53 protein-coding genes (1 of these 53 running past the window's edge) are annotated in these 57,671 nt (G+C 37.6%); 31 read left to right on the forward strand and 22 right to left on the reverse strand.

Features of this window, described 5'->3' with window-relative positions; translation table 11 throughout:
• Positions 1 to 89 precede the first annotated feature (89 nt).
• The gene (locus A6M55_RS13230) at positions 90 to 440 is read left to right on the forward strand and encodes a hypothetical protein (protein ID WP_064198072.1); all 351 of its coding nucleotides are present in this window, start codon (positions 90 to 92) and stop codon (positions 438 to 440) included.
• 165 nt (positions 441 to 605) lie between these two features.
• Here A6M55_RS13230 and glyA read toward each other — a convergent pair whose 3' ends face one another.
• The 7 genes from glyA to A6M55_RS13265 form a co-directional block, all read right to left on the reverse strand.
• The gene (gene glyA / locus A6M55_RS13235; RefSeq protein WP_064198073.1) at positions 606 to 1,898 is read right to left on the reverse strand and encodes a serine hydroxymethyltransferase; all 1,293 of its coding nucleotides are present in this window, start codon (positions 1,896 to 1,898) and stop codon (positions 606 to 608) included.
• 229 nt (positions 1,899 to 2,127) lie between these two features.
• Positions 2,128 to 3,432, reverse strand: a complete 1,305-nt coding sequence (locus tag A6M55_RS13240) for a hypothetical protein (protein ID WP_064198074.1) — start codon at positions 3,430 to 3,432, stop codon at positions 2,128 to 2,130.
• 222 nt (positions 3,433 to 3,654) lie between these two features.
• Complete coding sequence (locus A6M55_RS13245) at positions 3,655 to 4,155, reverse strand: hypothetical protein (RefSeq protein ID WP_064198075.1); 501 nt, start codon at positions 4,153 to 4,155, stop codon at positions 3,655 to 3,657.
• 23 nt (positions 4,156 to 4,178) lie between these two features.
• Positions 4,179 to 4,925, reverse strand: a complete 747-nt coding sequence (locus A6M55_RS13250; protein WP_064198076.1) for a phosphatidylcholine/phosphatidylserine synthase — start codon at positions 4,923 to 4,925, stop codon at positions 4,179 to 4,181.
• A 99-nt stretch (positions 4,926 to 5,024) separates the two neighbouring features.
• Positions 5,025 to 5,663 carry an MBL fold metallo-hydrolase gene (locus A6M55_RS13255; RefSeq protein WP_064198077.1) on the reverse strand — a complete coding sequence of 213 codons (639 nt, stop codon included), beginning with the start codon at positions 5,661 to 5,663 and terminating at the stop codon, positions 5,025 to 5,027.
• Positions 5,664 to 5,753: 90 nt separating this feature from the next.
• On the reverse strand, positions 5,754 to 6,443 hold the full coding sequence (locus A6M55_RS13260; protein ID WP_064198078.1) for an SAM-dependent methyltransferase: 690 nt from the start codon (positions 6,441 to 6,443) through the stop codon (positions 5,754 to 5,756).
• Between the two features lie 40 nt (positions 6,444 to 6,483).
• On the reverse strand, positions 6,484 to 7,503 hold the full coding sequence (locus A6M55_RS13265; protein ID WP_229235538.1) for a YhcG family protein: 1,020 nt from the start codon (positions 7,501 to 7,503) through the stop codon (positions 6,484 to 6,486).
• 84 nt (positions 7,504 to 7,587) lie between these two features.
• Between A6M55_RS13265 and selD the strand changes: the two genes are divergently transcribed.
• From selD to A6M55_RS13280, 3 genes are all read left to right on the forward strand, one after another.
• Entirely contained in the window at positions 7,588 to 8,619 is a 1,032-nt protein-coding gene (selD, locus tag A6M55_RS13270) for a selenide, water dikinase SelD (protein ID WP_064198079.1), read from the forward strand.
• Positions 8,620 to 8,697: 78 nt separating this feature from the next.
• Positions 8,698 to 10,122, forward strand: a complete 1,425-nt coding sequence (locus A6M55_RS13275) for a glycoside hydrolase family 125 protein (protein ID WP_064198080.1) — start codon at positions 8,698 to 8,700, stop codon at positions 10,120 to 10,122.
• Positions 10,123 to 10,270: 148 nt separating this feature from the next.
• A complete protein-coding gene (locus A6M55_RS13280) occupies positions 10,271 to 10,588 on the forward strand; it encodes a hypothetical protein (protein ID WP_064198081.1) in 318 nt (105 codons plus the stop codon).
• Positions 10,589 to 10,688: 100 nt separating this feature from the next.
• Here A6M55_RS13280 and A6M55_RS17320 read toward each other — a convergent pair whose 3' ends face one another.
• The 6 genes from A6M55_RS17320 to A6M55_RS13305 form a co-directional block, all read right to left on the reverse strand.
• Positions 10,689 to 10,928 (reverse strand): GNAT family N-acetyltransferase, encoded by a 240-nt coding sequence (locus A6M55_RS17320; protein ID WP_156511064.1) that lies wholly within the window; start codon positions 10,926 to 10,928, stop codon positions 10,689 to 10,691.
• A complete protein-coding gene (locus A6M55_RS17325; protein WP_156511065.1) occupies positions 10,919 to 11,119 on the reverse strand; it encodes a hypothetical protein in 201 nt (66 codons plus the stop codon). The genes A6M55_RS17320 and A6M55_RS17325 overlap by 10 nt, the downstream gene beginning before the upstream one ends.
• 5 nt (positions 11,120 to 11,124) lie before the next feature.
• Entirely contained in the window at positions 11,125 to 11,556 is a 432-nt protein-coding gene (locus A6M55_RS13290; protein ID WP_064198082.1) for a GNAT family N-acetyltransferase, read from the reverse strand.
• Between the two features lie 4 nt (positions 11,557 to 11,560).
• Positions 11,561 to 12,013, reverse strand: coding sequence for a GNAT family N-acetyltransferase (locus tag A6M55_RS13295; RefSeq protein ID WP_064198083.1), 453 nt, complete (start codon positions 12,011 to 12,013; stop codon positions 11,561 to 11,563).
• A gap of 5 nt (positions 12,014 to 12,018) precedes the next feature.
• Positions 12,019 to 12,438: a DUF1801 domain-containing protein gene (locus A6M55_RS13300; protein ID WP_064198138.1), complete on the reverse strand. Its 420-nt coding sequence runs from the start codon at positions 12,436 to 12,438 to the stop codon at positions 12,019 to 12,021.
• Between the two features lie 120 nt (positions 12,439 to 12,558).
• Positions 12,559 to 13,551, reverse strand: coding sequence for an Omp28-related outer membrane protein (locus A6M55_RS13305; RefSeq protein ID WP_197491708.1), 993 nt, complete (start codon positions 13,549 to 13,551; stop codon positions 12,559 to 12,561).
• An 87-nt stretch (positions 13,552 to 13,638) separates the two neighbouring features.
• Here A6M55_RS13305 and A6M55_RS13310 point away from each other — a divergent pair, with 87 nt between their 5' ends.
• From A6M55_RS13310 to A6M55_RS13325, 4 genes are all read left to right on the forward strand, one after another.
• The gene (locus A6M55_RS13310) at positions 13,639 to 14,205 is read left to right on the forward strand and encodes a TlpA disulfide reductase family protein (RefSeq protein ID WP_082893026.1); all 567 of its coding nucleotides are present in this window, start codon (positions 13,639 to 13,641) and stop codon (positions 14,203 to 14,205) included.
• Complete coding sequence (locus A6M55_RS13315; RefSeq protein ID WP_156511066.1) at positions 14,202 to 15,863, forward strand: DUF6029 family protein; 1,662 nt, start codon at positions 14,202 to 14,204, stop codon at positions 15,861 to 15,863. The genes A6M55_RS13310 and A6M55_RS13315 overlap by 4 nt, the downstream gene beginning before the upstream one ends.
• Positions 15,864 to 15,884: 21 nt before the next feature.
• The gene (locus A6M55_RS13320; RefSeq protein ID WP_064198086.1) at positions 15,885 to 16,943 is read left to right on the forward strand and encodes a hypothetical protein; all 1,059 of its coding nucleotides are present in this window, start codon (positions 15,885 to 15,887) and stop codon (positions 16,941 to 16,943) included.
• A gap of 105 nt (positions 16,944 to 17,048) precedes the next feature.
• Complete coding sequence (locus A6M55_RS13325) at positions 17,049 to 19,334, forward strand: T9SS type A sorting domain-containing protein (protein ID WP_064198087.1); 2,286 nt, start codon at positions 17,049 to 17,051, stop codon at positions 19,332 to 19,334.
• 60 nt (positions 19,335 to 19,394) lie between these two features.
• Here A6M55_RS13325 and uvrC read toward each other — a convergent pair whose 3' ends face one another.
• Complete coding sequence (gene uvrC / locus A6M55_RS13330) at positions 19,395 to 21,209, reverse strand: excinuclease ABC subunit UvrC (protein ID WP_064198088.1); 1,815 nt, start codon at positions 21,207 to 21,209, stop codon at positions 19,395 to 19,397.
• Positions 21,210 to 21,364: 155 nt separating this feature from the next.
• Here uvrC and A6M55_RS13335 point away from each other — a divergent pair, with 155 nt between their 5' ends.
• The 10 genes from A6M55_RS13335 (at position 21,365) to A6M55_RS13380 (ending at position 31,568) form a co-directional block, all read left to right on the forward strand.
• Entirely contained in the window at positions 21,365 to 23,656 is a 2,292-nt protein-coding gene (locus A6M55_RS13335; protein WP_197491709.1) for a PQQ-dependent sugar dehydrogenase, read from the forward strand.
• A 147-nt stretch (positions 23,657 to 23,803) separates the two neighbouring features.
• Positions 23,804 to 24,496 carry a DUF1361 domain-containing protein gene (locus tag A6M55_RS13340; protein ID WP_064198090.1) on the forward strand — a complete coding sequence of 231 codons (693 nt, stop codon included), beginning with the start codon at positions 23,804 to 23,806 and terminating at the stop codon, positions 24,494 to 24,496.
• Positions 24,486 to 24,869 (forward strand): diacylglycerol kinase family protein, encoded by a 384-nt coding sequence (locus tag A6M55_RS13345; protein ID WP_229235539.1) that lies wholly within the window; start codon positions 24,486 to 24,488, stop codon positions 24,867 to 24,869. The genes A6M55_RS13340 and A6M55_RS13345 overlap by 11 nt, the downstream gene beginning before the upstream one ends.
• Positions 24,870 to 24,871: 2 nt before the next feature.
• On the forward strand, positions 24,872 to 25,492 hold the full coding sequence (locus A6M55_RS13350; RefSeq protein WP_064198092.1) for a hypothetical protein: 621 nt from the start codon (positions 24,872 to 24,874) through the stop codon (positions 25,490 to 25,492).
• A 91-nt stretch (positions 25,493 to 25,583) separates the two neighbouring features.
• On the forward strand, positions 25,584 to 25,877 hold the full coding sequence (locus A6M55_RS13355; RefSeq protein ID WP_064198140.1) for a transcriptional regulator: 294 nt from the start codon (positions 25,584 to 25,586) through the stop codon (positions 25,875 to 25,877).
• Between the two features lie 70 nt (positions 25,878 to 25,947).
• Positions 25,948 to 27,462, forward strand: a complete 1,515-nt coding sequence (locus tag A6M55_RS13360; RefSeq protein ID WP_156511067.1) for a DUF4173 domain-containing protein — start codon at positions 25,948 to 25,950, stop codon at positions 27,460 to 27,462.
• 4 nt (positions 27,463 to 27,466) lie between these two features.
• The gene (locus tag A6M55_RS17590) at positions 27,467 to 28,348 is read left to right on the forward strand and encodes a DUF2809 domain-containing protein (RefSeq protein ID WP_229235540.1); all 882 of its coding nucleotides are present in this window, start codon (positions 27,467 to 27,469) and stop codon (positions 28,346 to 28,348) included.
• 36 nt (positions 28,349 to 28,384) lie between these two features.
• Positions 28,385 to 29,149 (forward strand): oxygenase MpaB family protein, encoded by a 765-nt coding sequence (locus A6M55_RS13370; protein ID WP_064198094.1) that lies wholly within the window; start codon positions 28,385 to 28,387, stop codon positions 29,147 to 29,149.
• Positions 29,150 to 29,350: 201 nt separating this feature from the next.
• Positions 29,351 to 30,613: an ATP-dependent Clp protease ATP-binding subunit ClpX gene (gene clpX / locus A6M55_RS13375; protein ID WP_064198095.1), complete on the forward strand. Its 1,263-nt coding sequence runs from the start codon at positions 29,351 to 29,353 to the stop codon at positions 30,611 to 30,613.
• Positions 30,614 to 30,851: 238 nt separating this feature from the next.
• Complete coding sequence (locus A6M55_RS13380; protein WP_064198096.1) at positions 30,852 to 31,568, forward strand: alpha/beta fold hydrolase; 717 nt, start codon at positions 30,852 to 30,854, stop codon at positions 31,566 to 31,568.
• Between the two features lie 66 nt (positions 31,569 to 31,634).
• Here the strand turns inward: A6M55_RS13380 and A6M55_RS13385 are convergent, their stop codons facing one another.
• On the reverse strand, positions 31,635 to 32,183 hold the full coding sequence (locus A6M55_RS13385) for a nuclear transport factor 2 family protein (RefSeq protein ID WP_064198097.1): 549 nt from the start codon (positions 32,181 to 32,183) through the stop codon (positions 31,635 to 31,637).
• Between the two features lie 134 nt (positions 32,184 to 32,317).
• Positions 32,318 to 33,079, reverse strand: coding sequence for a DUF2927 domain-containing protein (locus A6M55_RS13390; protein WP_064198098.1), 762 nt, complete (start codon positions 33,077 to 33,079; stop codon positions 32,318 to 32,320).
• Between the two features lie 341 nt (positions 33,080 to 33,420).
• Here A6M55_RS13390 and lysM point away from each other — a divergent pair, with 341 nt between their 5' ends.
• A complete protein-coding gene (gene lysM / locus A6M55_RS13395; protein WP_064198099.1) occupies positions 33,421 to 33,879 on the forward strand; it encodes a peptidoglycan-binding protein LysM in 459 nt (152 codons plus the stop codon).
• Between the two features lie 76 nt (positions 33,880 to 33,955).
• Here the strand turns inward: lysM and A6M55_RS13400 are convergent, their stop codons facing one another.
• From A6M55_RS13400 to A6M55_RS13415, 4 genes are all read right to left on the reverse strand, one after another.
• Positions 33,956 to 36,484: a T9SS type A sorting domain-containing protein gene (locus A6M55_RS13400; RefSeq protein ID WP_064198100.1), complete on the reverse strand. Its 2,529-nt coding sequence runs from the start codon at positions 36,482 to 36,484 to the stop codon at positions 33,956 to 33,958.
• Positions 36,485 to 36,690: 206 nt separating this feature from the next.
• Positions 36,691 to 39,633 (reverse strand): histidine kinase, encoded by a 2,943-nt coding sequence (locus A6M55_RS13405; RefSeq protein ID WP_064198101.1) that lies wholly within the window; start codon positions 39,631 to 39,633, stop codon positions 36,691 to 36,693.
• Positions 39,634 to 39,658: 25 nt separating this feature from the next.
• Positions 39,659 to 41,521, reverse strand: a complete 1,863-nt coding sequence (locus A6M55_RS13410; protein ID WP_064198102.1) for a tetratricopeptide repeat protein — start codon at positions 41,519 to 41,521, stop codon at positions 39,659 to 39,661.
• Between the two features lie 189 nt (positions 41,522 to 41,710).
• Positions 41,711 to 42,463: a LytTR family DNA-binding domain-containing protein gene (locus A6M55_RS13415; protein ID WP_064198103.1), complete on the reverse strand. Its 753-nt coding sequence runs from the start codon at positions 42,461 to 42,463 to the stop codon at positions 41,711 to 41,713.
• A 208-nt stretch (positions 42,464 to 42,671) separates the two neighbouring features.
• Here A6M55_RS13415 and A6M55_RS13420 point away from each other — a divergent pair, with 208 nt between their 5' ends.
• The 6 genes from A6M55_RS13420 to A6M55_RS13445 all read left to right on the forward strand — a co-directional run bounded on the left by A6M55_RS13420 (position 42,672) and on the right by A6M55_RS13445 (position 47,417).
• The gene (locus A6M55_RS13420) at positions 42,672 to 42,986 is read left to right on the forward strand and encodes a ribosomal protein L7/L12 (RefSeq protein ID WP_064198104.1); all 315 of its coding nucleotides are present in this window, start codon (positions 42,672 to 42,674) and stop codon (positions 42,984 to 42,986) included.
• 36 nt (positions 42,987 to 43,022) lie between these two features.
• Positions 43,023 to 43,973 (forward strand): hypothetical protein, encoded by a 951-nt coding sequence (locus A6M55_RS13425; protein WP_064198105.1) that lies wholly within the window; start codon positions 43,023 to 43,025, stop codon positions 43,971 to 43,973.
• An 11-nt stretch (positions 43,974 to 43,984) separates the two neighbouring features.
• Positions 43,985 to 45,487 (forward strand): hypothetical protein, encoded by a 1,503-nt coding sequence (locus A6M55_RS13430; protein WP_064198106.1) that lies wholly within the window; start codon positions 43,985 to 43,987, stop codon positions 45,485 to 45,487.
• A 193-nt stretch (positions 45,488 to 45,680) separates the two neighbouring features.
• Positions 45,681 to 46,559 carry a hypothetical protein gene (locus tag A6M55_RS13435; RefSeq protein WP_064198107.1) on the forward strand — a complete coding sequence of 293 codons (879 nt, stop codon included), beginning with the start codon at positions 45,681 to 45,683 and terminating at the stop codon, positions 46,557 to 46,559.
• 11 nt (positions 46,560 to 46,570) lie between these two features.
• Positions 46,571 to 46,897: a LytTR family DNA-binding domain-containing protein gene (locus tag A6M55_RS13440; RefSeq protein WP_064198108.1), complete on the forward strand. Its 327-nt coding sequence runs from the start codon at positions 46,571 to 46,573 to the stop codon at positions 46,895 to 46,897.
• A 19-nt stretch (positions 46,898 to 46,916) separates the two neighbouring features.
• A complete protein-coding gene (locus A6M55_RS13445; RefSeq protein ID WP_064198109.1) occupies positions 46,917 to 47,417 on the forward strand; it encodes a hypothetical protein in 501 nt (166 codons plus the stop codon).
• A gap of 60 nt (positions 47,418 to 47,477) precedes the next feature.
• Here A6M55_RS13445 and A6M55_RS13450 read toward each other — a convergent pair whose 3' ends face one another.
• Entirely contained in the window at positions 47,478 to 50,780 is a 3,303-nt protein-coding gene (locus A6M55_RS13450; RefSeq protein ID WP_064198110.1) for a PAS domain-containing hybrid sensor histidine kinase/response regulator, read from the reverse strand.
• A 126-nt stretch (positions 50,781 to 50,906) separates the two neighbouring features.
• On the reverse strand, positions 50,907 to 53,327 hold the full coding sequence (locus A6M55_RS13455) for a TonB-dependent receptor domain-containing protein (protein ID WP_064198111.1): 2,421 nt from the start codon (positions 53,325 to 53,327) through the stop codon (positions 50,907 to 50,909).
• Positions 53,328 to 53,574: 247 nt separating this feature from the next.
• Between A6M55_RS13455 and rsmA the strand changes: the two genes are divergently transcribed.
• The 6 genes from rsmA to A6M55_RS13485 all read left to right on the forward strand — a co-directional run.
• The gene (gene rsmA, locus A6M55_RS13460) at positions 53,575 to 54,348 is read left to right on the forward strand and encodes a 16S rRNA (adenine(1518)-N(6)/adenine(1519)-N(6))-dimethyltransferase RsmA (protein ID WP_064198112.1); all 774 of its coding nucleotides are present in this window, start codon (positions 53,575 to 53,577) and stop codon (positions 54,346 to 54,348) included.
• A gap of 97 nt (positions 54,349 to 54,445) precedes the next feature.
• A complete protein-coding gene (gene mgtE / locus A6M55_RS13465) occupies positions 54,446 to 55,801 on the forward strand; it encodes a magnesium transporter (RefSeq protein WP_064198113.1) in 1,356 nt (451 codons plus the stop codon).
• Positions 55,802 to 55,890: 89 nt separating this feature from the next.
• A complete protein-coding gene (dtd, locus tag A6M55_RS13470; protein ID WP_064198114.1) occupies positions 55,891 to 56,343 on the forward strand; it encodes a D-aminoacyl-tRNA deacylase in 453 nt (150 codons plus the stop codon).
• A gap of 49 nt (positions 56,344 to 56,392) precedes the next feature.
• Positions 56,393 to 56,653, forward strand: a complete 261-nt coding sequence (locus A6M55_RS13475) for a hypothetical protein (protein ID WP_064198115.1) — start codon at positions 56,393 to 56,395, stop codon at positions 56,651 to 56,653.
• Positions 56,650 to 57,063: a putative toxin-antitoxin system toxin component, PIN family gene (locus A6M55_RS13480; RefSeq protein WP_064198116.1), complete on the forward strand. Its 414-nt coding sequence runs from the start codon at positions 56,650 to 56,652 to the stop codon at positions 57,061 to 57,063. Before A6M55_RS13475 ends, A6M55_RS13480 begins: the two co-directional genes overlap by 4 nt.
• Before the next feature lie 32 nt (positions 57,064 to 57,095).
• Positions 57,096 to 57,671: the 5' end (the start) of a DPP IV N-terminal domain-containing protein gene (locus A6M55_RS13485; protein WP_064198117.1), read on the forward strand. Its footprint extends 1,593 nt past the window's final position; only the first 576 of its 2,169 coding nucleotides appear in the window; it begins with the start codon at positions 57,096 to 57,098; the stop codon falls past the right edge of the window.

Consider the following 57,671-nt stretch of genomic DNA (forward strand, 5'->3'; position numbering starts at 1 on the left):
AGGTACTATGTATTGCATAATACTAAATAAAACACATATCTTTGTATTGTCAATCAGATAATGAGTTCAGACACGCAAAACACAAGAACATGAAAAAGCTATTATTACTCCTTGCAATCACTTCTTTTAGTTTCGGTTCAATGGCTATGGGTTTTCCTCATAATACCTATGAGCAGCAACGCACTTTGAGCAAAAATACTAAACAAAAAAACTTGGTAAACGAACTCGAAAAATCAATCAAAGTAAATCTGGAAAGCATTTCAATCGTAAAAGAAGATACCAACGCACAATCGTTTGTAGAAATGCTAACCAATTATGTGGTTGAGTTTTTTACAGAAAAAATATTCGGGAAGAGCATAGCGAAATGCGAAGTCTTGAAAGAAGCAAAAGGAGAGTGTATAGCAATCAAACAAGATTTTGAATATTATTTAGTAGCGTAATCTGTGGAACGAAGCTCCGTTTCGTTCAGAAAGAATTTATATACGGTTTAGTTAGGGTTTAGAAAAAGGCTTGATTCGTTTGAACCAAGCCTTTCTTATTTCTTAGCTTTTAAGGAAATAAGGAAGGCTTCTCTCGAAAGGAAGACTTCCTTTTATGACCAATAATTAATATTGAAACAATGGGTAGTTTTTCATCCAATTGTTGATTTCGCCTCTAACATTCGCAATTTTCGTTGCGTTATCATGATTCATCAATACTTCATCAATTAAATCAACGATACGAATCATGTCGGCTTCTACCAAACCACGAGTGGTCATGGCTGAAGTTCCTACACGCATACCCGAAGTTGTCATGGCGGTTTTATCATCAAACGGAACCATGTTTTTGTTAACTGTAATATCTGCTTGAATCAATGAGTTTTCAGCAATTTTACCAGTCAAGTTTTTCGGACGTAAGTCAATCAACATCAAGTGATTATCTGTTCCACCAGAAATAACTTTATAGCCACGGTTCATAAATTCTTGAGCCATTACTTTGGCATTTTTCTGAACTTGTACTTGGTAGTTATAAAAACCTTCGGTTAAAGCTTCGCCAAAAGCAATGGCTTTAGCGGCTATAATATGCTCCAATGGTCCACCTTGTGTTCCTGGGAAAACACCAGAATCTAATAAAGATGACATCATTCTGATTTCGCCTTTTGGCGTTGTAATTCCGAAAGGATTTGGGAAATCATTACGCATCATGATTACACCACCACGAGTACCACGAAGGGTTTTGTGCGTAGTTGTTGTCACGATATGGCAGTGGTCGAATGGGTCATTTAATAAACCTTTAGCCACCAAACCTGCTGGGTGAGAAATATCAGCCAATAGGATTGCACCGATTGAATCGGCAATTTGGCGAAGACGGATATAATCCCAGTCACGAGAATAAGCCGAGGCTCCACAGATAATCATTTTCGGACGCTCACGGTGAGCAGTTTCTTCCACTTTATTCCAGTCGATTAGACCAGTTTCTTGCTCAACACCGTAGAAGAAAGGTTGGAAGTATTTTCCTGAAATATTTACAGGCGAACCGTGCGAAAGGTGTCCACCGTGGGCAAGGTTAAAGCCCAAAATTTTATCACCAGGTTTCAAACATGCCACAAAAACCGCCATATTTGCCTGAGCTCCAGAGTGCGGCTGAACGTTTGCCCAAGTAAGATTAAATAATTGTTTGAGACGGTCGATAGCGATTTGCTCAACTTGGTCAACTACCTCACAACCACCATAATAGCGTTTTCCTGGGAGACCTTCAGCGTATTTATTTGTCAAAACACTACCTGCCGCTTCCATCACCTGTGGCGACACGAAGTTTTCAGAAGCAATCAATTCGATGCCATGTAATTGGCGATTGTTTTCTTTCGTGATTAAATCAAAGATTTGCGTGTCACGAATGATGGAAGTTTCTACAGACATAATTTGGTAAATTGGTTATCAGTTATTGGTTATTGGTGTTTCCAACCAACACCAGCTTTGGAGTCATTAGATTACAAAATTAACTGATAATTAATAGAAGATGAATTTTTGACAAAATAATATTTGGCTGACTTTGAATTGTTGAGAAGTTTCTTGGTAAAGTTATATTTTTAGTCGATAGACGATAGTGAATAGTCCACAGAAATGCTTCGCAGTGTGAAAGTGTTTATTATCGCACAAACGTACTTTCTTTCAGCATTTTTTCTAAAACCTCACAGCTTGAAACATACGAAAGTTCGGTTTGGTAACTACCACCATTAATAATAAAGACTCTTGGGTGTGCCTTGAAAAATGCTTTTTTATAGGCATCTGCCAATGTTTCTAAGCCAATATCAAGGCGTTTTTCGTTGATTTCGGCCTCGCTGTAAAGTGATAGTTGCTCTTTTTTCCAAAACTTTTTATCGTCTTTGCCTTGTAGAAGTCTGTTTTCACAGTTTAGGTTTTCATCTAATCGGTATTGTAGCACTTTTACATTTCCCATTGAGTAGAAATTGGGTGTTTTCTCAGCATTGGAATTATTGGTTTCCAAAGGAGCGTTGCCAACTCGATTAATTTGATGAGGAGGGATTTTTCCGTCTCTAATTGCTTGAATGAGCATCGGGGTCAAGTCTTTGCCGTAGGTAAATAGTGAGCCACCCAAAATGCTTACAGCTAAGTTTCTGTCTAAAATAGGGTAATCATTTTGTCGGTAAATGTTAAACCTAAATACCCGTGAATGCTTCGTATTAAATTCAGGTAAGCCAATTAAACTTTCATCAGGAAAACCATAAATATCAATAAAATTTAGTGCTTTATGAACCGCTAAACGCATATTATTCGAGGTTTTCAAATCATTGATTTTTCGTAGGCTATCTAATTGTTTAATTAGTTTTTCCGGCATTTTTCCATAAAAATAAGTTAAACTGTCGGGAAATATGACTTGTGTGAAAACTTCTTTTTTTCCTGTTTTCCTATCTTTAACCATTACTGAATCTTGGAGTTTTTTTGTGTATTCTTTGTAGAATGTCCGCAGTTCGGCCGTGAGTGGCGTGTATGGCTCTTGAGTAATGAGTGCATGATAAACCTTTAGACTATCTCGCAATTCACGATTGATACTCGGTTTTACGAGCCTCATTTGGCTTTCAAATTTCTTCCAAACTTTGCAAGTATCGGCCACATATTTAAAAAACGCATCTTTCCGTAAACTATCCGAAGGATAGCCTTTTTCTACGATTTTCTCTAAATAATCAAAAACTGTATTCATCTTTCCTACCATTGCTGCACAAATGGCGGCATTGTAATAATCTTTGGCGAAGGGCTTTTTTACATTATCAAAAGCAGCTTTGTAATAATCAAGAGCTTCGTAATAATTGGTATCAACAATGGCTAATTCGGCCGAATTGATGATTGGGTGGTAGATACGAGTAAAATCGCCTTGGGCGAATAAAACCCTACAGGAAAATAAAAATATGAATGATAGTAAGAGTTTTTTCATAGATGTGGGGCGAATTTCCAGTTCGCAGATAATGCGGTGGCGGTGTTTATTGCTAATGTTCAGACAATCTAATTTAACCTAATTATCAAAAAATAAATTCTGATGAATTTTGTAGGAACGTCCAATTTGGACGTTCCTACGGGCAAAATCTATCTAAAAATAGAAAAACCTACCCAAAGTTGAGTAGGTTTTAGAAAACATTAACAAAGTTTTAACAAAATCTTAGGATAAAAACTTGAGATTCATTGCATAAAGCCCCGAGAAAATAGCAGCATTAATTAAAGCCATAATTCCGATACCCCAACCTGCGGCTCCACCCATGATAACGATTGGAGCAATAACACCAATGGCATTGCCCGCAATATATACCCAAAAGCCTTTTTTACGGAGTCCCCACATCCAAATTGCTCCTAAAATCAATAAAATACTCGAAATTAAGGTCATAACGCCAGTAGTAATCAAGGTATCTTTTTGAATGAGTTTGTTGGCTTCTTCTTGCGATTCTTCAATTTTTTCAAGGTCTTTTTCCGACATATATTTTGAAAACATATCCATCACCATTTCGTTGGCTTGCTCTTTACTCTCGATTACTTTTTCTGGGGTAAAAATATTCGGAATTGCTCCATAGAATTTGTAGGCGTTCCAGATGAGTGTTAGAACACATAAAATCGTCAGAAACATCGGACGAACGGAGGTTTGGTTTTCTTCAAATGGATTTTGCATAATTTTATATTTTAAATGACGGTTTATGAGTTTTTCGGCAGAAAGTTATTGATAACCGATAAAATGATGTACAAAAATATGATTAACGGTATGGCAACGAATTGCAGAATCACCAGTAAAATTACAGAAAGAATCAGAAAAATGTACTTTATTTGGTTAGAACCCCAAGAAAAATTCTTGAATTTGAGTGCAAACAAAGGTATTTCTGAAATTAGTAGATAACTCATGATGAGCGTGTAACTAATTAATAAGGTGGAGTTAAGAATTAAGAATTTGTATTCAGGATTAAATTCTAAAATCAACGGAAAAGCCGCCACCACAAAAGCATTGGCGGGTGTAGGAACGCCAATAAATGAATCGGACTGACGAGTATCAATGTTGAATTTGGCCAAACGCAAACATGAAAAAAGTGCCAAAATAAATGCCACATAAGCTAAAGTAGGCAAATGTGTTTGTGATAAAAGATTTGACGGAATTAAATCAGATAAAACAGTATTTTGAGTTGTTGTAATCTGAATCAATTTGGCAAGAATAAATGAAGGCAACACTCCAAACGTAACCATATCAGCCAAAGAATCGAGTTGTTTCCCAATTTCAGAATGCTGTTTGAGCAAACGTGCCACAAAACCATCGAGAAAGTCAAGAATCCCTGCAATAAATATCAGATAAGAAGCCCAAAGTAGATTGCCTTCAAAAACAAAAACGATACCCAAGCAACCACAAAGTAGATTGCCGAGTGTCATGATATTTGGAATAGTAAATAATTTCATGTTAGTCCAATGAGTGAATGAGTGAATGAGTGAATGAGTGAATAAAACTTATTTTTTAGTATTTATTCTACAACCACAGCATCAATTATTGAAATCTTTTCAAATTAAAAATGGATTTGTCTTGCGTTCATAGCCAATCGTGGTTGGCTCGCCATGACCACTATAAACCGTATAATCATCATCGAGTGTTAAAAACTGTGTTTCGATGCTATGAATCAATGCTTCGTGACTACAAAATGGAAAATCTGTTCGTCCAACACTTCCTTTGAAAAGTACATCGCCACCAATCACAAATTTCTGTGCATGATTCACAAAAGCCAAATGCCCAGGAGCATGGCCTGGCACAAATCTTATTTCAAGTTCCGAATTTCCGAAGAAAATCTTGTCATTTTCATTAATAAACGCATCTGCTTCTACGGGTTCATAACCTCTTATTCCCCACATTCGGCAGCGGTTTTCTACATCAGCTAAAATCGGAATTTCGTTTTTGTGAATCAGCATCTTTACACCGAACTTACGCTTTACGTAGGCAGCTCCAAAAACATGGTCGAGATGGCAGTGCGTTTGTACTAACTGTTTTACTACTAAGCGATTATCTGTAATAAAATCGGCCAGTTCTTCTTTCTCGTATTGTGCCAAACAGCCAGCATCAATAATGACGGCTTCGTGAGTTTCGTCCCACAAAATGTATGTATTTTCCGCAATTGGTGAGAATGTAAAGGAATGTATGTTTATCATGTTGTAAGTGCATTAGGCTGTATGCCTTTTTGAAAATATTTCTAATCTGTTTGCTTAGAGTGTATAGCCTATTGCATACAGCAGGTTTTTCTACAAAAGTAAAAAAATAGTGGGCTTTTTGTGTAAATCGGGTTTAGATTTTCGCCAGTCTTTCACTCGAAGCGTTTTGATGAACTCGTCTTGGGCCGTTACGTTGCAGGCGATACATAGTAAAGTTTCGGGGTTCAGACTTTGTAAAACATCTTCCAGTAATTGATTATTTCGGAAAGGAGTTTCCATAAAAATTTGCGTTTGCTGTTTTTTCTTTGCCAGTTGCTCTAAATCTTTTAAAGATTTTATTCTCAGTTGTTTATCAATTGGCAGATAACCATTGAACGTAAAACTTTGCCCGTTGAAACCAGAAGCCATCAAAGCCATGAGAATCGAACTTGGACCCACCAATGGTACAACTTTATGCCCGAGTTGGTGAGCAAAACCTACGGCAACCGCTCCAGGGTCGGCCACACCTGGGCAACCTGCTTCGCTAATGATACCCGCATCGGTTTTTAGTGTTTTGAGCTGAGCAAGGGTTTGGTCGTGGGGTGTATCTTTGTTTAGTTCATAAAACGTAATATCATCAATTACTTTATTGAGCTTTAGGCTACTGATAAATCTTCGGGCAGTGCGGAGTTCTTCCACAAAGAAAACATTCAGTTCGCTCACGACTGCTTTTATTTGAGGTGGTAAAACGGTTTCTTGCGTATCGGGTGCGAGAATGGTTGGTATCAGAAAAAGGGTCATATTTTGTTTAGTTCAGCTTCGATTTCAGCGTAAAATTGTACTAATCATTATTCTTAATTTTATCTTCAAAAGCATCTAATTCTTTCCGAACTTCAGCTAAAAGTTGGCTTTCAGATGGTAAATATAGTTGATATTGACTGGCAACTATGTTTTTGGAATCAGAAGGTAAGGTATATTTTACGACCGAATCGTTTTTATCGGTGCAAAGTAAAATTCCTATTGTTGGGTTTTCGTGTGGTAATTTCTCCTCTCGGTCGTAGTAATTAACATACATTTGGAGTTGTCCTAAATCTTGGTGAGTGAGTTTATGATTTTTTAGCTCAATAATTACAAAACTTTGCAAAAGACGGTTATAGAAAACTAAATCTACAAAGAACTCATCGCCATCTAAATGGATACGTTTTTGTCGAGCAACAAACGAAAAGCCGTTGCCAATTTCTAAAAGAAAATCTTGTAGATGGGTAATAATAGCTTGTTCTAAATCCTTCTCATAATAGGCTGATTCTCGCTTTAACCCTAAAAATTCTAATACCATAGGGTCTTTGATAACCTCTTTGGCATCGGTAGGTATTTTTTCTTTTTTAGCAACAGCCAATACACTTTCTTTGTCGTTGCTTAAAAGTAGTCGTTCGTATAGCTGACTATTTATTTGGCGTTCAAGTTCACGAGAAGTCCAAACATTTTTTACCGATTCCGCAATATAAAACTCTCTTTTATGCTCGTCATTTATACTTAAAAGAAGTTTATATTGTGTCCAATTCAATTGCGTCCGCAGTGCGGACGTAATTGGAAATATGCGATAAAATTGACGATAACGCTCCAACTGACGAACGCCAAAACCGCTGCCAAATTCAGGTTGTAGTTGCTCAGAAAGGTACTTGATGATGTATTTCCCATACTCAGCACGGTCTTTCCCTTGTTGTTCTTCTTCAAAAATACGTTTACCTATGTGCCAGTACATGAGTGTTCGCTCTAAGTCAACAGAGCGAATAGCTTTTTCTTGAGCATTGGCAATAATTGCTTTTATATCGCCAATAATGTGTTGATTTAGAATATTCACAAGACTTTATAAATAATGGTATTAACAAAAATCGTTTTACAATATTATGTATTTTTACGACGCTTAAAAAATCATTAATCAGATATGTCGGAAATAAAACTTACTCAATATAGCCACGGGTCGGGTTGTGGATGTAAAATTTCGCCCAAAGTTCTTGACCAAATTTTACACACAATTACGCCACAAAATACGTTTCCGAACCTTTTGGTGGGAAATAAAGACAAAGACGATGCCGCAGTTTTTGATTTAGGCAATGGCGAAGCCATTATCAGTACGACTGATTTTTTCATGCCAATCGTTGATGATGCCTTTGATTTTGGGCGTATCGCTTCGACCAATGCTCTCAGCGATATTTACGCAATGGGTGGAGAACCAATGATGGCGATTGCCATTTTGGGTTGGCCGATTGATATAATTCCTGCCGAAATTGCTCAGAAAGTACTGGATGGTAGTCGAGCTACTTGCACAGCAGCCAATATTCCGTTGGCAGGTGGACATAGCATTGATAGTCCCGAGCCATTTTTTGGCTTGGCGGTAACTGGGAAAGTAAAAATTGAGCATCTAAAACAAAACTCAACTGCTACCGAAGGCTGCTTATTATATCTGACTAAACCTTTGGGTGTTGGACTTTTGTCAACGGCTCAGAAAATGGGTATTTCAAATTCAGAATATTTGCAGGTGGCTGTTAATCAGATGTCTAAGCTCAATAAAGTAGGAGCAGAGCTGGGAAAACTTTCGGCAGTAAAAGCCATGACTGATGTAACAGGTTTCGGTCTTTTAGGCCACTTGGTAGAAATGTGCGAAGGTAGTAATCTAAGTGCTGAAATCAGCTATGAAAAAGTGCCGAAAATGCCCGAAGCGAATGATTATTTATATCCGTTTTGTGCTCCAAAAGGCTGTAATACCAACTGGGAAAGTTATGGTGAAAAAGTTTCGGCCATCAATGATACGCAAAGAATTTTATTGGCCGACCCACAAACCAGCGGAGGGCTTTTGATTGCCGTAGAACCAGCAGGAAAAGAGGCATTAGAACGAATTTTACAAGAAAATGGCATTGAAATTGAGCCTTTCGGACAAATGATTGCTAAAACTGAGAAGAGTATCAATGTGATTTAATTACCCAATTTTTATTCATAACGATGGGTTGGTGAACCCTTCGCTATGAAATTTGAGAACAAAACATCGACCATATAAATGCAAAACATCAACCGTCGCAAATTTATTCAGCAAAGTACATTGGCTGGTATGGGTTTATTGATTCAAACCAAAGGTTTCGCACAAGATTTTCCAAGTGTGAGGGTTTCGGCCAACAAACGAAATTTTAGTAGTTCGGCCATCGAAGCTACCATTAACCGCATGAAAACTCAGATTAAAGATCCTGAGTTGGCGTGGTTGTTTGAAAACTGTTTCCCGAATACACTTGACACAACAGTTCATTTCAAAAAGAAAGGCGACCGCCCCGATACCTTTGTGATTACGGGCGATATTCATGCCATGTGGTTGCGAGATAGCACTGCACAAGTAACACCCTATTTAAGTTTGATGAAAGAAGATGCCGCTCTGCAACAACTTATTGCGGGCGTAATCAACCGCCAAACCGAATGTATTTTGATTGACCCGTATGCCAATGCGTTTAATGATGGCCCAGGAAAATCAGAATGGATGAGCGATCATACCGATATGAAACCCGAACTCCACGAACGCAAATGGGAACTTGATTCGCTTTGCTACACGGTTCGTTTAGCTCATAATTATTGGAAATTGACTAATGACACGAGTGTTTTTGACGAAAAATGGCTGAAAGCTGCTCAAAGTATCATTGCCACTTGCCGTGAACAACAAAGATATAAAGGCGTAGGGAAATACCGTTTCGGACGAACAACTTCTTGGTCAACTGATACTGTCCCAGGTAATGGACTGGGCAATGTAACCAAACCTAATGGATTGATTCATAGCATTTTCCGTCCATCGGATGATGCCACGGTTTATCCGTTTTTGATTCCTGCCAATTTGTTTGCCGTGGTGTCGTTCCGACAAATCGCTGAGATTGCCACCAATGTTTATAAAAATGCCGATTTTGCCAAAGAATGTCAAGCTTTTGCGAATGAAGTAGAGGCCGCCATTAAAAAACATGCTGTTATTACGCACCCGAAATTTGGTAAAATCTACGCTATGGAAGTAGATGGTTTCGGGAATTGTCTGCTACAAGACGATGCCAACGTGCCAAATCTAATGAGTTTGCCGTATTTGGGGGCAGTAAAAGCTACCGACCCAATTTACCAAAATACTCGCCGATTTGTGTTGAGCAACTCGAACCCGTATTTTTTCAAAGGAAAAGCGGCCGAAGGTGTTGGTAGTCCACATACATTAGTTAATCAGATTTGGCCATTGAGCATTATTATGCGAGCCATGACTTCAACTGATGATAAAGAGATTTTACAGCAACTCAAATTCTTAAAAAACACGCACGCCAACACGGGTTTCATGCACGAGTCATTTGATAAAGATGATGCAGCTAAATTCACGAGAAAATGGTTTGCGTGGGCCAATACACTTTTTGGAGAAATGATATTGAAAGTGGCCAAAGAACGCCCACATTTATTGCAAAATGTGCTTTAATTGTAGAATAAATTCTCATTTTGAAGAATCTCTGACTTTGTAGCGTTGCACCTACGAAGTCGGAGACTTCGTAGAGCGAATGATTACATCATAACATACATATAAAATTTATTAGATTTAGAAATACCATTACCCAAACCTTAAAACAATGAAAATATTAAAGATAGCCATTTTAAAAGATGATTTTGATGAGATTTTGAGTGGAGAAAAAACTGAAGTGTATCAAGATTTTATACCGTTTTGGGAAGAACAACTATTAATAAATGACAAAGAAGGAGTAAGATTCAGAGAGTATGATGCCGTTGAGCTTAGAAATGGATTTGAAGGAAAAGTACCGACAATACTAATAGAATGGAAAGGCACAGAACTCGAACTTTTTGATGAAGCACCACGAGGCTCAAAAGACCCTGAAGATTATTATTTTGTAGTCAATTTAGGTAAAATCATTGAAACAAAGAATTGCTGATAAATTACGAATAGGAGAGTGCCATGTACTGAAATAGGTTTATACAAATCTATATGAACGAATAACAATAACTAAGACACTTCATTAGGTCAAGAAGAAATTATAGCCTCATTTTCAAAATCGGATAAGGTTTGTTGCAGCCATCAAGTGGCGTGCGGTCGTACTGTACAAAACCTAAATTTTGATAGAAACCAACTGCATTTTTATTGTCTTCGTTTACATCTACTTCATTGACTTTAAGTTGCTCAATGGCATATTTTGTCATATATTTTCCTAAGCCTTTACCTATATAATCGGGTTTCAGAAATAGCATTTCGAGTTTTTGTTCGGCTATACCCATAAACCAATGAGTTCGTTTTGCTCCGAAAAGGCACAATAAACATCAAATTCATCGAAATTTATATCTTTTACTAACGACTTGTAAAATTCTATATCTGCTTTGCTCAAAAAAAGATGCGTTGCTCTGACCGAACTTTCCCAAACCTCAATTATTTCATTGCGGAAGCTATTTTCGTAAGGCTTTAAATTCATGATTTTTATTTAATAATCATTTTATAAACATTGGTTTCTCGTTTATTGAAACCCACTCTTGGATAGAGTTTATTGGCTGCAATTCGGCTTGGGTGTGAGGTGAGCATCAATAAACTTACATTTTTTGATTTCACAAACTCAATAGCGTGTTGCACCAATTTTTGGCCAATTCCTTGTCCACGAAAAGTATCAGCTACTACGACGTCTTCAACCCACGCTTTTTTGCCAGTTGGACTGTAATACATTCCTACGGTTAACATCCCAGAAATATTTTCTGCCTCATCAAAAGCCAAAAATAAATGACTATTTTCAGAAGCTACAAGAGCTGTAAGTAGCTCATTAGAAGCAGTATATGGGGTAGTTACGAGCAAATCAATAAAGTGCTGAACTGCATTTTGTATGGCTGGCGTAAGGCTTGTTATTTCTTTGATTATCATGTTTTTAGCTTTTTTCGTGTGTTAGTTGCCAAAGCCACGCATTACCAATTTCGTGGTCTTGTACTATCTCTTTGAATATAAATCCGTTTTTTTCTAAGATTTTCGTCGAAGCGTTTTTTTCGGGAGCAGTTTTGGCTGTAATGATTAACTTTGGGTCTGTATTTTGGGTAATTTTAATTAATTCTCGACAGGCAAAAGTTGCTACATTTTCTCGTTGAAAAGCGTCAAAAGTCCAGTATGAAATCTCGACTTTTCCATCCTGTGGTTGTCCATTGAAGCCACATGCCCCGACAACTATATTTTCACGAATTACAAAATAGCCTACCCAAGGTAGATGAAAGCCGATTTGAGGGTAATAATCTCTGTATATTTCAAATACTTGTTGGCATTCGTCGCTTACAAAAATAGGATTGGATTTATCTTCTTCCAGATTTATCACTCGTAGTTCTATACTCATAGTTTTCAAGACGGATACAATTGTCTGAGAGAATTCACCGAAATATCAATCAGTTCATTAAGCACATCGAGGTTAATATCAGCGAGTTTCTTTACATAAATACAGCCTTTTCCAGATTTAGTTTTGCCCAGTTTTTGCAATAAATTCTCTCTTTGTTCGGCTGGTAAATGCAGATACAAAGAAATGGCTGTAGCTCGTGGCGAAAATGCTACTAATGGAGCGTCGCCTTCATGCCCACTGGCATATTTATAATGATAACTTCCAAAACCAATGATGCTTGGTCCCCACATTTTAGGTTCAAGATTTGTTTGATTTTGGAAAATCTCAACTAATCGAAAGCCATCGTTGCGTTTGATTTCGTCAGTAAGTTGATTAATAAAATCAATAGTGCTGGCGTTTGTTTCGGTAGTTTTGTTAGTTGCCATAGTAAATTTTATTTTGCCTTCTAAATAAACAAAAAACCTCTGCATATCAAAATACACAGAGGTTTTCAAGATAATTTACAACTTACTGTTGACTGTTGTCTATAGCCATTCGACTAAAAATCACTCCCAATCTTTCACTTTTTCAATTGCAGCAATCTGAACGTTTACAATTTCATTGGTTTTTTGATTCATCAAGAAAGCCACAATCTGACAATTTTCTTTTACTTTAATGCTATTTGGAAGCGTAATTTTGAATAGTTTCTTGTAAAGTTTACTGTTTTTGGTAGCTGCCGATGGAATATTTAAACCTCCAATTAGAGGAGCGATTGCATCACGGGCGACGTTTTCGTGCAAAATATTATCAATCATGGAAGGCAAAGTATAGGCTTCATATTTCTGGAAAAGGGTATTTCGGCTTGCATAATTTGCCTGTGGAAAACCCGAAACTTTATCTTCTACCAAATAAATCCCCAAACCATAAGTGTCATCCGCAACGGCATTTACCTTTACATGGCTCAAAACCGTGAGTTCATTGTCATTAAGATTACTTTCTATCGCAATTCCTGCGGCAACTTTCTCGGTTTTTAGTAAATCATTGACATTAGCCGCCCAATCGCTCTCACCAATGATAAATGTACTTCCCACAATCGACTTTCGGCGATTGACCATGCCTGAAGGCCATGCAGGATGTCCGTATTTATTTTTCAGAGGATTATAAATCTTATCTTTATCGGCTGTCATTTCATCATTATAATGAATCTCAACGCTTATCACTCTCGAATTTGCAGTTAGCTTTTTAGAGGTTTCTTTGGCCAACGGACACCAACCACACCAAGTACCAGAATGCTCTTCGAGTAAGATTTTTTTTGTGAAATCTTGTGGAATTGTGCTTGAAACCTTGCTTACGTAATCATACTTACAGCTACAATCATCTTCGGTGGCTGTTGATTTAAAATTGGTAGCAGCGACATCAGTACAACCAATATTTGGGTCGGTCGAAACGGGTTCGGTTATAACAATAGGTTCTGGCTCGGAGGCAGTTTCTTTGGTACATTGCAAGAACACAAACGTGCTAAAAACAAAGAAAATCGCCTTGAGAAGTGTTTTATTCATTGTGATGTATTTTTCTGAAACAATCACAAAAATCATGCCTTACAATCTTTGGCATTAGAATTGCGTTTTTGTTTATAAATGAAACTTATGAATCGAGGTTCAAAGCCACAAAGGCACAGAGGCACAAAGACAAACACAAATAAGTTAAGGAATATAAACGCCAAAGTTGTTAAAACTACGTGTCTTTGTACCTTTGCCACTTTGCTCCTTCTCAACACTTTTGCACAAAAATCGCTACCCGATGTTTCAATAAAAGACTTAAAAGGACAGTTGATTTCTACAAAACAATTTGGTGAAGCCTCTCAACCAACAATCATTAGTTTTTGGGCTACTTGGTGTAAGCCTTGTTTGCAAGAAATCAATGCCATTAACGAAAATTTAGAAGATTGGAAAGCCGAAAAAAAAGTCAGATTTATTGCTATTTCAGTTGATGATAGTCGAAGTAAAGGGCGTGTGACAACGCTCATAAACAGTAAAAAATGGCAATTTGAGGTATATATTGATGAAAATGGCGATTTTCAACGAGCTTTGAATGTACTTAACGTACCGCATACGTTTGTGTTGGATACCCAAGGTAAAATCATTTATCAGCATACTTCTTACGCTTCGGGCGATGAAGAAGCCTACATCGAAACTATCCGAAAAATCAAATGAGAAAGTATTATTGCTTTAGACTAAAGTCTGATGATGTTTTCTTTGAGTACCGTCAGATAGAGCAGATGGGATCGCCCAAGACGGCAATGAATAATGTCATAACTATTATTTTGATCTTCCTTTTTACAGTTCTCCCATCGGGGGTTAAGGGGCAATCTTTTTCTGGAAGCTTTCAATCTGATTTTCAGCGATATACCAATGATAATTCACTGATTTATGAACAATTAGATTCAAAAATAGCCTCAAATAATTACCTTACATTACAAGCACAATATCGTAAATTTAGAGCAGGAGCGAGGTTTGAAGCATATCTTCCTCCATTGTTGGGCTATCCATTAAATTTGGAAGGACGAGGATTAGTGAATAAGTTTTTAACTTACCAAAACCAAAAAATCATGGCAACGGTAGGCAATTTTTATGAACAATTTGGTAGTGGAATGATTCTCCGAACGCAAGAACAACGTTTTTTGGGAATGGACACTTCGCTTGATGGTTTTCAACTAAAGGCAAATCCGACTAAAAATTATACAGTAAAATTGATAGGTGGAAAGCAAAGATTAGGCTTCAAGCATGCCGATGGATTGGTAATTGGGCTTGATAATGATTTTAAATTTAGTAAAGATTCGGCCACCAATCAATGGAGCGGAGGACTTAGTTTTGTAAACAAAAACGAACCTTATGATGGTATTCTGACAAGCGTAAAATCCAACGTTTGGGCAGTTGGTGGAAGAGTAAATTTTCAACGAAACAATTTTAGTTTTTCGACCGAATATGTTACAAAATCTGCTGATGGGACGCCAGCCAATCGCTACATTACACACCGAGGTTCGGGTCTATTGATAAATAGTAATCTGGATTTCGATAAACTTTCGTTGGCGTTAAATCTCAAACGCATTGATAATTTCGATTTCCGCAGTCAACGCTCCGAAACCCTCAATAATGCACTACTAAGTTTTATTCCTGCCACAACCAAGCAACATTCTTATCGACTGCTGACACTTTATCCGTATGCCTCGCAAGTGATGGGCGAAGTTGGTGGACAGCTTGATGCCATTTATACACTTGACAAGAATACTACGCTTTCGCTCAATTTTGCGGCACTCAATGCTCTAAATAAAAAAACAATCGAAGGCGAAGAAGGTTATAAGAGTAGTTTTTTTGAAATTGGGAAAGAAAAATATTACCGAGATTTAAATATCGAATTTGAGAAAAAATGGTCGAAGAAGTTTAAGACCAACATCGTTTTTGTTTACCTTGATTATAACAAAGGACAGATTTTGGGTACTTACCAAGAAATGGTGAAATCTTACACTTTTATTTTTGATGGGACTATCAAATTCTTGAAAAAGAAGGCTTTACGTTTTGAATTACAACATCTCGTTACCAAACAAGACAAAGGAAACTGGGCTATGGGTTTGGTAGAATACAGTGTTTCTCCCAACTATTTTTTCTATATTTCTGATGAAATCAATTATGGTAGCTTTAGTTTTGAAAAAGTAACGCACTACCCAAATATTGGTTCGGCTTTTAGCTATAAAGCCCACCGATTATCATTTGGCTACGGTCGTCAGCGTGAAGGGCTTTTGTGTGTGGGCGGTATTTGTCGACTTACGCCTGCTTATACGGGTTTTAGTGCATCGCTTACGAGTAGTTTTTGAGTTTTAAACACCAAAAATCCGATGAAAATACTCAGACTTTTACCTTTTTTATTGTTATTTTTCGAGTCTTTCGGGCAAAGAATGATTGCTCTTAGTCCCGAAAAAGTGAGTTTTTCTCCCAGTTTTGCTATCAATAGTGTTGTCGATGCTCGACCACAACGAGAAAACATTGGTAATGTTTTTTTGTCAGCTACACAAAAAGAGCCGATAAGTTTTAAAGGTGGAATTGAGCCTACAATCAAGAAATTTCTTACGCAATCGCTACCAAACAAAGAAACCCAACTTTCGCTTAGATACCGAATTCTTGATTTAAAAATAAGTGAAACAAAACTATCAAACGGTAATTTTTCAGGACAAGTACAGCTAAAAGTTGCTTTTGACCGAATCGGTAAGAAAGATACAGTTTCGCTCACTGAAACTACCACCAGTACCTCTTTTTTACGCTCAGACCCCCAAATGCCCAATGGGAAATACGAGACAATTTTAGTTTCTTTATTTATCAAATCACTCGAATATTTTGATAAATGGCTCACACTCAACGGCAGTAAACACGAGGCACTCATTAAAGGTGTTAAAATTATTTTCCTTCCCGAAACAGATGTAAACGATAACGACACGATTTATCATCATACCCGAAAAGTTACGTGGGATGATTTCAGAGGCAAGCCTACAAATACTCGCTATGGAGCTGCTATCTTTGCCAATTTTGCTTATGGGGCAAGTTTTCAGGTAATTGATGGCTACATTGTGGCCAAAGTTTCGACAAAAACTTATATGGTACGAGGGATGTCTTGGGTTTTGCCAAATTCCCTAAACGATTATGCTCTGGCTCACGAACAACTACATTTTGATATTGCCAGAGTAGTAACCGAGCGTTTTAAAAAGAAAATTGCTGCCATGAAAGCAGATTTGATTATTGATTTGAATAGTATGATTCAATACGAATATTTGGAATCTTATCGAGAAATGAATCTGCTTCAAAAACAATATGATGCCGAAACCAATCACAGCCTTTTTCGTCAAGGGCAAGCAGAGTGGGAATCAAAAGTAAGAAAATGGCTAAGTGAAAAGAGTAGTTAAGGAAGTAAATTTCTTTAAATAATTCAAAACTCATGTTGTTTTAAGAAAGATTTAAGAAAATGACTATATTTGTGGTCATTTTTTAACAAAATACAGTATTTACTGATGCGAAACCTTGTTTTGTCTGTTGTTTTATTATTCATTAATCTTGCTGGATTTGCCCAAATTACAATTAACCTGCCATTAACAAGAAGTGTCTTCCAAAGAGATAATAATAACACTTCAAGTGTCTATATATCAGGTATTTATGAGGGAGTTATTGAGAAAATAGAAGCAAGGCTCGTGCCTATAAAAGCGGGACAAGGCGTAGCTACTGATTGGACTATAATAAAAGATAAACCACAAAATGGCTCATTTATAGGCTCAATAAAAGGTACGGGTGGCTGGTATCAGCTACAAGTGAGAAGCTGGAAAAACGGTGCCGTTGTTGCTCAATCTTCAGTCGAAAAAGTTGGTATTGGTGAAGTGTTTTTGATTGCTGGTCAATCAAATGCTGAAGGAAAAAGAAATTTCGGTGAAAAAGCATCTGTCGATGACCGTGTAAATTGTTTTGATTACCAAAAAATAGATTTTTTAGACGAAATTCCTCCTTTTCAAAGTTTTTCACACATCGAACGAACGTCATCAATTGCTCCACGTGGTCAAGGTGCTTGGTGTTGGGGCGAATTAGGCGATTTACTGGCCAAACGCCTCAATGTGCCGATTATGTTTTTCAATGCTGCTTACGAAGGTACGAGTATTGAAAATTGGTACAGTAGCTCGATTGGGGTTTCTACCAAACATCCATTTTTTCAGTTTACATTCCCTCGTGAAACACCTTATTCTTATTTACGAATTTCTTTACAGTATTATATTTCTCAGTTAGGACTCCGTTCGGTTTTGTGGGATCAAGGAGAAGCGGAATCAGAACTCAATACTACACAAGAGTACTATGCAACGGCTCTTAAAAAAATCATTGAGAAAAGCCGAACAGAAACGGGTAAAAAAATAAATTGGATGGTTTCTCGCTCTTCTTTATTCAAAACTAACCAAACCTATCCAACCGTAATCAATGCACAGAATAGCGTGATTAATCCTGCGGATTTTATCTTTGAAGGGCCATTTACTGATTCTATTCAAGTACCTCGACCAGAGGGTGTTCATTTTACAGATGCTGGTATTTCAGATTTGGCGAAGGCTTGGGATACAAAAATGACAAATCGTTTTTTTACTCAATCAACGCCTTTTTTACCTTCACCAATTGTTTCTTTAAATGCTTCTTGCCAAGTAATTGATAAAGTTACGCTGAGTTTACCCACTTCATATAGTTCGCAAAAATGGTCAAATAATACAACTGCTACAACGCTTTCGGCATCAGATGGCGTATTTAGCGGAATAGTACGTGACCAAACAGGTAACTATTTCTTTACTGCTACTATTGATGTAAAAAAAGTATTTCCTGTCACAATACCTTTTGCTTATGCAAGGCAAAGTCCTTTTTTCTGTGAAGGAACAAGTACAGATTTATTGACCGACAGCCCCGATTATACCTCTTTTGTGTGGAATACTGGCGAAACTCAAAAACAGATAACTGTAAAAAATACAGGTTCATATAGTGTGCGAGGAATTAATACTTCTGGTTGTGCATCGCCTGAATCAAATATCATTCAAGCCCAAATGCTTGCATTACCAGGCAAACCAGTGATTTATCAGAGCGATGTCGCAGTATGTGAAGGAAATACGATTACTCTGGCATCTACAAGTATAGCAGAAAGTGTTTGGAGTACTAACCAAAATGCCCCTGTTATCACATTAGGAAATGCAGGAGATTATAGAGTGACTGTTCGACAAAAGGATAGAAATGGATGCTTTTCGGTTGAATCTGAGCCAGCAATTTTTTCAATAAAACCTCGCCCAGAAACCCCCGAAATTACCCAAGTTGGTGCATTTACGTTACAAGCAAAACAAAAAACGGAAGTGAGCGATTTGATCTACGAATGGAAGCAAGATGGTAATATTTTATCAAATAATACTGGATTTCTAAAGACGAGCAACCAAAGTTTTATAACCGTTACAGCACTCCGAAATTTTACGGTATCAAACAAAAGTCTTACTTGCCGTTCTAATCTTTCGGGTGCGTATTCATTTGTACCAAATACTGAGTTATCAGGAATTATCGTTTACCCAAATCCGACACCTAATGGTATCGTTACCTTGGAGTCAAAAGAAAATGTAGAAAATTCATTGCTGGCAGTCTATAACGAAAAAGGGCAATTTGTTCATTCGGAATCTATACCGAATCTCTCGGAGCGTCGTTTTGTTAATTTATCACATTTGAGTTCAGGAAAATATATATTGAAGTTTAGCTACGGTGCTTTTGTAGAGACTAAAAGCATTGTAATCATGAAATAGCAAACGGATACTAAAGCTAAGCTGGCAGACACTTCCACAATGGAATTGCCTGCCAGCGTTTTAACTCTCCTTCTCCAAAAACTCCTTAATTCGGTGAGTCTTATCTTTCCCGATTAGTTTGATTAAATCTTCTTCAGGTGCATTTTTTATATTAGAAATCGTCTTGTATTGCTTTAAAACTTTGGTGGCTGTTAGTTTGCCAATTCCATCGGCACTTTCGAGGCTACTAATCAAGAAATTCTTGCTTCGGCGGTCACGATGGTGAGTAATTCCGAAACGGTGAGCTTCGTCACGGCAACGTTGAATGAGTTTTAATGACTCTGATTTTTTATCAATATAAAGCGGTAGCGTATCTTCGGGGAAGTAGATTTCCTCCAAGCGTTTTGCAATACCAATGATTGGAATTTGTCCGTAAAGCCCGATTTCTTTGAGGGCATCGCAAGCTGCCGATAGTTGACCTTTTCCACCGTCAATAATAATCAAATCAGGTAATTCGGCCTTTTCTTCCATCAATCGGGTATATCTTCTACCTACAACTTCTTTCATCGTCGCAAAATCATTTGGCCCTTCAACAGTTTTGGGAATATAATGTCTGTAATCTCTGACCGAAGGCTGACCATTAATAAAACAAACCATTGCTGAAACAGGGTTTGTACCTTGAATATTCGAGTTATCGAAACATTCTATGTGGCGAGGAAGCGATTTTAACTGCAAATCTTGTTTGAGTTTTACCAGTACACGATCACGTTTATTAGTTGCTCCGCTGGCTGCAATAGCCTCACGTTCGGCTTTTTCTCGCTGGAAATACATCACATTTTTAAGCGACATTTCCATCAATTTTCTCTTATCACCAATTTGTGGAACGGCAATTTCGGCTTTCATATCAATTTCGAGCGGAATATTCGTCACAATTTCTTTCGCTTCACTTTCATACGTTTGTCGAAGTTCTACTATCAACATCGTTAAAATTTCCTCTTCGGTTTCATCCAGCTTTTTCTTTACTTCCAAAGTTTGGCTTTGTGTAATTGTGCCATTGATCACTTTGATAAAATTGAGGTACGCCGAATTTTCATCAGAAACAATGCTGAAAACATCCAAATCCTTAATCGCAGGATTGACAACCGTAGCTTTGCTTTGATAATTTTGCAGAAAATCCAATTTCAATTTAAACTGATGAGCTTCTTCAAATGCCAGTTTAGCGGCCGAATCCTGCATCTTTTGTGCAAAAAACTGCTTGGCTGGAGCAATATTGCCTTTGAGAATATGATGTACTTGCTCAATTTCTCTGTTATACTCTTCTTCCGACTGGCGATTTTCGCAAGGGCCTTTGCAGTTGCCGATATGGTATTCTAAGCAAATTTTAAATTTCTTGGCCGCTACATTTTCTTCCGAAAGGTTCAGAATACAAGTCCGAATTGTATAAAGTTGGCTAAACATTTCGAGCAAAGCATACATTGCCTTCGAATTGACAAAAGGCCCGTAAAGTTTACCTTTACTCTTATCTTCCATTCGGCGGGTGGTAATTACCCTTGGAAAACGTTCGTTTGTGACGCACACATACGGATACATTTTATCGTCTCGCAGCAAGATATTGAAGCGAGGCTGATGCTTTTTTATAAGTGTATTTTCGAGTAAAAGTGCATCGTATTCGGTCGGAACGATGGTAAATTCGAGTTTCCGAATACAAACCACCAAACGACGAGTTTTGCGGTCGTGACGATTGAAATTATAAAAATAACTACTTACCCGATTCTTTAGATTTTTGGCCTTCCCGACATAAATTATCTCGCCAGTTTCATCAAAATAGCGATAAACTCCAGGCTCTTCGGGTAGTTGCGGCAGTACAGATTTATAATCAAATGTTATTTCAGACATATACTATTTTCAAAAAATGCAGCATAATCGCTACTTGGTGTCTATCGAAAACAAAATTAACTTATTTTACGGTTCAATATTTTTTTAGTGCCTCTTTGTTTGACAACTTATTGCATAAATTTGTTCTATGTTTTTTTGAAATTTATGTAGCTGTTATGACTAAAAAGATATTTTTGCTTGTTTTTGGGTGTTTTATTCTGCAACTCTTCCATTTTAATTCTTTCGCTCAGCCTTCTGGTTTTATTGATGAAGCTATTTCCGAAAATTGGACGATACCGACTGGCCTTACTTTTGATGCTAACGGGCGAATGTATGTATGGGAAAAGAGTGGAAAAGTTTTTATCGTTGAAAATGGCGTAAAATCTACCAAACCAATCATTGATATTAGTGAAGAAGTACTCGATTACGGAGACCATGGACTCAATGGTTTTGCTCTCGACCCTGATTTCTTGAAAAATGGTTATGTTTACTTAATGTATGCCGCCAAACGCTATCATGTGCTGAATTTCGGCAAACCTGATTACACCCCCCAAGAAGAAACACCTTTTCAGACTACAATTGGGCGTATTACTCGCTATACTTTGATAACTTCAAGCAATTTTACTGAAATTGAGTTGAACTCAAGAAAAGTTTTGGTGGGAGAAACTCCTTCGACGGGCATCCCGATTTTGGTTGATAATCATGGCGTTGGTTCATTGGTTTTTGGGCTTGACGGAACGCTTTTGGCAACCATTGGAGATGCCGCATTGGCCACCGATGGCGTGGTTGATGATACTCAAAGTGATTGGTTTAAAGAGGCTGTAAGTTTAGGTTTTATAAAGCCCGAAGAAAATATTAATGCTTATAAAAGTCAATATCTCAATTCTTTAGATGGTAAATTAATAAGAATCGACCCAAATACGGGTGATGGTTTGCCGTCAAATCCATTTTATGAAGCGGCAAGCCCACGTTCGCCTAAATCAAGAGTTTGGAGTTATGGTTTGCGTAATCCATTTCGATTTTCGATTAGGCCAAATACTGGAAGCACAAATTCGACAGATAGTAACCCTGGAACAATCTACATGGGTGATGTGGGATGGTCGCACCGAGAAGAAATAAATGTAGCTGCCAAAGGAGGACTAAATTTTGGTTGGCCAACTTATGAAGGTATTGATTATGTGAATAAATCTTATCAAGACCCTCAATTTTTGCCACAAAGCCATCAAAAACCTGTGATTGATTGGCGTGGGACTTTTGCACAGGGAATTGTCGATGGCGAAGCATTTGCGGTTAGTTCGCCACAATTTAAAGGCAATAAGTTTTCGGGAATTTCTTCAATCGGTGGCATTTGGTATAACTATCAGCAGTTTCCGAGAGAATACCAAAATCTTTATTACCATGGTGATTATGAAGGTTGGATAAAAGCATTTAAGTTCGATACAAAGGGAAATCCGACCGAAGTTATTGATTTTGTAAGTGATATTCATCCGACTTCATTTGCTATCAATCCGAAAGATGGAGCTATTTATTACACCAATTATTTTTACCCAAATATTCACGAAATCAGGCGATTATCGTATAATCCAACTGCCAATCGCCGCCCGACTGTTGTGCAATCGGCCACGACAATTTTCGGAAAAGCTCCCTTGACTGTCAATTTCCGAGCCAGTGATTCTAAAGACCCAGAAGGCACTTCGCTGAGATATGAATGGGATTTTGGCGATGGGAATAAATCGAATGATGCAAATCCGAACCATACGTATAATTCAAACGGAAAAGTTGCAACTTATACGGCAACCGTAAAAGTAACTGACGAGGCGGGGCTTTCGTCGAGTAAATCAATGAGTATTTTTGTCGATAATACGCCTCCGCAGATTAATAGCACGAGCCTTGATAAAATCGAAGAATTTGATAACTCAAAAGATTTTCCGATTACATTCAATGCCGAAGTGACCGATGCTGAACATTCAAAAGAGCAGTTAAGGTATTTGTGGTCAGTGCTTTTATACCACGACGACCATATTCATTTTGTTACATCTTCGTATCGTTTAACTGGCGAAGCAGTGCTGAATATTGTTCCTTGTGATGCTCAAACGTATTTTTATAAAGTAACACTCACTGCCACCGATGCCGAAGGGCTGAGTTCAACTTATGAGAAAATTATCAAGCCAAAATGTCCTAATGCTGGCCCAGTTTTAAGCACCGAAACTTTAAATACAAATTTTAATATTGCTCCCAATCCAACCGAGCATACGATTGATATTTTTCCGCTCAACGAACTCACCAATAAAACGCTAAAAGCAACATTATACTACGCCAATGGAGGGGTTTTGATGGAAAAAGAGGCTTTTTGGCAAGAAATTAAGCCTGTTCTCGACTCAAAACTAATCGTCGCCGAAAGCGGAATGTACTTGTTAAAAATCACAACCGACGGTTTTTCTAAGACATTTAAGGTGATAAAGAATTAGTTTTAAAATTTAATTCACCCGTAGGAACGTCCAATTTGGACGTTCCTATCGAATTTGTCAAATATTAATTTAAAAATTTTTCTACAAAATACTTGCATAAAGATTTTTTTAAAATTTACTTTGCAATACAAAGTTCTTTTTAAAATAATGCAATCGAATCAAATTAAAATATTTTTCAGAATCAGTCGAGCCACTTTGAGTTTGGCTTTGCTTTCGGCATTGTGCTGTTTGTTATTGATCATCAGAGCGGTACAAACCGAACAGCTTCGAGGTTTATTTTTGCTTTGGAATCTGTTTCTGGCTTGGATGCCTCTGTTTTTTGCCCTCGTAGCTCGCCGATTATCCTCATCTGTATTTATTTCAAAACCCAAGCAGTTAGTTATTTTCATTAATTTGGGTTTATGGTTACTTTTCTTTCCGAATGCACCTTATCTGATTACCGATTTGATGCACTTAGGCGAGTACAATAATGCTATTTTATGGTTCGATACAGTCGGATTTTTTATTGCGGCTTTGGCAGGAATCTGCACTGGATTATATTCTTTGCAGGTTACCCATCAAGTACTTAATCAGTTTATCAGCAATGCTTTAGCTTGGATTATTATTTCGGCAAGCATTGTTTTATCAGGTTTTGGTTTATATCTGGGGCGTTTCGTAAGATTCAACAGTTGGGATTTATTCACGAATCCATTTTATTTATTCCGAAAATCGTTTCAAGAATTACAAAATCCACTGGCCATTCAGACAACTTTGGTTTTTACGTTGGTTGTGGCGGTGTTGTATGTTTCGATGCTCATTTTAATTCCGAATCGTGATGAAACTCTTAAAAATGCTGCGTAGCTTTCGCCATGCGTTTGATGGGCTTCGATTTTTGATGGAAGAAAATAACGCAAGGTTTCATATTTTTGCTGCCGTAATTGTCTTATTATCAGGTTTTTATTTGAATTTGTCAGCCATCGAATGGACGATTATTATTACCCAAATTGGTTTGGTTCTGGCGGTAGAGACACTCAATACGGCAATCGAAAAACTCTGTGATTTTGTGTCGCCCGAATACCATCAATTAATCGGAAAAGTAAAAGATTTAGCTGCCGCCGCAGTATTGATTATGTCGATTGTTGCGGTTATTGTTGGAATTATCATATTTTTGCCTAAAGTTCTTGAAATAGATTTAACATTTACTCATTCTAACATTCACTCATTCACTCATTAGTAATGAACGAACATCTCGAAAATCTAAAAGAAATTCGCTCCTTGATGGAACGCTCCTCGAAATTTCTTTCGTTGAGTGGACTTTCGGGTATTTCGGCAGGCATATGTGCTTTGTTGGGTGCTTGGTATGCTCATCAAAAAATTCATATCGAGGGCTTATATTTGCTTTTCGACCCTACCGTTAGACAAGAAGTAGTACCTTTGCTTTTAGTTGATGCCCTATTGGTATTAGTAGGAGCTTTGTTTTTTGGAATATTGTTTACGGTCAGGAAATCTCGGAAACAAGGTTTGAATGTTTGGAATTCTACATCTAAACGTCTACTGTTCAGTATGCTCGTTCCATTATTTGCGGGAGGTATCTTCTGTTTGGGTTTATTATACAACGGTTTCTTTTGGATTTGCTTTCCTGCCACATTAGTTTTTTATGGTGTAGCTTTGGTTAATGCCAGTAAATATACGGTGCATGATACTTATTATTTAGGCCTGGGACAAATCATTTTAGGATTAATTTCGCTATTTTTGGCACGTTGGAATCTGATTTTTTGGGCAATGGGTTTTGGGGTGTTTCACATTATTTATGGTGCAGTAATGTATTTTAAATATGACATGGACTCAAAAAAATGAGTGAATTTAGAATTACTTTGAAAAGAAATACTTATCACTGTTGACCATCGACCGCATCGGCGATCGATCCGATGTTGACCGTGGACTATTTATGCAAATATTACAGAATTTTAATAAAGCATTTGAAAGCAAAGCTCGACTTGGTATTATGTCGGTGCTGATGGTTAATGACGAGGTAAGTTTCATCGTTTTGAAAGATCTCTTGTCAATGACTGACGGCAACTTAGCTACGCATTTACGTGCCTTAGAAGAAGCCAATTATATTACATTCAAAAAAGAGTTTATCGGCCGAAAACCAAGCACGGTTTATAGCGTAACAGAAGAAGGAAAAAAAGCTTTTGAAGACCACCTTAATGAACTTGAGAAGTTTATAAAAGGCACGTAGATATATATTTTTTTGCAAATTAACTTTGAAAAACAAAGTACTTTTTTTGAATCAAAAAGCTAAAATAAAAATGAAAAAACAGACCATTCAAACTGCCAGCCTGATAGGGCTACCATTGCTTTTTAATGCTATTTTTTGGGAAGAAGATTTTGGTATTAATCTATTTATATTCAGCAATTTAGTGATGTTTGTCTTGGCTTTCTTTTTGTTTCCTGAAAGTATTCGTAAACGTAATGTGCAAGTAGCTGTCGTGCTTACTTTGGTGTCGGGCTTGATGGTGCTTGTGCATAATTCGGTGGTGAGTAAGTTGGGGCATTTGGCATCGTTTTTTTTGATGATTGGTTTGATGCAAGAAAATCGCTCAAAGACACTTTTTGAAGCGGCTTTGCAATATATTGTCAATTTTTTTACGACATTTATCGAAGCTCCAAGATTACTACAACGAGCGTCGGAGTCGGCATTTGGTGAAAATAAGTTTGCCAAATTTATTAGCCGAAATATATTTTTGACCATCATCCCGATGTTGGTTTTTGGCGTGTTTTTCTTGATATTCTTCAATGCTAATCCTGTTTTTAATGAGTTGGTCAATAATTCTTGGAAATATGTAATTAGTCTTTTCAATCTCACTTTCGATGAAGCCTCTTTGGGTCGAGTTGTGTTTTTTCTATTTGCAACTTACCTGACTTTTAGCATAATATTTGATTGGGGTGTGGCGAAAAACCTTCTAAAACTATTTCCTCAAAATGAATATATTACGCCATCGGAGGAGGTTGCGGAAAGAGATGTAAATTTTCAACGCAACGAATACAAAATTGCATTAATGCTCATTGGTTCGGTGAATGTCTTGTTGCTGATTATTAATGTGATAGATATTAATTTTCTTTGGTTAAGCTTCGATTATTCGCAAGCGGGAAATCTTTCAAAATTGGTTCATGAAGGCACAGGAACACTTATTTTGAGTATCTTTTTGTCGATAGCCATTCTGCTTTATTATTTCCGCAAAGACCTTAATTTCTATCAAAATAATAAATTATTGAAATCTTTAGCCTACACTTGGATTGTGCAAAATGTGATTTTGATAATATCAGTCAGCCTACGAAACTACTATTATATTGATTTTTATGGACTGACGCATTTACGCATTGGGGTTGGTGTTTTCTTACTAATCACTTTGATTGGATTATGCACTTTATGGCTAAAAATTAAGGATTTTAAGTCGTTTTTCTATATGTTTCGTGTAAATACTTGGGCTTTGTATGCAGTATTTATGGGACTGACATTGGTAAATTGGGATGTACTGATTGCTCGTTATAACCTTTCGCATACATTCAAAAACGGCGTTGATTATAATTATTTACTAACGCTTTCCGATAAAACCCTGCCAATTATCTATGAAAATCGTGCTAAACTTCCAAATGAGGGAAATCAAGATTGGCTAATAGCAAGAATTGAACGATATTTTAAACGCCAAGAAGGATATACTTGGTGTTCATGGAATTTTGCAGATGAGGCAGCTGTTGAAAAGCTAAAGACTCAGATTGCTGCAAGCCCGCTTGTGCCAGTTGTTTCACCAAAAACTAACTAAAAAAATGGAAGAAGAACGCTGGATTAGGATGCTTCGAGGTTTGAATGTTTTGCCATTAGTTGTTTGTTTTCTTATCGGAATTCTGCTTATAGGAGTGGGAAAAGGCAGAGAATTATTACTTTTTCTAATACCTTTATTTTGTATAATTTCTTATTTTTTGGTTTATTCTATTGATTTAGAAGAGTCAAAAAGTATGAAAACAGCTTGTGTTTTTGCTATCAATCTAATCTCGACGACCTTTTGGTTGGTAGTATTTTCAGTACTTTCTGCTGAAATGTTAAAAACGATTGATATAGTGCCGATTTTGTTGAGTATTTTCATTATCAGTTATCCACTTTGTATGCTTTATTATAATTTCAGATTGTTTATGAATGAAATTTCAAAACCATCATGGTACGCTGATGACGCTGACGGTTCGCCGCTGCGATGTTCCACCGCAGATTGTTACGGATTTTTGTTCATAAAATTTATTACAAATCTGTACCACAAATACTATCTTATGTTTTCGTTCAAATTGAAACCGTTTATTATTTTTTTACTGCTGTTTTTGGTAGAAGTAGGCATTGCACTTTGGGTCGATGATGCCATTGTTCGTCCCTTTTTTGGAGATTTCTTAGCGGTAATTGCCTTGTTCTTTCTCCTAAAAACTTTTCTAAACTCGTCTGATTTAAACTTAGCTCTTTTATCGGTTGGTTTTGCATATTTTCTTGAATTCTTACAATACTGCCGTATTCTAAATCATTTGCCTTTCAAACCCAGTAAATATTTGGTCATTATCATCGGTAACACTTTTGATTGGCGAGATATTTTTGCTTACACGCTGGGTATTTTGGCTGTTTTTCTTTTCGATAAAGAAACCTTGGGTTTGAGCGAGAATAAGGTCTGACGGCAAGTCTGACCAAATAAAATAAATATCAAGAGCATGAATTTCGTACATAAAAACTCAATTGTCCGTGAAATTTGGGGCAATGCCGATACCATTTTGTTTATTTTTGGTGGGGCAGCGGCCGAATTTTCATTAAATAAAGCCGTCGATTGGCTCTATTTTACTGGCAAACTTCCCGCCGACCCACTCGGTAGATTATTTTCAACGGTGGTTTATGCCCAACAAATCATTTTTTCGGATGAACGAACAGCTCTTGCGGCTATTGATAAAATCACGGCAATTCATCAGTCAGTTGAGCAGAGTAGGGGCATGAAGATTCCCGATTGGGCGTACCGAGATGTACTTTTTATGCTCATTCATTATTCAATTTCGGCTTTTGAATTGCTCGAAAGAAAGCTGACTGATGCCGAGAAAGAAGAAATATTCGATGTTTTTAATAGGGTAGGGGAGCGAATGGGGTTAGAAAATTTACCGAAAAATCACACTGATTGGTTGGTAGTTCGTGAACAACATTTGCAAGAGAACTTGCTCAAAAGTGCCTTTACCGATGATTTATACAAGCAATACCGTAAGCATTTGGGCGTGTTTCGATATTTGATTTTGTGGGAAGGGCAAAAACTTGTCGTGCCACTTCGGGCAAGAAATTTACTGTCAATGTCTCGTTTTTCTGTTTTGAAGCCTTTTCTGCTACTTTATAAATTCACACAAAAAATTAAATTTGATAAATTCCTAAAACAAGCACTTTTACCGCCTGATTATGCTCAGCAGATTATGGCTTTGGATAGAATGGCTATTGATTAAGCATTAATAGATTTTCAGGTTGTTAGGGTTTAGTTTCTAAAAGTTCCTTGATATTCGAGGGACTTTTTTGCCGTTTTTTTTAAAGATACTTTTGAATTGTAATATATTACATCCTTAATTCTACATTCTTCATTCCACATTAGTACCTAAACCCAAACATTTTTCGTATTTTTGTAGGATAAATCAAAAAAATACGCTCGAATGAATGCTGGACAAGCTTATTGCTCTTTTTGTGGCAGACGTAAAAACGAAGTTGAATTATTAATATCTGGGTCAGAAGCGAATATCTGTAATTTTTGTGTCGAACAAGGTTTTCAATTAGTACAACAAGAATTAAACGGAGGAGTGACTCCACCTAAAAAAGAAAAGAAAAAGAAATCAGAATTACCAAAATTTGATTTAAGACCGCCAGTTGAACTCAAAAACCACCTTGACCAATTTATTATCGGACAAGATGAAGCCAAAAAAGTGTTGAGCGTGGCCGTATATAACCATTATAAACGCCTAACGCAACCTAAACGTGAAGATGATGTAATGATTGAGAAATCGAATATCATCATGGTTGGCGAAACAGGTACTGGTAAAACTTATTTAGCTCGCACGATTGCAAAAGTGCTTCAAGTACCATTTGCCATAGCCGATGCAACTGTTTTGACCGAAGCGGGTTATGTAGGCGAAGACGTAGAAAGTATCCTGAGCCGTTTGCTCCAAGCAGCCGATTTCAATGTAGAATTGGCCGAGCGTGGCATTGTTTATATTGATGAAATTGACAAAATTGCTCGCAAAGGCGATAATCCATCTATCACTCGTGATGTGAGCGGCGAAGGCGTGCAGCAAGGACTTTTGAAATTATTGGAAGGCTCAATTGTGAGTGTGCCACCACAAGGCGGACGCAAGCATCCAGAGCAAAAATTGATTCAGATAAATACCGAAAATATCCTTTTTATTTGTGGAGGAGCATTTGATGGTATCGACCGTCATATCGGAAAACGTATGAATACTCGTCCGATTGGTTTCTCAAACACGGGTAAAAGTATTGACCTTGCCAGCGATACAAGTTTATTGCGTTTCGTGACTCAGCAAGACCTTAAATCATTCGGTTTGATTCCAGAGTTGATTGGTCGTCTGCCTTTATTGACGTACCTCAATCCGCTCGACCGTTCGGCACTTCGTAGAATCTTGACTGAACCTAAAAATGCGTTGGTCAAACAATACAAAAAACTTTTTGCGATGGAAGATGTTAAACTCGAATTTTCGGATGAAGTTTTGGAGTATATCGTTGACCAAGCTATGGAGTTTAAACTCGGGGCAAGGGGTTTACGCTCGGTTTGTGAAGCAATCATGACCGATATTATGTACGAAATCCCGTCGGATAAATCAATCAAAAACTTTACGATTACGCTTGATTACGCACAAAATATGTTTGAACGTTCGGCGTTCTATCAGTTGAAAGTAGCAGCTTAGTTAAAGTTGAGAAAGAATATTTTATTGCCGTCTGCTTTAGCTGACGGATAAAAGAATCAAGTAACCGATAGACTTTAGTCAAATCGTAGTCGTGATTTAGACTAAAGCCAATCTTGTTTTAATCATTAATGACCGTCAGCTAAAGCAGACGGCAATGAAAAATAATTCTATTAAAGTCTCATTTTGTTGTCAAAATGAGACTTTTTTTATAGCTTTCACTATAAAATCTACAATCAATATGAATGTTGTTTTCTTGCACGGTTTTGGCGAAGATGCCACCATTTGGACCGACTTTCTGAAAGTTTTACCCCAAAAGCATACTTATTTTTGCCCTGATTATGCCTCACTAACCCATATCGAAAGTATTGATGGCTACGCTGATTGGTTAAAAGCATACACAAATGAAAAGGCTATTACTGAATCTGTAATCATAGGACATTCGATGGGTGGTTATATCGCATTGGCTTATGCTGAAAAGTTTGCAGATGAAGTTTTGGGCTTGGGGCTTTTCCATTCATCGGCTTATGCAGACAACGAAGAGCGAAAAGAAATTCGACTCAAAACCGCCCGTGTGATTGACCAGCAAGGTACGGCTAAGTTTATCAAAGGTTTTTACCCAAATATGTTTACCGAAGAGTTTAAGGGAAAAAATGCTGATTTTATTGAAAAACAAATCGAACGCTATGCCTATTTTCCAAAAGAAGCATTGATGAATGCCCAAATTGCGATGCGTGGGCGGCAAGATAAAACTTCAGTTTTAAAAGAAGCTGATTATCCAATTATGATTCTGGCAGGTGAAAAAGATACTTTTGTGCCGAAAGAAGCAGCATTGGAACAAATTACATTATTAAAGAATGACCAAAGTGTAGTTTTAGAAGGAGTTGCTCATGCAGGGATGTTTGAAAACCCAGCCGAAAGTGCTAAAGTTGTGACAGCATTTTTGTCGAAAATTTAAAATGTATAAAAGCACAAAAGCCAACATTTCTGCTGGCTTTTGTTGCATATATCTTAGGGCTGGGGGTTACTTCCAGCCATCATCCGAAGGCTTTGGTTTTGGGGCAGGTTTTTTTGCTGCTGCGTTTCCTTTGGCTGGTGCAACTGATGATGCCGTAGAAAAACCACCACCACTTGGACTTGATGAAGCAACTGCCACATTTTTCTCAACTCTCGAATACACACGGCTTACGATTTTCCATTCGCCATTGATTTTCAAGAGATTCAAGAAATCAACGAATTTAAAAGTTGGTAACTCTTCTTCAGTTACGGCTGTTGCGGCTGTGCCAGCATAGCTATAACTTACGATTTTGCTTGTCCATTTTGCTCCACCCGCAGGCACAGCCGCAATGAATTTTTTCACGGGCATTTCCGAAACTTTCCCTTCTTTACTCAGATTGCGTAAGTTGGCGTAAGCAAAAAATGCACGATTTAAGCGAGCTGTGTCGCCCACGGCACCACCATCCAGGTAATTACTGAGGGTTTCTTTAATCGCTTCATCTTCCGATTGTGCGAAAGTGCTTATCGAAATGCCTAAAAAGGCTACAAGTGCAAATAATGATTGGTTGAATTTCATCGGTATAGATATGTTTGTAATCCTGTGGTAAATTAACGAAAATATTTTTTGACTATTGCTATTATCTAATTTGTAAATTTTATAGTAGCACAGGTTTTGTTTTTAAATGCTTGAAAACCAGTGGCCTGTATGTTTTATTTGGCTGCATATTCCTTTATTACAGCACTAATATTGGCTTCTGAATTGCCCTGTTTTACTCTATTGTCAGCCAAAATTTGTATCACTCTTTGGTCTAAAAGTGAAAAACTATTAAAATCATAATTATTACTACTCATTACTGCCACCATTATTGATTTGGTGTTTTCGGTATGTCCGATGCCCAATGCGTGCGTGAGTTCGTGGCGTAAAACCCCATTTTGTATCGTAGTTGGAGCAGAGGGCGATAGCCATACAATTGCCTTCGTGATGGCATCACTTGTCCACTGCGTAAAAGTTGTTCCTTGAACCGAACTATTAGTTATTTTATAACTGGCATATTTATTATTGTGGGTAGTGGCATCAACTCGATTTATGATAATATCGGCTTCGGCGGCGGCCTCAGTTCTTATCATTTTATTATATTTATTTAAGGCGTTCATATCTGCCATAATTTTATCTAAAGCACTTATCAAAGCAGTTGTTCGGCCGCCGTCCCAATAAATTTTTATTTGAGTTTTGCTCGGAAGCCATTTTCTAATAGTCATTGCCGCAGTGCCTGCCGAATTTTTGAGTGTAAGACGCACAAAAGTATCATAAATTTCTTGGCTACTCGGTTTTAAAGTTGTTGTGGTGGAAGTGGATGTATTTGTCGAATTGGTAGTTGTATTACTAATTGGTGTAATATTCTCTTTTGAGGTTTGGCAAGCAATCGTAAGAAAAATTAATGAAATGGCTGTTAGGGTAATAATAATTTTCATTTTTGGTATATTTTATTTCAACTTCTCAATAGAACCTTAATAGTACTTTGTGTGAAAATTATACTAAAAATAGAGCAAATTTCGTACCATCAGAATCCGAAAAAACTTTTATTTTAGACTAACAGCAGCCATTGGATATAATTATCTAACGAAAAAAAAAATAATTTGTTACTTTCAGCATAAAATTCGTCAGAAGTGATGTAAATGTAATAATTGGTAGCTTTTACACCGAAAAGTAAATAAATTCATAAAAATAATGATTTTTTCCTTGAGGAAACTAAGTTTTTAATACATTTGCAATAGTTAAATTTTATTTACTCCAAAACCAAAAATTACACAAAATGGGATTAATGTCATTTTTTAAAGGTGTGGGCGAGAAACTTTTCGGAAGCAAAGAAGAAGCTGCACCAGTAGAACAAAAAGAAGAATTGAAAGCAAGTGCATTATTAGCACATGTTCAAAAACTTGGATTACCTTTCAATACCCTTACTGTTAAGATTGCTGGTGATACTGTAACCTTAGTTGGGGAAGTAGATAAGCAAGAAGATGCTGAGAAAATTGCTTTGGCAGTAGGAAATGTTGAAGGCGTACAGGTAGTTGATAACCAGTTGGTTGTAGCGACTCCAGAGCCAGAAGCAAAATATCATACTGTTGAAAAAGGCGATACTTTATCAAAAATTGCTAAAGAATATTACGGTGATATGATGAAATATCCTGTAATTTTTGAAGCAAACAAGCCAATGCTTTCACACCCAGATAAAATCTATCCAGGTCAAGTATTAAGAATTCCTGCTCTTTAATTTGTATAAGAGAAGTTATAGAAAAGCCTTTCCTGTAAATGGAAGGGCTTTTTGTGTTAATATCTGTAACCTAATTCTATTTTTCAATCACTATCTTTTTAATGATGGTTTTATCATCAAAAAAACTTTTTATTAGGTAAATGCCTGATGAATAGTGGTCTATGTTAAAAATTTCCTCCTGTTTTCCTATTCCTTTTAGTTTTCGTTCTTGGATTATTCTCCCATTAATATCTGTAATACTGATGCCTGCATTTTTAGATGTTGTCTTGAAAAACTCAACCACAAACTGCTCACTTGTTGGATTTGGGAAAATGTTTACTATATTTTCGACAGGCTTTTCAGCTGCTAAAGGCTCTAAAATTGTTATTTTAGCACTGCCATTTATGAAACCCAAACCACATGAGTTTTTGATTTCTTTTAGTGTGTAAGTGGTTGATTTAGAGGGTTTTACTTTGATAATAAATGGTGTTTGATTAGCAATAAATGAACGACCATCCGATAGTTTTAGTTCGGCAGGAAGTTCACCTGTCAGATTTACTTTCAGTAGAGTGCTATCTCCATTTAATAAGCTTGCATCGCCGCTGATGGTGGCGGTTGCGAGTGGAATAATGGTTACATTAATTTTAGCTTTTTTGCTTTCACAGCCATAGCTATTACTTTGGCTAACGAAGTAGCTTAATATTCCAACATTACCAGTCGGTGGAGTGATATTCAGAAATGGTTTTATATCAAGTTCGCCTGTGTACCATTTTAGATTTGTACCTATGGCAGTGAGAGCAGCAGTTGCACTGTTTTGACAAAAAGTATAGTTCTCAACAACAACAGGAGGTTGTGGAGGGGGGATAATACTTAAAGGCCCTAAAACTGAACTAAAATAGTTGGTGTTTTTGGCGGCCACTTTTATTCTGTATCCACTTCCAGTCTGAAAATTCATAGGGATTTGTGCCGAAAGCGTAAACAAAGAAACTTGGGTTGGTAAATCAGTATAATTATTGCCAGTTGGGTCAGAAATTTGAATAACTAATTGGCTATTGCTGGATAATTTACCAATTATTGAAATTGAAAGTCTAATATTTTGCCCCTGACAAATTGTACTGGTAGATAGTGCTTCGGCTTGAATTTGTGGCTGAATAACATTGATAGTCGCTGAACCACTAATGCTGCCAGTTCCGCACATATTTTTTACTGAAATAATTGAGTAGCTTGTGCTTTCAGTAGGTGATTTGGAAATTACATAAGAGTTTTGTAGAAAATTCTCAACCAAAGTCCCATCTGAAAGTTGAAAAGACCATGCTCCACTTCCGTCTAAATTTACAACTAAGTTGGTACTTTCACCAGCGTTAATGTTGGCGTTTGTGCTTGAAATAGTAGCACTTGGATAGGTTCTTACGGCAAAATGCTCACTGATAGGGCTGATAGTTTCGGGGCGTGTTGCTGTTAAGCGAATACGGTAGTTGTCTCCTTCGGGTAGCGTGAATGGTAGTTTTATCGCTATTTTGTCACCAATAAACTTTGATTCAATTCGTTGAAAATTCTTACCGTTTTTGTCCGAAATATCAACAAATAATTGATTGTTGTTCTCAAACATTCCTTCCAGATTAAACTTAATTTTTACCGAATCTCCTACACAATAAACTTTCTTATCAAGCTCGTCAACACTCAAAAAATTAGAATTTCTCGAAACAATTTGGTATTCGGCCAGCGGTGAAAAGCGAATAGCAAACGAAGCCTGCATTTTTTGGTATTGCTGTTCGGTGAAGACATTACCACAACGCTGCTGATACGACATAATATTATCAATGGGCGGACTGAAAGTATTACCGTGAGCATCTTGCAGATTTGAAGGTGTTTTTTCATCGCAATTAAAGGCATAAATGAGCGGCAGGCGTTCAAATGGGTCGGCTTGGGTGTCGCAGAGTTGGTCGCCAGTTGATACGCAGTTAGAGCCTGCTCCACGAGTGACGAGTTCTCTTTTGCTTATATCGGCATGATTGCTATCTTGGAAAGTGTGTAAAAGCCCAAAATAATGCCCGATTTCGTGGAGAAATGTCTTATTTTTTAGATTATTGAAATCGTCTTCGGTTCGCTCAAAATAAGAATAAAAAATACGATTGGTGCTTGCCGCATAGCTTGGCAAGGCGGCATATCCACTCAAAATCGTGAGATTTTGAAGCGTAATATATTTTACAAAATAGATATTAATGGCATCCGAAACATCGTTTGCCTGACGAAGAGCTGCTTCATCGACAATCTTGAAATCGGCGTATTGGTCGCTTTTTATCTGAAATACTTTATCGTTGTAGAGATAAAGTTGAATATTGATATTTTGCAGATACAGATTGGCGTTAGTGATGATAGCTCTTACATCCGATTCGTTCAAAAAACTACTGGCATTTGTACCCGAAACTACGTTTGCTTTTACGGCTACACGATAATTGTTAATTGCTCGTGCATTTTTTTGCTGCTTGAACTGCTGAAATAACTCAAGTAATTCTTGTTTCTGTTGGTTGTTTGGGGAAGGTGTACCGCACTGAAACTGAGCAAAAAGAATTTTGCCTTGCCCCAGCAGAAGCAATAGAAGTATTAAAATTTTTACTTTTTTCATTTATTATAAGGGACTCGCTCAATTTTCCATCGTGACAGCAGCGATGCATTTTTTACAGCAAAAATTTTGCCGAAGGAATATTTGGGACTGTATTTTTATATAAAGATAACAAATTGATGGGCTTGGGAAGAAATGTTCGTCAGAATTTGAGTTAATTTCTCAAGGCTTTTATTGAATGGTCAATAAAAAAACTTCATGCCAAAATCTTATAACGGAATCGTAATTTTTACCTCCGTACCTTCGAGAAGGTCTTGATAAACAATGAAATCGTGCTTTGTTGAGGAGTTGGATAGAAGTTTTAACCGTTCTTCGGTAGCCAAAGTAGAGAAGGAATCGAACTGCCGTATTCGCTTTGCGTTTATTTCTTGAGCTTTTACTCGGCCGATTCCGTTGTCGGTTACGGTACAGATAATGTTTTCTTCGGTAGTGTCTAATTCAAAATGTATTTCAATTGATTTTTCGCCGTTTTTGTGCAGTAAACCGTGCCGAATGGCATTTTCGACAAATGGCTGAATCAATAAGGGTGGAATTTGATGATAATCTTCGTCAATCGTATCGCCAAGCGTGATAGCATAACTGAAACCTTCTGAAAAACGCATCTTTTCGAGGTCGAGGTATTTGGTCAAAATTTCGATTTCGGTAGCAATTGGAATGCTTTTTTTGCTCGAAACCTCTAAAACTTGGCGTGTAAGATGAGTGAAATTGCTCAGTTGGTCGCTGGCGGTAGATTTATCGCCAAATAAAAACTGTTCTTGAATACCATTGAGCGTATTGTACATAAAATGCTGATTCATTTGCGATTTGATAGCCGTAAGCAAATGCACTTGTAGGTTCTTTTCGAGTGTTAATTTCTCGGCTTGCAGTTCGGCTTCCCGCTTGACACGTCTGATGTTTTGACTAATGAAAAAATAGGCCACGAGTGCAATTAACCCAAGAATTAAACTCCAAAACCAAAACGTTTTCCAGAAGGGTTGATTGATGCTAAACTTAAACGAAACTATTTTGCTTTCAAGCCCATCGGTATCGACGGCTTTTATTTGCACTTGGTAGTTATCGGGCGAAAGTTCGGGTAAACTTAGTGTATGTGCATTGGCGGGTAAGAGTTCCCAGTTTTTATTATTGATTTTATAATAGGTTTTTATTTCGCCGATATTTCGGTACGATAAAACTGAAAAATGAATGTCAATATTATTTTGATTGTAGTCAAGCGTTTGATTATCAGTTAATTGTATTTGTTTTTTGTTACTTTCAAAATCGTTGATGATGATTTTGGGCGGAAAAATACTTTTACTGGCTTGGTTAGTCGGAAAGCTAACTAAACCCGATAGTGTTGCCACATAGACGGTGTCTTTCACGAAAGCCAAGTCTTTGAGGTCGGCTTCGGGTAGGCCGTCGGCTTTCGTAAAGGTCTTTATTTGTTGGGTGGAAAAATCGTAGGTTTGTACTGCTCGTTCGGTGAGCCACCAAAGCTGATTATTATAGTATTTGATTTTATAGATGCCATCATCTTCGAGTCCAGATTCTTTGTTGAGGTGTTTTACTACCCGATTGTTTTCAATAAAATAAATGCCTTTGGTGCTGGTAGCGGCAAAAATCGTACTTTTTGAGCCTTCTCGTATGGCCAATTCTAAGGCTGAAATCGTTTCGTTTTGGGCTTTGATTTCGGATTGCTGCTTGGCCGAATCTAACCGCCAAAGCCCGTTTGAAGTAGCAAGAAAGATGGCTTTAGTGGAAGTATCAATCACGGCTGAACGAAATCTAACCGCTCCGACACTAAACTGCTCAACTTTATGTGCAGGATTCCAATCGTAAGTTCCTGTAAAGCCCGTTGCAGCTACCAAAACTTTGTTGTTATCATACGTTTTAATGTCTTTTATTGCATATTTCCCGACTGGAGTTACTTTTTTGGTCTTAATGTCAATCTGATAAAACATATCAGAGCTAAACAATATTCTCTTTTGTTTACTATCGTAATGTAGCGAAAACACTTCATCGTTGGTGCGGCCATTGTGCAGGTTTTGCTTGCTTAGTGTTTTTAGATTCAGTTGGTAAACTTCGTTTTTGGTAGTACCAAATACGATACTATTTTCTTCACCGATGGCTCGAAGCTTAGAAAAGCTAAGTTGGGGAGCAATTACTTTCATGCTCAACGATGGGACAAACAAAATGCCTGAATTGATGGTAGAAATCCAGAAGTTTCCTTCGTTGTCTTTGATAGTAGCCGTAATATTTTTGTCAGTAATGTTGGGGAAATATTGTTTTTTTAGGCTTTGTGTATCCACCAAATAAAAACCAGAAGAAGTATAAACTCCTAAATATTGCTGGTCGATTAAACTCATGTTTTGAACGAGACTTGCCCCGACAAGCGAAATTTTACCCGTTATTTGTCCATTTTTAAGCACAAAAATGTGCGTTGCGTTGAGTTTTGGTATAAAATAGATTTTCTTATTGTAAACCGCATGATAAAAAGCATTTGCCTGTTTGGGTATCGAAAATTCGATTTGTTTACCATCAGACGAAGTACCAATTATTTTGTTTAAAAGCTCTGAATATCTATAACAATATTGTTTGTCGGTACTGGCATGTGGCGATGGTGATTCTTGAAAAACGGTTCGAGTAATTTTTTGGAGTTTTATATCAAAGATTCTTACGCTACGATTTCCCAATGATAATAGGTAGCGACCTTCCAGGATACGTCCTTGATAAAAATTGCCGATTGGCTTGAGCTGATGACAGAAGTTAAGGCTGTCGGCTTCGGTATAGAAAAATTGCCCCGAGAAATTCTGACACCAGATTCGGCCATTACCGTCTTCTATCAAATTACTGAGCGATTTTCCATCTTGTTTTTTGCTCGAAAAAAGCTTGAACTCGCTGCCATCGTAGCGATAAAGACCTTTGTCGGTGCCAAACCACATAAAACCACGTTTATCTTGCAATAAATCATAGACGGTATTGGTGGGCATTCCGTGGGCTTTATCGAGTGATCGATAACTAAAATCTTGACTAAAACTGACTTGAAAAAAGAATAAAAAAAAGGGTGTGAGTAATTGGCGAATACTCAGATACCAATTATCTAACTCTTTACAAAATGAAGCAGAGAGCTTTGGTTTTTGGAGGTAAAGTTTCGATATGGATGAAAGAGTAAACATTTTTTATAACAGCATGATGTGGGCTTTAGCTTAAAGGAATCTTGATGGTCACTTTTGTGCCTGTCGAATTTCCGTTAGTATCTTTTAAATCTTCGTAATATACAAAGTCGTTGGTGTTGAATTGGTTGCTGAGTAATCGGAGACGTTCTTCGGTGGCGGCAGTCGAAAACGACTCGTGTTGTTGGATGCGTTTACTCTTGATTGCGGCCGATTTTTCACGCCCAATACCATTGTCTTCAACGGTGCAAATGATATTCTCTTCGGAAGCATCTAAATCGAAATTGATGTAGATTTTTTTGTCTCCTTGCTTGTGCATGAGGCCGTGCTTGATTGAATTTTCAACAAATGGCTGAATCAGCATCGGTGGAATTTGATGATAGTCTTCGTCGATATTTTTGCCTTGTGAAATCTCGTATTGGAAACCATCGGCAAAGCGAATTTTTTCGAGTTCGAGGTATTTTGTCAGAATCTCTTTTTCGGTTTCGAGCGAAATGCGTTTTTTGCCAGAAATGGTCAGGATTTGGCGAGTTAAATACGTAAAATTGCCCATCTGCTCATTCGCCAAGTTTTTATCACCAAACATAAATTGCTCTTGAATGCTATTGAGAGCATTGAACATAAAATGCGGGTTCATCTGGCTTTTTAAGGCTTTTAGTTCGCTTTCGGTAGCTTTTTGTTCGATTTCGATACGTCGTTTGGCTTCTTCGAGTTGGTTTTGTAAAATTTCATTCTCTTTCTTAGCCCTAAATCTTGTAAACGAAAAATAGCTGATAGAAGCCAAGGCCAAAATACTTGCCAAGATACCGTAGATAAGGGTAGTTTTTCGTTTTGATTCAAGTTCAGAGATTTGTGTTTGCTGTGCAAGGGTTTTTATTTGTGCTTCTTTTTTCTCGGTTTCGTACTTGGTGTTTAGCTCTTGAATAGATTTGTTTTTTTCAATACTAAAAAGGCTATCTTTTAGCTGCGTATATTTTTGCAGATAAAGATATGCATTTCGGAAATCGTTTATCTTTGAGTAATTTTTTTGTAACTCAAAGTAAATATCGCTCATACCTTCGTTATCTTGGTTGGCGATGCTAATGGATTTTGCTTCGTTGAGGTATTTAAGACTTTGTACGGGTTGCCCCAAAATAGCATATACTTTGCCTAAATTTTTGAGATTTTTCCCTCGCACAAAATCTACATGGTTTTTTTCGATTTCGGTTTTGGCTTGTTCAAACAGAATCCGTGCTTTTTCGTATTGATTTAATTCAAAATAAGATTTTCCTAAATTATCAAGCGTTAGAGCAATTCCAAAACCAATATTTAGCTTTTTACAGATACCCAACACACTTTCATAAATTGGGATTGTTTTGGCAAATTGCTTGAGATTTGTATAAGAATTAGCCAAATTTGTAAGAATAGCCGCCCGATTTTGAGAAAGAGTGTCGCCTCGCTGAATCAGAAGCTGGTCGGCTTCGGTCAATAATTGAATGGCTTTATCATCATGAAATGTATGTGAAAAAACATTCGCCAAATTACTTTTTCCGATGATTATATTGGGGTAATCTTTGGTTTGCTCGGCTAATTTTAGAGCCTGTAAGTAGTAGCTGATGGCTTTATCATTTAAAGCTCGATTGAAATAATAATTACCGATACAGTTGAGCGACCTAATTTTGCCGAGTCGATAGTTTAGTTTATTGGCAATTTGATTTGCTTCGGTGGCCATTTTTAGCACAAGCGTATCGGCTCTGAATGTGGCAGCTACACAGGCATCAATCAATAGCTCGGTACGGATGGTATCTTTTTGTGGATGATTTTTTAAGTCTTTCAGTAGGTTTTCGTAAGTTTTTTGTCCGAAAGATTCAAACGAAAAGCAGAAGATTAGAAAAATAATTAGGTGCTTCATAGTTTATAGGTCAGGTCATTATTGTAGTTGTTTTTACTTCCGTTGTTAGTGTTCTCACTGATAATGGCAAGAATTATAGCATTAAAGCGGTCTTGTCTGTGGAGACACTGACAATGGCATTAGCAATGACAAAAATTCTGACATATGTGCCATTGTTCGTATTTTCAAATTAACAACAATGGTATAATTTCATACCTTCACTCCCGCAATAAATTCATCAAATTCTTTCACTTTTTCACGGGCAATTGGGGCCGAGAAGCCATTCGCAAATTCTATCATGGCTCCATCTTTTTTATTGTATTTCATAATCTGATGCGTGTTTATCAGATAAGAGCGGTGTATTCTGTAAAAGCGAGTATCATTTGCCAGCAGCTCATCAAATTCTTTGATTTTTTTGCTTACGAGGATTTTTCCTGTATTCGTAATCACATTGGTGTACGAACCATCGGCTTCAAAGAAATAGATGTCTTCGAGTTGGACGAACACTAAGCTATCGGCCATCGGGAGAGCAATTTTTTGGAGTTTATTGACACTCAAGTTTTCCTTCAAGACATTCACCCGTTGAATGATTTGGTTTTGACCCACCATTTTGACTGCCTTTTCGGCGGCGGCTAACACTTTTGAAATACTGATTGGTTTCAGAATATAATCAACGGCCGAAACCTCGAAGGCTTGCAGGGCAAAATCAGAATAAGCCGTACAGAAAATTGTCTCGAACGTAGGCTGATTGAAGTAATCAAAGAGCATAAAGCCATTTTCTTCGGGCATTTCGATGTCCAAAAAAACAAGGTCAATCGTGTGTTTATTGATAAGTTTTACAGCCGATTTTACATCAGAAGCTTCATCAATTATATGAATCATCGAACAGTGTTCGGTAATTATCTGGCGAAGCAATGAGCGTGCCGCAGGTTCGTCATCTACGATGATGGCGTTGAGAGTCATAAGTATAAACTAAAAATGAGAGGTTAAATATATCACTTAGTTTTTAGAAATAACTAAATAAAGTGTGGATAGTTTGAAATCCTTCGTGAAACAAAACCTACGATTCATGATTTACAGGCTACATTTCATGGAGTTGTAATAAATACGTACAAGCAAGCAATGTAGTTTTGAGACATCAAAATAAAAAACTCAAAACATCATTATTATCATGAAAAACATATTTTTTGCAATCGCCCTTGTCTTCATCGGATTAACGACGCCAGCTACTCAAGTAAAAGCTCAAAGCACTTTTCAGAAAGAGCAGCCACAAACTTTTTTTATCAGAGCCAGCCAACCAAATGCCAAACAATCAGTGGCCAAGGTTTTATCTTCCATGTTTGGAATGAACTTCGGAGCAACCATGAAACAGCTTAATCAAGGTGGAGTTGTTGTTTTGTCTCTAAAAAAAGGTGAAACAAAAGAAGAAGCAGCCTCCATCAAATCGGCACTCGAAGCAGCAGGTGCTGAGGTTGAGGTGAAGTAAATTATCCATTAAAATAATAGTTACAATCTTACTAAAATGAAAAAAGTACTATTTGCCTTTTTGATGATAATTGCTTCATTATCAGGTTTTTCTCAGTCATTCTCAGTCGATAATAAGAGTTTGTCAGTGCCACGTTATGCCAACCAAGCTGCTATTAATACTGCAAATCCTACACCGACTGCTGGTAGGTTGGTGTATGACAACTCGCTTAATCAATACGCTTACTATAATGGAAGTGCTTGGACAAACTTTCCTACTTCTTCGAGTCCAGCTTCTAACCTTTGGTCATTAAATCAAACAACAGGTCGAATTGAAGCTAATTCAGGAGCTCCGGCGGGTATTGAGGCCAACAGATTCACTTCAAACGGTGTAACTTCGGCAACTGCTCCATTGATTAATTCAATTGGTAATGCCAATACATTCGTGCGTTTTGGGCATCCGCAGGGCAATTACGCAATTATGCAAGAGTCCACAACTGGTTTTAGTGTAAACGGAACAAGTATCAATTGGCGATATTATGATAATGCTAACCCACAGGTCATTACTAATTTGTTTGGTTATACGGGTAGTACCAATACTTTCACCCACAATAGTTTTACAAAGTTAGGCGACGAAGCTACGACTACAACAGCAGGAGTTACGAAGTCTTCGCCTGCTATCAAAACATTGCTTCTTACTGGCTCTCTGACCCCTGGGAGCAGCCCAGAAACAAATGCCAGTTTGCTTACAACAGTACCTCATGGCTTAAATTATAGCAAAATTATCGAGACAAAAGTATTAGTCAATGGTGTAGGGATGAATGGTGGCTTTTTGGTTGAACCAAATTTTGTTGATAGCAGGGGAGTAGTTACTGGACTTCAATATACTACCTATAATGATGGAAACAATGTTTATATTATCAGAAATGGTACAAATAGTACTAATATAAGACCAGTGGCTGGGGCTACTACGGCAACGTATAGGATTCTTATTACTTATATCCCTTAAGAAAATCTGACATGAAAAAAATACTATTTTCAATCATTTTAATAGCTTTCTCTATATTAGGCTTTTCGCAAAGCGTAACTATCTTGCCAACCAGTACGCTTGGTGGTGGAAGTAGCCAATGGACAACTGTGGGTAACGATATTCATTACGGTGCTAATGGTATCGGTAAGGTTGGTATCGGAACATCAACCCCGTTTTATCCACTTGTGGTTAGAGGTACTACTGGTGCGAATGACACGCCTCTTTTTCAGATTGAGCGAGCGAATAATACTACTCCGTTTTTATCATTTGTGAAATTCGGTGGAACGAACTCCAATTCGCAACCTGTAACACCTGGGGAAATGGGGTTGATTGCATTCGGTGGCTCGATTAATAATAATTATGGTTGGGGTTATGGTGCAAGCATCAGAGCAGTGGCCAGAGGTATTTTTAGTGGTACAAACTATCCTGGGCAATTAGAGTTTTCCACCACTCCTGCAAGTAATCCTTCAGGACCGCAAATTCGTATGACCATCAACGAAGAGGGTAAAATAGGTATCAATAATAATACGCCTATTTCTCAATTAGATTTGCGTTATGATGGTTTATCTACGTACGGTGTTCATAATCCTATGCTAAATATCAAAGGGCCTGATAATACGGTTGTTCATACTCGCTATTCAAACTCAGCAACAACCAATTTTTCGATTTTGCAGGAAGTGACACCTAATCCTGCACTGAATAACTCAAGTATCAGATGGCGTTGGTACGACAATGCTGTTCCGAGTGTAGGTACAACCATGTTTCAGTGGGCAAACAACTCTTTCGATATTACGGGGGCTTTGAGTACAACAGGCAATGCCAGCTTTGGAGGTACTAATACCACTTTGGGAACGAGTAGTTTGAGAGGAAAAGTAACCATCGGAAGCACTATTGCTGCAAGTGCAGGTTTAGAGATTCAATCAAATAGTACACTTGTTGCTTCGCCTGATATTTACCTAAAATCAAACAATAACATTATCAGATATGGCAATGTAACTGGCAATGCGGGTATGATGCAATCGGTAATCAACTCGGCAACTCCAGGCAGTGCTTCGATGTCGTTTGTGCATTTAGATAACGCTACTCCTCCGACACAAACAGTAATGATGTCTTTGGATGGCGAAGGTGACATGACAACCTTTGGTTTTACAAAATTGGGTGGTTCGGCGGCCGATGTACCTGCTATCAAAACAAAAATCCTTACGGGTAATATTGCTCTCAATTCAAGTGGATTTACCACAGCCGCAGCACATGGGCTAACAGCAAGTAAGATAATTGATATAAAAGTTTTGGTAACGGGTTTATCGAATATCACTGTTTCAGAAAATTTTGTGGATAAGCGAACTACTGGTGCAATCGTTGGTTATGAATTTTCAACATTTTTTGATGGAACATCTGTCTATATCACGAGACACTCAACCAATGGGTTTAACATTGGCAATGGTGGTGGGCTGGTTTCTACCTATAAAATTTACATTACTTACATTCAGTGATGGTTATTTTATCGAAATAAAAAACTCTCGAAAGCCAAGTAACATTTGAGAAGGTTTTTTATAGAAAATTTTCAAAATGCTTTATGGAATCAAAGCAACAGTTCGTGTATGTAGAATGGTCTTTCGTGAAGTAAACAAAAATAAATAAGTGCTGCCATGTAGCTTTGTTTCATCAAAAAACAATAATATTACCATGAAAAAAATACTATTATCATTTGTTTTCATAGCATTTGCCATTTCGTGTTTCGCTCAATCATTCTCGGTTGATAACAAAGGACTTTCTGTACCGAAGTTTGCCGACCAAACAGCAATTAATGCAGCTATTTCGACCCCAACTACAGGAACATTGGTTTACAACAATGCTCTTAATCAGTATGCTTATTACAATGGTAGTGCGTGGACTAATTTTCCAGCAGCACCCAATAGTGGTAGTCAATGGCAAACAACAAACTATTACACCCCCAACGATATTCAGTTTAATGCAGGAAATGTGATTATAGGAAGTGTTGCAACGAATAGATTCTTACAAATCCAAAATCAAAGTAACCTTGCTACCAGTTTAGAATTACTTGCATTATCTACTACTAACCAGATGAGGTTTACTTCTATAAATCCATCGGCGAGTTTCAATCAAAAATTCGTTGGAGGTTCTACCGCAGCAACTTCAACGCTTTCATGGAATCACGTAGATTTGAATAACAATCAGGCCGAAACCCCATTGATGTCGGTACAAGGAAATGGAAACTTTACTGTTAATGGTTTCTCAAAATTTGGCGGCTCAACTTCGGCCTTTCCTGCCATGAAAACAATGATGCTAACTGGAACAACCGCAGCATCTGGACTCACAACAACAGTAGTGCATGGCTTAACGGCATCTAAAATTATTGGTTTTCAAGTAATAGTTGCAGGTGGAGTATCAAGTGATATTTATGTGCCAAGTAATCATCCTGACCCAGGTATGACTTTCTTTAGTGCTTATGATGCAGGCTCTTTCTATATCACAAGAAGTAGCTCAAATGGCTCGCAGTTAATATCTAAACCCTACAAGATTCTGATTACTTACACGAATTAATCTTTATAGTCATGGAAGCTAATATAAAACTCGAAAATACGCTTGTACATGTAGGCGGACGCAAGAAATTACCAACCCGAAATATCATCAACATGGATGCCGATGAAAACTATACCATTATAACCATGAATACGGGACAGAAGATAATTGTGGCTACAACCTTGAAGAAAATTGAAGCCAAAGTAACCGATTTCAAAAATTTCGTTAGGGTCAATAAATCAACGATTTTGAATACAGACTATGCCCGTTTGCACGAAAACACGTTTATTCTTCCTGACAAAAGAGTAGTTGAGTTTTCGAGAAGAAAATGGAAAAAGTTTCAGATAGAAAATTACTAATTATCAAATTTAAACATTTATGAAAAAGGTTTTAATTAGCCTATTGTTTTTGAGTGCATCGTTTGCAAATGCCCAAAATGTTGTTGAATTAACAGAAGATAAACCTTCGGCCAACAACGGAATAGAATATACCTACACGATTCGTAATGAGCGTACGGAAGATACATATTCTCGCTATGAAGTAAGCGTGATGGCACAAAATAAAAGCGGGTGCATGCTGATATATTTCAAAAAAGCAGGAGACGAACTCAATAGTATTTTTGAAGGAGACCCATCGGCAATCGCACGTTTTGAGTGTATGAATGCCACTGGAAAGCGTCTTACATCGAAAGGAGCAAATGTAAAAGCAAAACCTTTCAAAGTACCTTATATTCAAAATGGTACAACCATTCAGGTAGAAGGTGGTTTTTTGTTAAAAAATGGCTCAACTGTATCAACTGACCTTATCGTGATTGTACCAAAGGGTGAACGACCTAAATTTAAGGTTCGTACACAACAATTTGCCGAACTGACAGATTGATCTTATAGCTCAAACTCTTGAAGAAGGGTAGTAGGAGTGTTTCCTACTACCTTTTTTGCTTTAAAGCAAAGTCTTATACTTTTCTCTAAAGATCTTAAATTCCTCTTCCAAAAAAACTAAATTTTCTTGAAAATGGGTTAAATCTCCAATTTTTGAAGGTACTTCGATGATTTCGGTAATATCGTGGATGCGAGCAAGCCCGATAGTCCCTGAATTTCCTTTGAGGGTATGCAATTCTCGCTGAATAGTTTTTACATCATCTGGATATGCATTTTTTGCATTTTGAATTTGTTCTTCTGCTTCACGCTCGAAATCCTCAAAGACAGAAATTAGCATTTTTTCTCCCACCATTTCTTTCAGTTGATTTACAATTTCCATATCAAAAACTTGAAATGCAGGGTTTATCGGACTGTTTGATTTTACTGTTTCTATTGGAGCTTCAGTTGGTTTAACTACTTCCACAACCTCAATTTTAGTTTGATTATTTGGTACTATTTCGTTTACTTTTTGAATCAAAATGGAGGCACGAATCGGTTTTGGCACGTAATCATCCATGCCTTCGCTCAAAAATCTTTCACGGTCGTGTTGCATCGAGTAAGCAGTCATGGCAACAACTTTTGGGAGTGAATTTCCGTATAATTCACGCATCTTTTTTGTGGTTTCAATACCATCCATCTCAGGCATCTGAATATCCATGAATATTACATCGAAGCCATGTTTTTCGCCAAAAACTTCTATGGCTTTGGCCCCGCTATCGGCCGTAACTACCTCACAGCCAGCTTTTATCAAAATTTCGGAGGCAACTTTACGGTTTACTTGGTTATCATCTACCAACAAGATTTTTGGCGTATGATTACTAAAGAAATCGGTTAACTTGATTTCATTTTCGTTGTTTTCGCTCACACTCGGGCTGATTGTTGTTGAGCGTACTTCAATCGTAAACCAGAATGTACTGCCTTTTCCTTGTTCAGAAACTACACCCATATCACCCTTCATCAATCGACAAAGTTCACGAGAAATAGCTAAACCGAGTCCAGTTCCACCGAATGATTTTTTAGTCGAATTATCGACTTGCTGGAAAGCTCCAAACAATAACTTTTGGTCTTCGTCCGAAATTCCGATACCTGAATCGGTGATTTCTCCTTTCAGTACATGAATTTTACCATTCGATGAAATTCTTGATAATGAGATAGTTACATCACCATTTTCGGTAAATTTGAGGGCGTTTGAAGTAAGATTCGAGAAAATTTGTAATAAACGAGTTTGGTCAGCTATCAAATAAGCAGGAACGTCTTCAGCAATTTTATAAATCAATTTATTGTTTTTCTCAATGGCTCTTTGGCGGAAAAGTGCCACTAATCGTTCCAATATTTCCTTAATGTCGAGTGGAGCATTGTGCAAATCCATTTTACCCGCTTCGATTTTCGATAAATCCAGAATATCGTTCAAAATCGTGAGCAAAGTTTCTGACGATTTTTTGATGGTCTGCACATAATCTTTCTGCTCGGGGTTGAGCGGTGTTTCGTACATCAAATCAATCATACCGATTACTCCATTCATTGGTGTACGAATCTCGTGGCTCATATTTGCCAAGAAACGTTCCTTCACTTTTAGCGAGCGTTCGGCTTCGTCTTTAGCAATCAGAAGCTCTTCGGCGGTTTTCTTTAATTCCGAAATATCACGGGCCACACCTTCTACCTCAACAGGGATTCCTTTGGCATCTTTAATCATTCGGATGTTGAGCATAAATTGGCGGAGTTCACCATTTTTACGCTTTACAATCACTTCAAAATTTGTAATACTTCCCGCTTTTAGTAATCCTTTGATATTTTTTGAACTATCAACGGCATTTTCAAAGAATTTATCAACTTTGTTTCCCATCACTTCTTCGAGTGAATAGCCAGTGTGAGTCAGAACCGAAGGCGAAATCATGGTGATATTTCCTGCCAAATCAGTTCGGTAATAAATATCAATAAATGACTCAATAGTATCTCTAAATTTCTGTTCGCTTTTTTGAAGCGTAATCGTCGAGTTTTTCTTATCAGTAATATTCTGGGCAATTCCCGAAACCTCTTCTACTTGTCCACTTTCTGACGAAAGAATTGGATTCAAGAAAAACTCGTACCAATCATCGCCACCGTCAATATTTCCCCAGTGCATTTCAAAGTACTGAGGTTTTCCTTTGAAAGCCTCATTGTATTTTTCACGTAAAATTGGGCGGTCTTCGGGCGATATGAGTTTCCAACCGAGTTTTTCGATACTCATGTTGATTTCGGGCAGAGTACCTAAATTTCGCTGTATCAGATTGACGTAGTTTTTGTTGAAAGAACTCAATTGCCGTTTTTGGTTTACTGTCCAGATTACGTGCGAACTGCTATCAAAAACAGCATTCAAACGAGAAGTTTGACGAAGTAAATCTTCCTCTTTTTGTTTACGAACGAGAGCAACGGCTACCTGCCCCGAAACGAATTCTAGTAGCTCTAAGTCTCTGATATTGAACTTGTTACGGTCGCTGTAAGATTTTACGCCAATTACGCCCGTGGTGCGGTCGCCTACGTGAAGTGGCACGCACAGCATGACTTCGGGGAGTGACGAGCCATAGAAGTATATTTTATCAACTTCGACCAATTTTTTGATGTCTTCGTTCGATAAAAACAATGGCTTATTCTGCACCATTGAGTATTCTACGATGCCGTTTCCGAGCTTCCGACGGTGATAATTTTCCTCGGTTTCGGAATATTCATCAATAAAATAAGGGAAGTTAATTGTTCCATCTTCGGGTTCAAAAAGAGCCACAAAAAAGTTATTGGCTTGCATATTTTTCTGCAATTCATCATGAACTTGCGTCAAAAATTCTTGCAGATTGGGTGTGTTGAGGTTGAGTTGAGCGATTGTGTAATAAAGCTGCTGGGCTTTTTCAGCACGTCGTCGTTGGGTAATATCACGGAATAAACAGCGGAAAGCCGTAGGTTTTCCGTTTTCAAATCTACAACTAATGTCTCCCAAAAGATAAACTCTTTTACCTTCTTTGTTTCGTGCAACTGTCTGAAAATCAACTACTTGTTCGTCGCCATCTTTGATTCTTTGGAGGGTTTCGAGGGTTTCATCTGCAAATTGTGGATGTAGTATTTCTTTTAGAGTTAATTGCGAAAGTTCGGCGTCAGAATATCCAAAGGCTTCACGAAAAGCAGTATTAACAAACAAAAAACGCCCGCTCAACGACAGCAACATGATGATTTCGGAGGTATTATCTACCAAATCTTGAAGCTGGTCGATGCTTTGTTGATGTTCGGTCTGTGAAAGTTGTACTTTTAGTTTTTCGATTTCGAACAAAAGTTCTTCGTTGGATTTTTCTGTGAGCATACCGCAAAATAATAGAATGAATGTTGCGGTAAATATAAGAAGATTTTGATTAGATTTGATACCTTTCCAAGATTTGACAACTTTTGAATAGGGTAACATTTCACAAGCTGTCAAATCTCAAATTCATCACCCCTCCAACTCCAATTTCTTACCCTTACCAGCTCCTTTAGTTTGCTTGATACGGTAATTGAGGGTTAGGTTAAATTGTCTTCTTCGGAATTGCGAATTGCCTTCGGTGCGGAAATTTGTGCCTTCGGTAATGCTTCTAAATTTACGGGTGTTAAATACATCAAGTACACTAAAATTAAGCGTTCCGTTACCTTTCAGAATATCCTTACTGGCCGATAAATCGAAGTAATAAAGTGGTAAGCGAGTACCTTGAACGGTCTTTTGTTTGGCTTCGTAGTTTGCTCTGAGCTGTACGTCTAAACCTTTTGGCAGAGAAAAACGTGAGGTCTGACGCACAAACCAACTATTTGTTTCTCGAAAATAATTTTTATCAATGTTACTACCATCAATTTCAGCATGAAAAAGGTTGAAGTTGAAATCAAGTTTCCACCATTTTACAGGCGTAAATTGACTTGTAAATTCTACGCCGTAGGCTTGTTCGCCCAGTAAATTTTCGGGGCGAGTTGTAGCAAAACCATCGGCCCCAACTTGGCGAATACGTTCAATTTTTCCGTCAGTATCTCTGTAATAAACCGATGAACCAAGTGAGCCTTTCTCAAAATATTTGATGTGGCCTATTTCGTAAACATTACTAAATTCAGGGTTTAAGTTCGGGTTTCCGCTGAAGAAATTTCGGTTATCGGAAAACGTTGAAAACGGACTTAAATCGTTATAAAAAGGGCGGCGAACTCGGCGGCTATAACTGATTTGAAGTGAGTTCTCTTTCGGCAAAGCATAGGTCAAATGCACGCTTGGAAATAGGTTTGCGTATTTTCTTGGGTTTACTTCGTTGGTTTCTCGGAGTGTAGTTTTTACGTTTGTCCATTCGGCACGTAGCCCTGCTTGATACGAAAACTGCTTGGTTTTATTGCCCAAAATGGCATAAGCCGCATGAATATCTTCGTTATAAATGAAGTAGTTTTTTAACCCAGGCACAACCACAAACTGTCCAGCTTCATTTTTCTGATTTACCACATAATCATTCACCATATCTCGAAAACTACTTCTTGCACCAGTCTCAAATTTTCCTTCTTTTCCAATCGGTTGTACATAATCAACTTGTAATAAATATTGCTTTTCATACTCATCATTCAGCGAGTTCTGAACCAAAGATTTCGATGTAATTGGCGTTTCGTTAGGCGTGAAATATTCCTGCGTGAAAAGTTGGTCAGAACTTTCCCAGTTATCCAGAAAACGTATCTCGGCATTGAACTCTTGACCCTTTTTTGCGTAAGTTTTTTTGTAACTCAAAACATATTCAGAGTTTGGCTCAATTTCTTGTTCGTCTTGCTGGCGTTTGCTGATTCCTGTTAGATTTTTATCGGTAAAAACATAATCTTCGTAGCGTAAATTTGTAATGCGTCGAGCTTTGCTTCGGCGATAAAGGTAAGAAGCAGTAAGGGTATTTTTATCATTGAAAAAATAATCAAGTCCACCTCTGATATTGGTGTTAAAACCCGTAATTGTTCCGTTATTGTTCTGTTTTAAGAAAAATAGCGAATCATTGCTTTGGCGTTCTTGGTAAAGAGAAGAAACATTCGGACGAATATTATAGGCCAAGCTATAATTGACAAAAAAGTTGACTTTTCGATGGCGATAATTGATATTGGCCGCACCTCCATAATTGACAGGTTGACCTGTAATAACATCAAAAGAACCATTAAAGCCTTGTTTTTGGTCTTTTTTTAAGATAATATTTATAATTCCCGCCATACCTTCGGCTTCATATCGTGCCGATGGATTGGTGATAACCTCTACTCGTTCAATCATGCTTGCTTGGAGTGATTGCAGTCCACCACCACCTTTGAAACTCACCAAGCCCGATGGTTTGCCATCAATCAAAATTCTTACGTTATCGCTACCACGAAGTTTTACTCCACCGTCGGGGTCAACCGAAACCGATGGGATATTTGTCAGAATATCTGATGCTGAACCGCCCGCATTTGCCAAATCTTTCCCGACATTAAATACTCGCTTATCGAGTTTCATTTCCATCGAACTCTTTTCGGCTTGCACTACCACTTCTTTTAAGGCATTGGCCGATGATTCAAGTTTTATATTACCAAAATCTTGCGTTGGATTTTCTTTGGTTACCGAAAAACTGGCAGTTTTGGTGTTTTTATACCCCATATATTCAACCTCAACTACATAACTCCCAAAAGGTGCAGGAATCGAAAACTCACCTTTATCGTTGGTTATATTTCCCGTAATGAGTTTATTATCAGTGCTATTCGAGATTCGGATGCTTGCAAAACTCAAAGGCTCGTTGGTGATGGCATCAACAACAATTCCCTTCACTTGAGCTTTGCTGCCAGCTTGGGCAAAAAGTAGATTTTGAGAAAAGAAAATTAAACTAAAAGCGAGTAAAAAAGATTTCATTTAAATTGAGTTTTGAATAGATAGGATACTACAAATTAAGCAAGCAAAGCTGAGATTTTATCAATAAATCTACATCTAAGACGTAGAAGCCTATAAATGAGCATTTTCACTCGACAATTATTGAGACGACAGACATGAGATAAAAGACAAGAGAGAATGTCATATGAGTATTAGTATGTATTTTAATCTCTTGTCTTTTGTCTCATGTCTCGTGTCGTATCTCGAAAAAAAGACGTAATTTTGGCTTATGGAAAAAGTAAAAGCAAAAAAACACCTCGGACAACATTTCTTGAAAGATTTGGATGCCGCTCAGAAAATCGTCAATCTGCAATCGTTGCACCGTGGCTATAATAAAGTATTGGAAATTGGCCCTGGAATGGGAGTTTTGACTCAATATTTACTCGAAAGAGCCGACTGTGAAACTTTTGTGGTAGAGATTGACCGTGAGTCTGTGACGTATCTCAACGAACATTTTCCGATGCTCAGAGGGCGTATTTTCTCGGAAGATTTCTTGCAAATGAATTTGGCCGAACTCTTTAAAAACGAGCCTTTCGGAATCATCGGGAATCTACCTTACAATATTTCTTCGCAGATATTTTTCAAGGTTTTAGATTACAAAGATTTAGTGCCAGAAATTGTCTGTATGCTTCAAAAAGAAGTGGCTCAACGCATTGCTTCTGGGCCTGGAAAGAAAGATTATGGCATTTTGAGTGTGTTTTTGCAGGCTTATTATGATATTGAGTATAGTTTTACGGTTTATCCCGAAGCCTTTATTCCGCCGCCAAAAGTAGATTCAGGTATTATTCGTTTACGACGAAATAATGTAGAAAAACTGGACTGCAACGAAAAGAAATTTATGCAAGTGGTAAAAGCAGGTTTCAATCAACGCCGTAAAACGCTCCGTAATGCTTTAAAACCAATCGGATTGAATTTCGAGCATGATTTACTAAATAAACGTGCTGAGCAATTGGGCGTGGCTGATTTTGTATTATTGACAAATTTGTTTGAAGAAAAGCAATAGGCTATAAGCTATAAGCGATAGTCTTTATGCTTAAAAAATATTATTAGAAAGCGTACAGCTTAATGCCTATAGCTTAGGGCAAAATAAATGCAAAAAAATGACAACTTTCGAGCTAACCAAAGAGTATCTGGAGAAAATAGAAACCGCCATTGAGCAAAAGGACGAAACCATGCTCATGGCTGAGATGGAAGAGTTGTATCCTGCCGATATTGCCAGTATATTGCTCGAACTTGATGGTGAACCCGCTCATTATCTGATGACGCTCGTAGATACTGAGATGGGTGCCGAAATCTTGTCTCATATAGAACCCGACGACCGCAAACGGTTTATAAAAGAGCGTTTTACGGTCGAAGAAATTGCCAAATACGTTAACCTTTTTGACTCCGATGACGCCGTCGATTTACTCAATGAGCAAACAATCGAAGTACGAGAAAAGGTAATTGCTCTCATCGAAGACCGTGAACAAGCACGTTTTATTTTGGATATGTTACATTATCCAGAAGATGTGGCAGGTGGTTTGATGCAGAAAGAGTTGATAAAAGTGAATGCCAGTTGGACAGTAAGCGAGTGTGTAGAAGAAATTCGTCGTCAGGCCGAAGATGTAGAGAAAGTTTATGCTGTTTATGTGGTTGACGATGAGCAAAAACTGAAAGGAATCGTTTCGTTGAAACGCATCATTTTGGCTCGTAAAAATACCAAAATTGAAAATATTTTTGATGAGGAAATAGTTTATGTAGAAACCACTCGCCCAGCCGAAGAAGTAGCCGAAATCATGCAACGTTATGACCTTGATGCGATTCCTGTAGTAAATACTTTGGGGCGTTTGTTAGGTCGAATCACGATTGATGACGTGGTCGATTTTATTACCGATAAAGCCGAAGAAGATATTCAGGTAATGGCGGGTATCACGGGCGAGGCTGAAGAAGATGATAGCGTTTGGCAACTGGCAAAAGCTCGTTTACCGTGGTTGATTGTAGGTGTAATTGGTAGTTTGCTGGCGGCTACAGTGATTGGCAGTTTTGAAGATGAGTTCAAAAAAGTAGCGGCACTGGCGGCTTTTATTCCAATCATGGGTTCGACTGGCGGAAATGTAGGCATTCAGACCTCTTCTTTGATTGTTCAGAGTCTTGCCGAAAAGTCAGGTCTTACCACAAGCCTCGGTCAGCGTTTATTCAAAATTATCTTGGTTGCCCTCGTTAATGGTTTAATAATTGGCTCACTGGCAGGTCTTTATATTTATGTCAGTGGAGAAACCCAACTGTTTTTTGTGGTGTGTTTATCGCTACTTTCAGTAGTAGTTTTGGCATCATTTACGGGTACAGTTACGCCACTTTTATTGGATAGGCTGGGTATAAATCCTGCCATTGCTTCTGGGCCATTCATCACAACAGCCAACGATATTATCGGTATTGGCACTTACTTGATGATTGCTAATTTGCTTTTGCATTTGTAGGTTTTTAGGCAAGAGAGGTAAGATAAGAGACAAAAGATTTTTAAAATATAAAACTATCGACCGCCGTCTGTGGACAGTTGACTAAAACCATGATTGCAGTTATACAAAGAGTTACCCAAGCATCTGTAACGATTGATAATGAAATAAAAGGTCAAATTGGCTTAGGATTTATGATTTTGTTGGGTATCACGCACACCGATACTCAAGAAGATATTGAGTGGCTTTCTAAGAAAATCGTAGGTCTGCGAGTATTTGGCGATGAAGAAGGTAAAATGAATCTCGACCTAAAATCAGTTGATGGAAATATCCTGCTGATTAGCCAATTTACCCTTCATGCAAGCACCAAAAAAGGAAACCGACCTTCTTTTATTGAAGCTGCTCGCCCTGAAATTGCCATTCCGCTTTACGAAAAAATGATTGCTCAATTAGAATTTGACTTAGGAAAAACTATCGAAACGGGAATTTTTGGAGCAGATATGAAGGTTTCGCTGCTTAATGACGGCCCTGTGACGATTATTATTGATTCTAAGAATAGGATTTGAATTTATATTCGTAATGTTTATCTTTGTTTAGTAAATATTTTAGATTGTTATGGGAGTAGCTATTCAACCGCCATTTACGGAAGCTCAAATTGAGTTGCTAAGTTTGTTTAAAGTTAAACTCAGTCAAGCCGATATGCAGGAGTTGCGTCAACTTTTGTTGGAGTTCAAGTTTCGTAAGTTACAAGAAAGTATTGAACAAATCACTGATGAAAAAGGCTATACTGAACAAGATTTTGATAATATGAAGCAAGAACACAATCGTACTTCTTATAAATCATATCGTAAACAACTTCAAAACAAAACTTTATGAGGGTCGTTATTGATACTAATCAGTTATTGACCTGTTTTTCTGCTCGTTCAAAAACACATTGGCTTTGGCAGGCTTTTCAAAGACAACAATTTGAGTTATGCGTCACCACCGAAATATTAGATGAATATGCTGAAATTTTTGAGCAAAAGTACAATTTTGACGCCGCCGAATTGATTCTTGATATTTTAATAGAAAGCCCCAATGTAGTTTTTATTAAGGAATATTTCTTTTGGGAACTCATCAAAGTTGACCCCGACGATAATAAGTTTATCGATTGTGCTTTAATGGCAAATGCTGATTTCATTATCACAGAAGATAATCACTTTAATGTACTAAAAAGTATTCCTTTCCCCAAAATAAAAGTACTATCACTGGCTGAATTTTATCAATTAATACTCAATAAACTTTAATTATTATCTTCATCACCTACCCCCAAAGTTATATGAAAAACAAAAACCTCTTATTATTAACGTTCCTTTTCATCACAACCATTGCCCAAGCCCAACAAATCAGATGGACGAAAGATGGCAATGCCTACACTCGCACCGAAGGCGGTGAAGTGGTGGCTTATACTTTACCGACTCAACAAAAAACTACTTTAATTACCAAAGCTCAACTTACACCCAAAGGTGCTGAAAAACCTTTGAATGTTAGAAGCTATACCCTAAGTAATGATGATTCAAAAGCTTTGATTTATACCAATACCAAGCAAGTTTGGCGGTACGATACTCGTGGCGATTATTGGGTTTTAGACCTTAAAACCAATGCTTTGTATCAACTGGGCCAAGGTAAACCTGCATCATCGTTGATGTTTGCGAAATTTTCGCCCGATGGCTCGAAAGTGGCTTATGTGAGCGAACATAACTTGTTTGTAGAAGATTTGGCAACGAAAAAAATCAAAGCCTTGACTACCAACGGCACTCGCCGAATGATAAACGGAACTTTCGATTGGGTGTATGAAGAAGAATTTGCTTGTCGTGATGGCTTTCGTTGGAGTCCAGATGGGAAAAGTATTGCT

This window comes from Emticicia sp. MM, from assembly GCF_001649495.1.

Coding starts and splice junctions, on each gene's coding strand:
- A6M55_RS13350 (WP_064198092.1), top strand. CDS start 24,872: ATGAACGAACATCTCGAAAATCTAAAAGAAATTCGCTCCTTGATGGAA.
- A6M55_RS13245 (WP_064198075.1), bottom strand. CDS start 4,155: ATGCAAAATCCATTTGAAGAAAACCAAACCTCCGTTCGTCCGATGTTT.
- A6M55_RS13380 (WP_064198096.1), top strand. CDS start 30,852: ATGAATGTTGTTTTCTTGCACGGTTTTGGCGAAGATGCCACCATTTGG.
- A6M55_RS13320 (WP_064198086.1), top strand. CDS start 15,885: ATGAAAATACTCAGACTTTTACCTTTTTTATTGTTATTTTTCGAGTCT.
- A6M55_RS13295 (WP_064198083.1), bottom strand. CDS start 12,013: ATGAGTATAGAACTACGAGTGATAAATCTGGAAGAAGATAAATCCAAT.
- A6M55_RS13390 (WP_064198098.1), bottom strand. CDS start 33,079: ATGAAAATTATTATTACCCTAACAGCCATTTCATTAATTTTTCTTACG.
- A6M55_RS13475 (WP_064198115.1), top strand. CDS start 56,393: ATGGGAGTAGCTATTCAACCGCCATTTACGGAAGCTCAAATTGAGTTG.
- selD (WP_064198079.1), top strand. CDS start 7,588: ATGTCGGAAATAAAACTTACTCAATATAGCCACGGGTCGGGTTGTGGA.
- A6M55_RS13415 (WP_064198103.1), bottom strand. CDS start 42,463: ATGACTCTCAACGCCATCATCGTAGATGACGAACCTGCGGCACGCTCA.
- A6M55_RS13385 (WP_064198097.1), bottom strand. CDS start 32,183: ATGAAATTCAACCAATCATTATTTGCACTTGTAGCCTTTTTAGGCATT.
- A6M55_RS13230 (WP_064198072.1), top strand. CDS start 90: ATGAAAAAGCTATTATTACTCCTTGCAATCACTTCTTTTAGTTTCGGT.
- A6M55_RS13250 (WP_064198076.1), bottom strand. CDS start 4,925: ATGAAATTATTTACTATTCCAAATATCATGACACTCGGCAATCTACTT.
- A6M55_RS13280 (WP_064198081.1), top strand. CDS start 10,271: ATGAAAATATTAAAGATAGCCATTTTAAAAGATGATTTTGATGAGATT.
- A6M55_RS13430 (WP_064198106.1), top strand. CDS start 43,985: ATGAAAAAAATACTATTTTCAATCATTTTAATAGCTTTCTCTATATTA.
- lysM (WP_064198099.1), top strand. CDS start 33,421: ATGGGATTAATGTCATTTTTTAAAGGTGTGGGCGAGAAACTTTTCGGA.
- A6M55_RS13420 (WP_064198104.1), top strand. CDS start 42,672: ATGAAAAACATATTTTTTGCAATCGCCCTTGTCTTCATCGGATTAACG.
- A6M55_RS13440 (WP_064198108.1), top strand. CDS start 46,571: ATGGAAGCTAATATAAAACTCGAAAATACGCTTGTACATGTAGGCGGA.
- A6M55_RS13290 (WP_064198082.1), bottom strand. CDS start 11,556: ATGATAATCAAAGAAATAACAAGCCTTACGCCAGCCATACAAAATGCA.
- A6M55_RS13255 (WP_064198077.1), bottom strand. CDS start 5,663: ATGATAAACATACATTCCTTTACATTCTCACCAATTGCGGAAAATACA.
- A6M55_RS17590 (WP_229235540.1), top strand. CDS start 27,467: ATGGAAGAAGAACGCTGGATTAGGATGCTTCGAGGTTTGAATGTTTTG.
- A6M55_RS17325 (WP_156511065.1), bottom strand. CDS start 11,119: ATGAATTTAAAGCCTTACGAAAATAGCTTCCGCAATGAAATAATTGAG.
- glyA (WP_064198073.1), bottom strand. CDS start 1,898: ATGTCTGTAGAAACTTCCATCATTCGTGACACGCAAATCTTTGATTTA.
- A6M55_RS13370 (WP_064198094.1), top strand. CDS start 28,385: ATGAATTTCGTACATAAAAACTCAATTGTCCGTGAAATTTGGGGCAAT.
- A6M55_RS13240 (WP_064198074.1), bottom strand. CDS start 3,432: ATGAAAAAACTCTTACTATCATTCATATTTTTATTTTCCTGTAGGGTT.
- A6M55_RS13425 (WP_064198105.1), top strand. CDS start 43,023: ATGAAAAAAGTACTATTTGCCTTTTTGATGATAATTGCTTCATTATCA.
- A6M55_RS13325 (WP_064198087.1), top strand. CDS start 17,049: ATGCGAAACCTTGTTTTGTCTGTTGTTTTATTATTCATTAATCTTGCT.
- A6M55_RS13275 (WP_064198080.1), top strand. CDS start 8,698: ATGCAAAACATCAACCGTCGCAAATTTATTCAGCAAAGTACATTGGCT.
- A6M55_RS13400 (WP_064198100.1), bottom strand. CDS start 36,484: ATGAAAAAAGTAAAAATTTTAATACTTCTATTGCTTCTGCTGGGGCAA.
- A6M55_RS13310 (WP_082893026.1), top strand. CDS start 13,639: ATGAATCGAGGTTCAAAGCCACAAAGGCACAGAGGCACAAAGACAAAC.
- A6M55_RS17320 (WP_156511064.1), bottom strand. CDS start 10,928: ATGGGTATAGCCGAACAAAAACTCGAAATGCTATTTCTGAAACCCGAT.
- A6M55_RS13450 (WP_064198110.1), bottom strand. CDS start 50,780: ATGCTCACAGAAAAATCCAACGAAGAACTTTTGTTCGAAATCGAAAAA.
- A6M55_RS13445 (WP_064198109.1), top strand. CDS start 46,917: ATGAAAAAGGTTTTAATTAGCCTATTGTTTTTGAGTGCATCGTTTGCA.
- A6M55_RS13315 (WP_156511066.1), top strand. CDS start 14,202: ATGAGAAAGTATTATTGCTTTAGACTAAAGTCTGATGATGTTTTCTTT.
- A6M55_RS13360 (WP_156511067.1), top strand. CDS start 25,948: ATGAAAAAACAGACCATTCAAACTGCCAGCCTGATAGGGCTACCATTG.
- mgtE (WP_064198113.1), top strand. CDS start 54,446: ATGACAACTTTCGAGCTAACCAAAGAGTATCTGGAGAAAATAGAAACC.
- A6M55_RS13305 (WP_197491708.1), bottom strand. CDS start 13,551: ATGAATAAAACACTTCTCAAGGCGATTTTCTTTGTTTTTAGCACGTTT.
- dtd (WP_064198114.1), top strand. CDS start 55,891: ATGATTGCAGTTATACAAAGAGTTACCCAAGCATCTGTAACGATTGAT.
- clpX (WP_064198095.1), top strand. CDS start 29,351: ATGAATGCTGGACAAGCTTATTGCTCTTTTTGTGGCAGACGTAAAAAC.
- A6M55_RS13340 (WP_064198090.1), top strand. CDS start 23,804: ATGCAATCGAATCAAATTAAAATATTTTTCAGAATCAGTCGAGCCACT.
- A6M55_RS13260 (WP_064198078.1), bottom strand. CDS start 6,443: ATGACCCTTTTTCTGATACCAACCATTCTCGCACCCGATACGCAAGAA.
- A6M55_RS13410 (WP_064198102.1), bottom strand. CDS start 41,521: ATGAAGCACCTAATTATTTTTCTAATCTTCTGCTTTTCGTTTGAATCT.
- rsmA (WP_064198112.1), top strand. CDS start 53,575: ATGGAAAAAGTAAAAGCAAAAAAACACCTCGGACAACATTTCTTGAAA.
- A6M55_RS13355 (WP_064198140.1), top strand. CDS start 25,584: ATGCAAATATTACAGAATTTTAATAAAGCATTTGAAAGCAAAGCTCGA.
- A6M55_RS13405 (WP_064198101.1), bottom strand. CDS start 39,633: ATGTTTACTCTTTCATCCATATCGAAACTTTACCTCCAAAAACCAAAG.
- uvrC (WP_064198088.1), bottom strand. CDS start 21,209: ATGTCTGAAATAACATTTGATTATAAATCTGTACTGCCGCAACTACCC.
- A6M55_RS13480 (WP_064198116.1), top strand. CDS start 56,650: ATGAGGGTCGTTATTGATACTAATCAGTTATTGACCTGTTTTTCTGCT.
- A6M55_RS13455 (WP_064198111.1), bottom strand. CDS start 53,327: ATGAAATCTTTTTTACTCGCTTTTAGTTTAATTTTCTTTTCTCAAAAT.
- A6M55_RS13335 (WP_197491709.1), top strand. CDS start 21,365: ATGACTAAAAAGATATTTTTGCTTGTTTTTGGGTGTTTTATTCTGCAA.
- A6M55_RS13435 (WP_064198107.1), top strand. CDS start 45,681: ATGAAAAAAATACTATTATCATTTGTTTTCATAGCATTTGCCATTTCG.
- A6M55_RS13345 (WP_229235539.1), top strand. CDS start 24,486: ATGCTGCGTAGCTTTCGCCATGCGTTTGATGGGCTTCGATTTTTGATG.
- A6M55_RS13300 (WP_064198138.1), bottom strand. CDS start 12,438: ATGGCAACTAACAAAACTACCGAAACAAACGCCAGCACTATTGATTTT.